This window comes from Pseudoduganella sp. LjRoot289, from assembly GCF_964252925.1.
Taxonomy (GTDB): Bacteria; Pseudomonadota; Gammaproteobacteria; order Burkholderiales; family Burkholderiaceae_D; genus Rugamonas.
Map to the genome: position 1 here is coordinate 6,015,193 of NZ_CAXUPN020000001.1, position 55,089 is coordinate 6,070,281.

Here is a 55,089-nt window from a genome sequence, read left to right on the forward strand (position 1 = left end):
GACCCCGCTGCACATCGCGCCGACCTGGTACTTCACGCCGTTCTACTCGGTGCTGCGCGCCACCACCGCCGACTTCATGTGGGTGCTGATGGTTGCCGTGGCCGCCTACGTCGCCTTCCTGTGGCTCAAGTCGCGCCTGTCCTTCGTGGTCAAGGCCGCCATCGCCGTGATCGCACTGGTGGCCATCGTCGGCATGCTGCCGTCGGTGCTGGACGCGAAATTCTGGGGCGTGGTGTTCTTCGGCGGTTCCGTCGTGATCCTGGCCTTCCTGCCTTGGCTGGACCACTCGCCGGTGAAATCGATCCGCTACCGTCCGGACTGGCACAAATACGTATACGCCGTGTTCGGCCTGTCCTTCGTCGCCCTGGGCTACCTGGGCACGCAGCCGCCGAGCACCATCGGCACCATCGTGTCGCAAGTGTGCACGCTGTACTACTTCTTCTTCTTCCTGCTGATGCCGTGGTGGAGCGCGATGGGCCAGTTCAAACCTGTGCCTTCCCGCGTGACTTTCCATCCGCATTGAAACGCCGACCACAGCTCAAAAGGACAAGAATATGAATTTTGCAAAGAAACTGCTCGCGATCCTGGCCTTGCTGCCGGGCTTGGCCCTGGCCAGCGAAGGCGGCCACCCGCTGGACAAGGCGCCGGACCGTTCCACCAACCTGGCCGCGCTGCAAAATGGCGCCAAGTTGTTTGTGAACTACTGCCTGAACTGCCATAATGCGTCCTCGATGCGTTACAACCGCCTGAAGGACCTGGGGCTGACCGAAGAACAGATCAAGGGCAACCTGCTGTTCACCGGCGAAAAAGTGGGCGAAATGATGACCACTTCCATGCCAGCCAAGGATGCCAAGGCCTGGTTCGGCGTGGTGCCGCCGGACCTGTCGGTGATCTCGCGCGCGAAAGCCGGCCCCGGCGGCACCGGCGGCGACTATCTGTACACCTATCTGCGCACCTTCTACAAGGATGACACCCGCCCGACCGGCTGGAACAACCTGATCGTGCCCAATGTCGCCATGCCGCATGTGCTGTACGAGCTGCAAGGCGTACAATCGGTGAAGATGGCGGAAGAAAAAGACCCGCACGATCCTGCCAAGACCGTGCACAAGTTCGTCGGCTTCGAGCAGGTCAAGCCTGGCACCATGAACAAGCTGCAGTTCGACACCGCGGTGGCGGACCTGGTCGGCTACATGGAATGGATGGCCGAGCCTGCCCAGCAAACCCGCAAGCGCCTCGGCGTGTGGGTGGTGCTGTTCCTGACGGTGTTCGCGCTGCTGGCCTGGCGATTGAACGCATCGTACTGGAAGGAAGTCAAATAAGTGAGCATGCCGGCCCCGTGGCCGGCGTGTGTATTTTGCGCCGCCCGCGTGGCGGGCGCGTCCTGGGGTGAGCCGTTCGCGGCTGCATCCCATTTTGTTTCTAAGGAACTACAAAAATGATGGTTCTCTATTCGGGCACGACTTGCCCATTTTCCCAACGCTGCCGCCTGGTCCTGTTTGAAAAAGGCATGGACTTCGAAGTGCGCGACGTCGACCTGTTCAACAAGCCGGAAGACATTTCGACCATGAACCCGTACGGCCAGGTGCCCATCCTGGTCGAGCGCGAACTGATCCTGTACGAATCGAACATCATCAACGAGTACATCGACGAGCGCTTCCCGCACCCGCAGCTGATGCCGGCCGATCCGCTGATGCGCGCGCGTGCCCGCCTGATGCTGTTCAACTTCGAAAAAGAGCTGTTCGTCCACGTGCACACGCTGGAAAGCGAACGCGCCAAGGCCAACGACAAGAGCCACGACAAGGCCCGCGCCGAAATCCGCGACCGCCTGACCACGCTGGCCCCGCTGTTCCTGAAGAACAAATACATGCTGGGCGACGAGTTCTCCATGCTGGACGTGGCCGTTGCGCCGCTGCTGTGGCGCCTGGACCATTACGGCATCGAGCTGTCGAAGACCGCCGCGCCGCTGATGAAATACGCCGAGCGCATCTTCTCGCGCCCGGCCTACATCGAAGCGCTGACGCCTTCCGAGAAAGTCATGCGCCGTTGATCATGTCCGAGATTTCCACCAAGCCCTACATGCTGCGCGCCATTTACGAATGGTGCACCGACAGCGGCTACACGCCCTACCTTGCGGTCAAGGTCGACGCCTCCACCACGGTGCCGATGGAATACGTCAAGAAGGGCGAGATCGTGCTCAACATCAGCTTCGGCGCCACCTCCGGGCTGAAGATGGACAATGACAGCATCCGCTTCCACGCCCGCTTCGGCGGCGTGTCGCGCGAGATCTACGTGCCGGTCAACAACGTGATGGCCATCTACGCCAACGAAAACGGCCAGGGCATGGCGTTCGAACCGCAACTGGGCGGCTACGACGGCGGGCAGGACGCCGCGCCATCGGCGCCGGCCTCGCCGGTGTCCAGCGTGCCCACGCTGGCCCCGGTGCCGACGCCGGCGCCGCCGGCCAGGCCGCTGGAAACAGCGGACCAGGACGGCCCCGACGACGGCGGCGAACCGCCCAAAAAAGGCGGCGGACGTCCCACCCTCACGCGTATCAAATAGCGTATAATCTTCGCGCAACGCCGACTTAGCTCATTTGGTAGAGCAGTTGATTTGTAATCATCAGGTGGCCAGTTCGAAACCGGCAGTCGGCACCAGATACGAAAAAAGCCCAGCCTCCATGGCTGGGCTTTTTGCTTTTGTGCTTGAGTTGATCGGAACGCCTTTGATATCCCTCAAGCCGCAGCTACGGGCAGCCTCGGGCGTTCGCCGGGGATGGTATCTTCAGCCATGTCCGGTAAAAAAATCGTCGATGACACCTACCGAATTTCCGACAAGCGCGGCGGGGGCATTCTGCGCCGCGAGGTCTGGGTAAACGACAGCGGCGGGGTTACGCGCTACAATCTAGCGTACATCAACCACTGCTTGTTTCAGCGTGATAATGGCCGCGTGGTTGGCTATGACAATGCTCATGACAGTCATCATCGGCATTATTTTGGCGTAGTCGAACCCATTGATTTCGTGTCTTTTGAAGATGTGGAGGAGCGTTTCCAACGCGACTGGACCGCCTTGCAGGAGTGCAAATGAACACACTAATCGTCAAAACCAGTGATGAGGTTGAATTTTTCGCGCGCGGGCGCGTGTTCGCGCGCATGGCCGATCAGCGGCGCACGCTGCCGGAGGAAAGCGTCGTCAGCTTTTGCGATCCCGCTGAGCTTGGCGGACTGTTGACTCCCTTTCGGCTAGCGCTCCTGGGCAGCATCGAGCGCGAGCCTGGATCGATCGCGGACCTTTCGGAACGCTTGGCCCGTAGCCGCAGCGCCGTCCGGCGCGACGTGGACGAACTTGCCAATGCGGGTTTGCTCACGTTCGAATCCCGTGGTTTTCCTGGCGAACGGGTCCGCTTGCCCGCGCAAAGGCTCAGGCTGGAGGCCTTGCCAGCCTGATATGCCCTTGAATGCAAAAGCCCAGCCTGCATGGCTGGGCTTTTTGCATTCAGGGGCTTGAACTTCTTCGCCGGATACTGTATTTTGATGCAATATTGACAATTTTCGACAGACGAGGAACAGCATGGCCCGCTCCGCACCCGACTATCCGAAATCCGGCGACTGGGACGAGTTCGAGCGCTTGTGCAGGGCGCTGCTGTCCGAGGTGCGCGGCGTGAAGTTCCAGCGCTGGGGCGACCAGGACCACCGCCAGGACGGCGCGGACGCCTGGGCCATGCTGGACAACGGCCAGGCGCTGGTGTTGCAGTGCAAGGGGCGCAGCCGCAGTTTCGGCAAGTCGCTCAGCCTGGCCAATGTGGACGCGGCGGTGCGCGAAATCGACACCTTCCCGCATCCGGTCGAAGAATTGATCATCCTGACCACCACGCCGGACAGCGTCAACCTGCACAGCCACGCCACGCGCCTGAGCAGGCAGCGCGCCGCGCTGGGCCAGTCGCGCGTGTCCATCCAGGGCTGGAACAGCATCTGCACCCAGATCGAGCAGCACAAGCCCATTCGCAAAGCTTATTTCCGGCCCTGGCTGCTGCGCCGCCCGTGGTGGCAGTGGCTGCTGCTGGCCATCGCCGCGGCCGTGTTCGCGCTGGCCTGGCTGGCCGTCAAGTCGGTTTGATCGGCAAGCTGGCCTCGCCGCGCGGATCGCGCGCCAGCAATTGCGCCACCAAAGCCTGCGGCTGGTCGCCGTCGAACAGCACGCCGGCCACCGCGTTGGTGATCGGCATGTCCACGCCCAGCCGGGCGGCCAGTTCGCGCACCGCTTTCGCGCAAGGGACGCCCTCGGCTACATGGCCCAGTTCGGCGACGATGGTGGTCAGCGCCTTGCCCTGCGCCAGGGCGAGGCCGACGCGCCGGTTGCGCGACAGGTCGCCGGTACAGGTGAGGATCAGGTCACCCATGCCGGTCAGGCCCATGAAGGTTTCCACGTGACCGCCCAGCGCCGTGCCGAGGCGGGTGATTTCGGCCAGGCCGCGCGTGATCAGCGCGGCGCGCGCGTTCAGGCCCAAGCCCAGGCCGTCGGCCACGCCGGTGGCGATGGCCAGCACGTTCTTGACCGCACCGCCCACTTCCACGCCGACCAGGTCGGCGCTGGAATAGACCCGCACGTTGCCGCCATGCATAACCGAGACCACGCAGTCGCGCAGCGCGGCGGAGTGGGAGGCGATGGTCAGCGCGCACGGCAGGCCGCGCGCCACTTCCTGCGCGAACGAGGGCCCCGACAGGGCGCCGCTGGCGACGCTGTCGCCCAGCACCTGCTGCATGATCTGGTGCGGCAGCAGGCCGGTGCCGTACTCGAAGCCTTTGCACAGCCACACAATGTTGGGGATGGTGTAATGCTTCAACTGTTCCAGCAGCGGGCGCAGGCCGGCCACCGGGCAGGCCGCGATCAGCAGGCCGTCCTGGCCGGCCGCGTTGGTCGCGGCGTGGGCCACGGTGGCGTCGAAATCGGTCGCGATGCGCAAACCGGGCGGGAAGGGGTGGCCCGGCAGATAGTGCAGGTTGTCGCGCGCTGCCGCCATTTCTTGCATGGCGGCAGTGTTGCGCCCCCACAACAGCACGTCGTGGCGGGCCGCCAGCGCCATGGCCACGGCGGTGCCCCAGGCGCCCGCGCCGAGCACGCTGATCCGGCGCGCGCCGGCGGGAGTAGTCTTGTCTTGCATGGCCGCCTTAGGTAGTGGAGCTGAGGTGCCCGTCAAATACCCCAAATGTCGCTGCTTTTCACGTAGCCGGTCAAGCCGTCGCGGTGGCGTACCTTGATCCAGCCGTTGCCGGCCGCCTCCGCCAGTTCCAGCAGCACGCCCTTGTCGGCCGTAAACACCAGCGCGGCGGCGTCGTCGGCCGAGGCGCGCACCTTGGTGTTGGCGGCGCGTACCACCAGTGTGCGTTTCGGGCTCAGGCCCTTGGCCTCGGTCCAGGCCAGGTCGCCGCTGGCGTCGCGCACCTTGACCCAGTCGCCGTAGCTGAGCACCACTTCGAGCGGCATGCCGCGCGGGGCGACAAACAATTTGCCGCCCTTGGTCGAGGGCGCGTCGTACAGGATGGCCGGGGCCGCGCCCACCGATTTGAAGTCGAGCGCCTGGCTGGCGGACATTGCCAGCAGCAGCGCCGCGCCTGCGATCAATCGGAAGTGTGTCATACCGGGCCTCTGTACAGAATTCGGGGGTGGAAAAACTCAAAGGCCGCTGCCGGCCTTTGAGATTGGCAGCGCGCTGGGCGGCTGCCGGGTGTTGCATCTTACTGCCAACGCAATTAGTGCGTCGCACCTTCGGCTGGGGCGGCGGCGGCTTGCTGCTCGGCCAGTGCTGCCAGGCGCTGCTGGTAGAACACTTCGAAGTTGATTTCAGCCAAGTGCACTGGTGGGAAGCCGGCGCGGGTGATCATGTCGGCGATGTTGGCGCGCAGGTAAGGGTAGACGATGTTCGGGCAACCGATGCCCAGCAGCGGATCGAGCTGGTCGGCAGGAATGTTGCGCGCTTCGAAGATACCGGCTTGCTTGCCTTCAACCAGGAAAGCGACTTTATCTTTGATCTTGGCGGTCACGGTAATGGTGACGGTCGATTCGAAGATGCCTTCAGCCAGCGGCTCGGCCGACACGTCCAGCGCGACTTCGATCGCTGGCGCTTCCTGTTCCAGGAAGATGGCTGGGGAGTTCGGCTGTTCCAGCGACATGTCTTTCAGGTAGACGCGTTGGATTTGGAAGACTGGTTGCAGATTTTCGTCAGACATGGTGCGCTTTCATATTATGGGAAAAGAGCGGCAAAGCCGCCCGCATGTGGGTCTCCGCGCGCCGCGTTGCCTTATGACAAGGCGGCGCCCGCGCAAATGCGCAGCAATTGTATCAAAACGAATTTGGGGACGGTCAGCCTTTTAACAAGGGGTCCAGGCCGCCGGCCTGGTCGAGCGCGTACAAGTCGTCGAAACCGCCGACATGGGTGTCGCCGACATAGATCTGCGGCACGGTGCGGCGGCCGGTTTTCTGCATCATCAGCATGCGCTGCTCGGGGTCGAGATCGACGCGGATTTTCTCGATGGTCACGCCCTTCGCTTCCAGCAGGCGCTCGGCGCGGATGCAATAAGGGCACACTGCGGTGCTGTAGACGGTTACATGGGCTGTCATGATGTCTTCCTAAAAGTTATTTGGCTATCGGCAGGCCGGCTGTCTGCCAGGCGGCCTGGCCGCCCTCGAGCACGACCACGTTCTCGAATCCAGCCTTTTCCAGGACCTTCGCCGCGCCGAAAGCGCGTCCGCCCGTCTGGCAGACCACCACGATGGTGCGGTTCTTGAATTTGTCCAGCTCGCCGACGCGTTGCGCCAGCTCGGCGGCCGGGATCTGCTTGGCGTCCGGCAGGCGGCCGGACGCGTGTTCCTTGGCGTCGCGCACGTCCAAGATGGTGGTCTTGCCCCGGTTTATCAACTGCACGGCCTCGGCCGGCGTGACTTTTTTACCGCGCTGCGTGAGCACCGGCCAGAGCAGGGCGCCGCCCGAAAGTGCGACGATGCCAATAAGAAAAATTTGATCAATAAGGAATTTCACAGTGTTCCAATGGTTTAAGGTTATGCGCGCATTATAAAATAGAAGCTGAACCGGGGCTGAATCGCTGCCTCCCGCGGATTTTTTCACACTTTATAGATGGTCCTTATGTATAAAATTGTCTTCATGCGCCATGGCGAGTCCACCTGGAACCTCGAAAACCGCTTCACCGGCTGGACCGATGTCGACCTGACTGAAAAGGGCGTGGCGGAAGCCAAGGCCGCCGGCCAGGTCCTGAAACAGGAAGGCTACACCTTCGACCTGGCTTACACCTCGGTGCTCAAGCGCGCCATCCGCACGCTGTGGCTGTCGCTCGACGAGATGGACATGATGTATCTGCCGATCAAGCACGACTGGCGCCTGAACGAGCGCCACTACGGCGCGCTGCAGGGCCTGGACAAGGGCGAGACCGCCGCCAAGTACGGCGACGAGCAGGTGCTGGTATGGCGCCGCAGCTACGACACGCCGCCGCCGGCGCTGGCCGAGAACGACGAGCGCACCTCCTTCGCCGACCCGCGCTACGCCGGCCTGCCGAAGTCGGCCATCCCGCTGACCGAATGCCTGAAGGACACCGTGGCGCGCGTGATGCCGGCCTGGGACGAGGAAATCGCCCCGGCCATCCGCGCCGGCAAGAAAATCATCATCTCGGCCCACGGCAACAGCCTGCGCGCGCTGATCAAGATGCTCGACGGCATCAGCGACAGCGAGATCGTCAGCCTCAACATCCCCAACGGCCAGCCGCTGGTGTATGAACTGGACGCCGACCTGAAGCCGATCCGCCACTACTACCTGGGCGACCCGGCCGCCATCGCCGCCGCCCAGGCTGCCGTGGCCGCCCAAGGCAAGGCCAAGTAAGTCTCGATGTCCCGGTCTTCCTTACCCCGCCGCGGCGGGGCGCTGCTGTTGTCGCCGCTGCTGGCCCCCTTGCTGGCCCTGTGCTTGCTGGGGCCGGCCGGCGCGGCGCTCGCCGCCCCCGCCAAGCCCACCGAACGCAGCAAGCAGAAGCTGCAAGCCGAGGCCGAGCGCGCCGGCCTGCAGCAAAAGCTCAACGAGCTCAAGCGCGACATCGGCAAGACCGAGAGCGCGCGCGAGGACGCGGCCGACACGCTGGCCGAGTCCGAGGAGGCGATCTCGACGGCCAACCGCAGCCTGCGCGAGCTGGCCGAGGAGCAGGCGCAAACCAACGTCCGGCTCAAAGAGCTGGGCGAGCAGCACGCGCGCCTGCAGGCCACGGTGGAGCAGCAGAAGCAGCAGCTGGCCAAGCTGCTGCGCGAGCAATACGTGGCGGGCAATGAAGATCGCATCAAACTGTTGCTGTCCGGGGATAACCCGAACCGCATCAACCGCGACCTGCAACTGATGGCCTATGTGTCGCAGGCGCAGGCGAAATTGCTGGAAGCGCTGCGCGCCAATCTGCGCGCGGTGGAAGCGAACCAGGCCGAGGCGCAGAACGCGCGCGACGAGCTCGACGAGATCGCGCAGGAGGAGCGCCAGCAGAAGTCGGTGCTGGAGCAGGAAAAAGCCAAGCGCGCCGCCGCGCTGGCCGGCCTGTCGCAGCGCCTGGCCGCGCAGCGCAAGGAGGCCGGCAAGGTGGCGCAGGACGAGCAGCGCATGGCCGGGCTGGTGGACCGCCTGGGCAAGCTGATCGAAGAACAGGCGAAAGCGGCCGCCGCCGAGAAGCTGCGGCTGGAAAAAGTGGCTGCCGCCAAGGCGGCCAAGGCCAAGGCGGACGCCGAGGCCAGGGCGCTGGCGCAGGCGAAGCAGCGTGAGCAAGCCAGGCTGCGCGCCGAGGCGCTGGCCAAGGCGCATGCCGAACAGGCCGAGCGCGAACGCCTGGCCAAGGCGCAGGGCAAGCCGAAGCCGGCGCCGCTGCCCCTGCCGCCGGCCGCCGTGCAGCCGGCCGAGCCGGCCAGGCTGGATCCGATCGACGTCGACGAGAACAAGGTGGCGGCGCAGCAGGGCGCGAAGGAAGAGCCGCCGGCCCGCAAGGCCGACGTGGCGCTGGCCCCGGCGATGCCCGAGGGCGCGTTCGCCGCGCTCAAGGGCCAGCTGCGCGCGCCGGTGGCGGGCAAGATCGCGGCCCGGTTCGGCAGCAAGCGCGGCGACGGCCCGAGCTGGAAAGGCGTGTTCATCCGCGCCGCCGAAGGCGCGGACGTGCACGCGGTGGCGGGCGGGAGGGTGGTGCACGCGAGCTGGATGCGCGGCTTCGGCAACCTGATCATCGTCGACCACGGCGGCCAATACCTCAGCATCTACGCCAACAACCAGTCGCTGCTGCGGCGCGCGGGCGAGGTGGTGAAGGGCGGCGACGTCATCGCAGCGGCCGGAAACACCGGCGGTAACGAGGAATCGGGTTTATACTTTGAGCTCAGGTACAAGGGCAAGGAATTCGATCCGGCCACCTGGGTTAAATTCTAGCCTCAAGTTTTAATCATGCTGTAACAGCGGAAGAATCATGGGTAACAAGTTCAAGAATTTCAGCCTGATCGGTTTGGGCATGGTGGCCGGCGTGGCCGTCTCCCTGCAGTTTTCCGCCGTCGCACAGAAAGCGCCGGGCTTGCCGCTGCCGCTGGAGGAGTTGCGCCAGCTGTCCGACGTGTTCGGCCTGATCAAGACCGATTACGTCGAGAACGTGGACGACAAGAAGCTCGTCACCGAAGCCATCTCCGGCATGGTGGCCTCGCTGGACCCGCATTCGGTCTACCTCGACAAGAAGGCCTTCAAGGAGATGCGCGAAGCGATGCAGGGCAAATTCGTCGGCATCGGCATCGAAGTGGGCATGGAGGACGGCTACGTCAAAGTGGTCTCGCCGATCGAGGATTCGCCCGCCTTCAAGGCCGGCATCAAGGCAGGCGACCTGATCACCCGCCTGGACAACACGCCGATACGCGGCCTGTCGCTGGACGACGCCATCAAGAAGATGCGCGGCGATCCGCACTCGAAAATCGTGCTGACCCTGTCGCGCAAGGGCGAGGACAAGCCCATCGTGGTGCCCATCGTGCGTGAGGAAATCCGCGTGCAGAGCGTGAAGGCGAAGATGATCGAGCCGGGCTACGCCTGGCTGCGCGTGGCGCAGTTCCAGGAGCCGACCGTGGACGACCTGGCCCGCAAGCTGGGCGCGCTGTACGCGCAGAACCCCGGCATCAAGGGCCTGGTGCTGGACCTGCGCAACGACCCGGGCGGCGTGGTGCCGGGCGCCATCGGCGTCTCGGCCGCCTTCCTGCCCAAGGACGCGGTGGTGGTCTCCACCAACGGCCAGCTGGCCGACTCCAAGCAGACTTTCTACGCCCGTCCCGAATTCTATTCCGGCCGCGCCAGCAGCGATCCGCTGGCCAAGCTGCCGGCCGCGCTGAAGACCGTGCCGATGGTGGTGCTGGTCAATTCCGGCTCCGCCTCGGCTTCCGAGATCGTGGCCGGCGCGCTGCAGGACTACAAGCGCGCCATCGTCATGGGCTCGCAGACCTTCGGCAAGGGCTCGGTGCAGACGCTGCGCCAGCTCACCGCCGACACCGCCGTCAAGCTGACCACCGCGCGCTACTACACGCCGCACGGCCGCTCGATCCAGGCGCGCGGCATCGTGCCGGACATGCTGGTCGATGAAACCGCCGACGGCGACGGCTTGAACGGCCTGCGCCTGCGCGAGGCCGACCTGGTCAAGCACCTGAACAACAAGGACGAGGCCGAGCTGCCGTCCGCGCCCCTGCCCGTGCACGACGAGCTGGAGGAAGAGCAGCGCCTGGTGGCGCTGGCCAAGACCCGCAAGCCGGTCGAATTCGGCGGCAAGGACGACTTCCAGCTGGCGCAGGCGCTGAACCATTTCAAGGGCCTGCCGGTGCGGCTGTCGAAAACCGAAACGGTGAAGGACCTGGAGGCCGCGAAGAGCTCCGACGACAAGGCCTTCGACAGCAAGTCGGGCGGCAAGGTCCCGTCCATGCTGCCGGCGAAGAAATAGGCGCAATGGACGACAGCCAGCTGCTGCGCTATTCGCGCCATATCCTGCTTGACGAAATCGGCATCGAGGGCCAGCAGAAACTGCTGGCTGCGCGCGCGCTGGTGATAGGGGCGGGCGGCCTCGGCTCGCCGGCCGCCATGTACCTGGCCTCGGCCGGCGTCGGCAAGCTCACCCTGGTCGACAACGACACCGTCGACCTGACCAACCTGCAGCGCCAGATCGCCCACAACATGGCGCGCGTCGGCCTGCCCAAGGCCGAATCGGCGCGCGACACGCTGGCCGCCATCAATCCCACGATAGAGATCGTGGCGCTGGTCGAGCGCGCAGACGACGCCCGCCTGGCCGAACTGGTCAGCCAGGCCGACGTGGTGCTCGACTGCACCGACAACTTCGCCACCCGCCACGCCGTCAACCGCGCTTGCGTCGCGCACGAGGTGCCGCTGGTGTCCGGCGCGGTGATCCGTTTCGACGGCCAGGTCAGCGTGTTCGACACGCGCGGCGGCGCGCACCGCAGCGCGGACCTGCCGTGCTACTCCTGTTTGTTCCCGCAAGACCAGCCCTTCGAAGACGTGGCCTGCTCCACCATGGGCGTGTTCGCGCCGCTGGTGGGCGTGGTCGGCGCCACGCAGGCGGCCGAGGCGCTCAAACTGCTGATGGGCGTGGGCGAGCCGCTGTCCGGCCGCCTGCTGCTGCTGGACGGCTTGCGCATGGAATGGACCAGCATCCGTATCGCCCGCAACGACGCCTGCCCGGTGTGCGCGGCGCCTGCCCCCGATTCCGCCCGCCAGCGCGATTAAGCCTTATACTTCCCGCACTCTAACCTGGAAAGTGTCATAGTCTATGCAAAACGTAACACTCCCCGCCAAGCGCCGCGCGCGCGGTTTCACCCTGATCGAGATCATGGTGGTGGTGGTCATCATGGGCGTGCTGGCGGCATTGGTTGTACCCAAGCTGTTGAGCCGCACCGGCGAATCCAAAGTGGCGGCCGCCAAGGTCGACATCGCCACGGTGATGCAGGCCCTGAAGCTGTACAAGCTGGACAACCAGCGCTATCCGACCACGGAGCAGGGCCTGCAGGCCCTGCTGACCAAGCCCACCACCGGCCCGGCCGCGAATGGCTGGAAGACCGGCGGCTACCTGGAAAAAATGCCGAAAGACCCGTGGGGCAATCCCTACCAGTTCCTGTCGCCCGGCGTGAAGGGCGAGGTTGACGTGTTCTCGCTGGGCGCCGACGGCCAGCCCGGCGGCGCAGGCGACGACGCCGACATCGGCTCCTGGGACAACTAAGCCATCACCATGGCCGCTGCCGCGCGCTTTTCCCCACCGCAGCGCGGCTTTACGCTGATCGAGCTGCTGGTGGTGCTCGTCATCGCCGGCGTCACGCTCGGACTGGTGTCGCTGAATGCGGCGCCCAGCCGGCGCCAGAGCATGCAGCAGGAAGCGCAGCGCGTGGCCCTGCTGCTGCAGCTGGCGCGCGACGAAGCCATCGTGCGCAACCGCCTGGTGGCCTTTGAAGCCGGGCCGGACAGCTACCGCTTCCTGGTGCGCAGCGAACAGCGCGTGTGGGAGCCGGTCACACAGGACGACCTGCTGCGCGAGCGTCCCTTCAAGAACAGCCCCGTCACGCTGCTGCTGGACCCCGCGTCCACGCTGCCGGGCGACACGCTGCGCATCGTCTTCGGCCGCGAGCCGGTCGACAAACCCTTTGTGCTGACCCTGGCCAGCGGCGACGTCAGTGCGGCCATCCGCGCCGACGGCATCGGCCATTTCACGGTGGACTGAGATGACGCGCATACACCGTGGCCGTGCCCGTGGATTCACCCTGCTCGAAGTGCTGGTGGCGCTGGTCATCGTCGGCACCGCGCTGGGCGCGTCGATGCGCGCGGTCGGCAGCCTGACGCAGAACGCCAACGGCCTGCGCACCGCCATGATGGCCACCTGGTCGGCCGAGAACCGCCTGGTGCAGCTCACGCTGGCCGGCCAGTTTCCCGATATCGGCAAGAATACCTTCGAGTGCCCGCAGGGCGACATCAAGCTGATGTGCCAGGAAGAAGTGATCGCCAGCCCCAATCCGCGCTTCCGGCGGGTCGAGGTCAGCGTGTTCGACGAGAAGCAGCCGGAGCGCCTCATCGTCAAGCTGGTGCAACTGAAGCTGCAGGCGAAATGATGCAGGCTTCCTCACGCAGGCGCGGCTTCACGCTGATCGAATTGCTGGTGGCGGTGGCCGTGCTGGCCATCGTAGCCGTGCTGGGTTGGCGCGGCCTGGACGGCATCGTCCGTTCGCGCCAGGCGCTGACCGAGCAGATGGAGCAGACGCGCGGCATCCAGCTCGCCTTCGCCCAGCTGCAAAGCGACCTGGACCACCTGGCCCTGCGCAAGCAGTTGCGATCGCGCGAGAATATGTCGGCCGACACCGGCCGCTTCGCGCTGGTGCGTACGGTGCTGGAAGAGGGCGAGCCCACCCGCCTGCAAGTGGTCACCTACCGCATTGTCGACGGCGTGCTGACGCGCCGCGAATCGCTGCCCACGCGTGACCTGCTGCGGCTGGACATCCTGTGGCAGGCGGCCCTGAACAATACCGACGATATCCCCGGCGTGGTGCTGCAAAGCGCCGTCGACACCATGGCCGCGCGCATCTGGCGCGACGGCGGCTGGCAGCCCATTCCCGCCGAGGCACAAGGCACGCAGGATGTGCAGGACCGGCTCGGGCTGGAGCTGACGCTGCAGATGCGCGGCCAGACCGGGCCCTTGGTCAAGGTCTTCATGCTGGGAGAAAAAAATTAGCGCCCGACGCTTTAGCCTGCCGCCGCGCCAGCAGGGCGTGGCCGTCATCACGGCGCTGCTGCTGACCACACTGGCGGTCACCATCGTGGCCAGCCTGTTCTGGCAGCAGCAGGTGCAGGTGCGCTCGATGGAGAACCAGCGCCTGCACCTGCAGACCAAGTGGATACTGCGCGGCGGCCTCGATCTGGTGCGCCTGGTGCTGGAGCAGGACGGACTGTCGAACCCGAAGACCACTGTTGAAACCGGGATCTGGGCCACGCCGCTGGCCGAAACCCGGCTCGACGATTATGTCGAGCGCGAGCGCGTTGACAACGAAAAGTACGACGCCACCCTGTCTGGCCAGGTTACCGACGCACAAGCGCGTTACAATCTGGCCAACCTTGCGCAGGAGGCGGGTATCGTGCCGGGCCAGGTGGCGGTCTTCCAAAGCCTGTTGCAGAATCTGCAGTTGAACCCGGCCCTGGCGCAGGCCGTGGCAGAAGAAGTGCTGAGCAGCCTGCCGCCCAAGGCTTGTACCCAGCCTCCTTGCCCGCAACCCCAGACCAAGGCATCCAGGGAACCCCTTGAGCTGGTCCGGGTGGAGGACTTGCTGGCCGTGGCGGGCTTCACGCCGCAGGCGGTGGAAAAGCTGCGCGAGTTCGTCGTCGTGCTGCCGGCTGGGACCAAGGTAAACGTGAACATGGCGTCGCCGGAAGTGCTGGCGGCGCTGGTGGGAAATTATTCGCTGTCGGAAGCGAAGACGCTGGCGCAGTACCGCAAGCGCAGTCCGTTTGACGACCCGGCAGCGTTCACCAATTATCTGGGGCCGGGCAAGAGCTTGCGCGACGGCGTGGACGTGGTTGTGCACAGCGATTATTTCCTGGTTCAGAGCCATGTGCGGCTGGACCGCGCAGCGCTGGACGCGGAATCGCTGCTCTATCGCGGAAGAAACAGCAGCGTCTCAGTCCAGTGGATGCGGGAAAACTAAGCAGCATGAACGAAAGCGAGATCCTTTGACGACTTTATACATCCGCTATCCAGCCAGGGCCGCCACCGAGGGCGGCGCGGGGACTGCGCCGGCCTGCCAGTTCGCCCTCGCGGGCGACGGCGGCAATGTGATGCAGCAGGGCGCTTCGGCGCTCGGCAACCTGGCCGACATGGTGGCCGGCGCGCGCCGCGTGGTGCTGCTGCTGGCCGCCGCCGACGTGACGCTGCTGCACGTGGCGGTGCCGCCGCTGTCGCACGCGCGCCTGAAGGCCGCGCTGCCGGCACTGGTGGAAGACCAGATCCTGGGCGACCCGGACGACTGCGTGCTGGCGCTCGCGCCGCTGACCTCCACGCAGGACGGCAGCACCCGCACCGTCGCCGTGGTGCAGCGTGCCTGGCTGGAAGTGCTGCTCAAAACCCTGGTCGCGCAAGGCGCGCAAGCTATCACCGCGCTGCCGGCGCAACTGTGTTTGCCGCTGCCGCCGGGCGGCGCCGCCGCCGCGCTGGCGCCCACCGACGCAGGCCTGGAGCTGACGCTGCGCAAGGGCCAGCAGGACGGCATGGGCCTGACCGTGGCGCCGCAGCCCGAAGCGGCGCTGCAGATGCTGCGCGCGCTGGCGGGCGACGCGCCGCTGACCTTGTACCTGCCGGCCGCGTTGCTGCCGCAATACCAGGCCTTGGCAGCGGACGTCCCCGGCTTGACGCTGGAAACCGAACACTGGGCGCACTGGCTTTCCGCTGCCAAGAGCGCCGCGCCCGACCTGGCAGCAGGCCTGGGCGCCACCGGCGCGCAGTCGCGCGCGTGGCAGCGCTGGCGCTGGCCGCTGCGCCTGGCGCTGCTGGCCGTGCTGGTCAATGTCGCCGGCCTGAACATCGAATGGCTGCGCATGCGGCGCGAAGCGAAGGAGATGCGCGAATCGATGACGCAGATCTTCCGCGCCGCCTACCCCAGGGAAAGCGTGATCCTCGACCCGGCCGCGCAGATGCGCCGCAACATCGCCGCCGCGCAGGCCGGCAGCGGCCAGGTGGCGCCCGATGAATTCACCTTCATCGCCGCCGCCTTCGGCGAGGCGCTGGCGGCCACCGGCAAGCGCGACGTGGTGGCCTCGATGGAATACCGCGAGCGCAGCCTGGTCGTCAAACTGAAACCCAACACCGCCGACGCGGCCACGCTGCAGCAGTTGCAAGCGGCGCTGCAGCAGCGCGGCCTGGCGCTGGCCGAAACGGCAGCCGGCGTGTGGCAAATCCGCGGAGGCAAGGCATGAGCGAAGCACGCGTCAAGATTGAACAATTGCGCGCCAGCGTGTCCGGCTTCTGGCAGGAACGCAGCGAGCAGGAACGGCGCATGCTGGCCGTCGGCGGCGCCGTGGTCGGGCTGGCGCTGTTCTATAGCCTGCTGGTGGCGCCGGCGCTCGACGGCAGCGCGCAGTTGCGCAAGGCGCTGCCGCAGATGCGCCAGGACGTGGCCGAACTGAAGGCCCTGGGCCGCACCGCCGCCGAGCTGGCGGCCAAGCCGCCCATCCAGGCGCCGCCGATGTCGCGCGACACGCTCACGGCCAGCCTGAACGCGGCCGGCCTGAAGCCGCAGGCGCTCAACCTCACCGGCGAATATGCCAAGCTGGAACTGAAGGGCGTGCCCTTCGCCGCGCTGGTGACCTGGCTCGACGCGCAACGCCGCGACGGCAACGTCGGCGTGCAGGAAAGCGTCATCACCGGCCAGTCCACGCCCGGCATGGTGGACGCCAGTCTCACGCTGCGCCAGCTTGGCGGCCCAAACAATGGACCGGCCGGCGGCGGGCGGTGAAGCGCGCCGTGCTATGGTTGGCGGCGGTGCTGCTGGGCGTGGTCTTGGCGGTGCTGGCGTTCTTTCCGGCGGACTGGGTGGCCGGCGCCGTGGAGAAGCAGACCGCAGGGCGTTTGACGCTGGGCGACGCGCAGGGTACGCTGTGGCGCGGTTCGGCCTTCATCGGCGGCGCGGCCAGCGGCAACGGCGCGGTGACGCCGCTGCTGCCGGGGCGTTTCGCCTGGAAGCTGTCGCCGCTGTCGCTGCTGGGCATGGTGGACATGGAATTGTCGAATGAGCAGGCGCTGGCGCAGCCGGTGCGCTTTACCGGTGGCTGGACGCAGTGGCAGCTGAGTCCATCGGCGCTGCTGCTGCCGGCCGACGGACTGGCCGGCCTGGGCGCGCCGCTGAACACGCTGGCGCCGAGCGGGCGTTTGCGGCTGTCGTGGACCACGCTGGAACTGGCGCTGGCCGGACCCGGCGTGGAGGTGAACGGCCGCACCACGCTGGAGATGGCCGACATGTCGTCGCGCTTGTCGCCCTTGAAGCCGCTGGGCAGCTACCAGCTGGCGCTGGACTGGCGCGGGCAGCAGGCGCAGCTGGAATTGAGTTCCTTGAAAGGCCCGCTGCTGTTGAGCGGGAAAGGCAGTCTGCGGCTACCCGGCGGCCGCCTGCAATTTTCCGGGCAGGCCGAAGCGGCCGACGGTTATGAGCAGTCGCTGGGCAATCTATTGAATTTGCTGGGCCAGCGCCGTCCCAACAGTGGCGGCAAGAACATCATCGCATTAGAGTTCAGATAATGAAAAAACAGTCCGTGAGCAAGTCCAAAGTTCCGATGCTGCGCCAATTGAGCGCCGCCGCCATGCTGTGCTGCGCCGCGCTTACCGCGCAGGCGCCCGCCTGGGCGGCGCCCGGCGATGATGCCGCCCTCAACTTCGTCGGCGCCGACATCGAGTCGGTGATCAAGGCGGTGGGCCACTACACCAACATCACCTTCCTGATCGACCCGCGCGTGAAAGGCACGCTGACGCTGGTGTCCGAAGGGCCGCTGAGCAAGTCGCAGGCCTTCGCGCTGCTGACCTCCGCGCTGCGCCTGCAAGGCTTCTCCATCGTCAGCGGCGACGGCTACGCCAAGGTGGTGCCGGAGGCCGAAGCCAAGCTGCAGGCCACGCCGACCCAGATCGGCGCCGGTCCGGTGCTCAAGGGCGACCAGATCGCGACCCAGGTGTTCCACCTGAATTACGAATCGTCGGCCAACCTCGTGACCGTACTGCGGCCTTTGATCACGCCCAACAACACCATCAACGCCAACCCGGGCAACAACACCCTGGTCATCACCGACTACGCGGACAACCTGAAACGGCTGGGCAAGCTGATCGCCGCGCTGGACGCGCCGGCCACCACCGACGTGGACGTGATCCCGGTGCGCTACGCCATCGCCAGCGACCTGGCCTCCATCGTCAACAAGCTGCTCGAGCCGGGCGTGGGCGGCGGCGCCGACTCGGGCCGCGTCAGCGTGCTGGCCGACCCGCGCACCAACTCGCTGGTGCTGCGCGCGCCGTCCGCCGCGCGCGCCAACCTGGCCAAGTCGCTGGTGGCCAAGCTGGACCAGCCGACCACGCAGCTGGGCAATGTGCACGTGGTGTACCTGAAGAACGCCGAGGCGACCAAGCTGGCGCAGACGCTGCGCTCCGTGATGTCGGGCGACAGCGGCGCCGGCGGCGGCACGCAGGGCGCGGGCGGCTTGTCCGGCACCGGCGGCCAGCAGGGCCTGGGCCAGACGCAGAACCAGGGCAGCACCGCCGGCGGCATGACCGGCAGCCAGGGCGGCGCCACGGGTTCGACCAACCCGCTGCTGAACGCGAGCGGCGGCGCCAATCAGCAGACCGCCGGCGGCTCGGGCTTCATCCAGGCGGACGCCTCGACCAACACGCTGATCATCACCGCGCCGGAAGCGGTGTACCGCAACCTGCGCGCCGTGATCGACCAGCTCGACGTGCGCCGCGCCCAGGTCTACATCGAATCGCTGATCGTCGAAGTGACCGCCGACAAGACCTCCGAGTTCGGCGTGCAGTGGGTGGGCGCCACCGGCAACGAGAACAGCACCTACCGCGTCGGCGGCCTGCAGTCCCTCAGCAGCGGCAACAACAACCTGCTCAACCTGGTTGCGGGCGTCAAGGCCAACACGCCGGCGGTGGGCAACGGCCTGTCGATCGGCATCTTCAAGCAGCTGGCCAACGGCGCGCTGGGCCTGGGCGCCGTGGCGCACACGCTGCAGGCCGACAGCGGCACCAACATCCTGTCGACGCCGAATATGGTCACGCTGGACAACGAACTGGCCACCATCCGCGTCGGCCAGAACGTGCCCATCCTGACCGGCCAGTTCACCACCACCGCCGGCTCCACCGCCAGCCCGTTCCAGACCATAGACCGCAAGGACGTCGGCCTGACCTTGAAAGTGCGGCCGCAGATTTCCGAGGGCGGCACCATCAAGCTGGCGATCTACAACGAGAGCTCCAGCATCGACACCTCGGTCACGTCCAACAGCGGCATCATCCTGAAGACGCGCGCCATCGAAACCAATGTGATCGCCGACGACGGCCAGATCATCGTGCTGGGCGGCCTGATCTCGGACGACGCCAACGGCGGCGTGGAGAAAGTGCCCGGCCTGGGCGACCTGCCCATCATCGGCAACCTGTTCAAGTACCAGAAGCGCGAGCGCAAGAAGACCAATCTGATGGTGTTCCTGCGCCCGGTCGTGATGCGCAACCGCGAGCAGGGCATGAGCCTGGCCACCGACCGCTACGATTACATGCGCGCCACCCAGCAGGCCGTCAAGCCGGAGGACTCGGTGCTGCTGCAGGACCTGGGCCAGCCCATGCTGCCTGAACTGAACAAGGGCCAGCCGGTGCCGGGCACCGGCCACCTGGCGCGTCCGCTGGTGCCGATGGCGCCGGCTCCTGGTACCGCACCGGCGCCGGCCGAAGGCAAGCAACCAGAATGAGCAACCTGCTGCCCTACGCCTTCGCGCGCGACTACGCGCTGCTCGCCAAGCCGGGCGAGCACGCCGAACATTCAGTGGACGTGTACGTGTCCACCGCCACCGCGCCGGCCGCCATCGCCGAAGTGTCGCGCCGCTTCGGCCGCATCAACCTGCTTACCCTGGGCCGGGCCGACCTGGAGGAAGCCATCGCGGCGGCCTACGCCGGCGCCGGCGGCGACGCCTCGCAGGTGGCCGACGAGTTCGACGCCGACCTGGACCTGACCAAGCTGCTGCAGGACGTGCCGGCGATCGAGGACTTGCTCGAATCGTCCGACGACGCGCCGGTGATCCGCATGATCAACGCGCTGCTGACGCAGGCGCTGCGTGAAGGGGCATCCGACATCCACATCGAGCCGTTCGAGCAGACTTCCGTGGTGCGCTTCCGCGTCGACGGCACGCTGCGCGACGTGGTGCGGCCGCGCAAAGCCATCCACGGCTCGCTGATCTCGCGCATCAAGATCATGGCGCAGCTCGACATCGCCGAGAAGCGCCTGCCGCAGGACGGCCGCATCACGCTGCGCGTGGGCGGCAAGCCGGTCGACGTGCGCGTGTCCACGCTGCCGACCGGCCACGGCGAGCGCGCCGTGCTGCGTTTGCTGGACAAGGAGGCCGGCCGCCTGGACCTGGCGCACCTGGGCATGAGCGAGGCCATGCTGCCCCAGTTCGACGCCCTGATCGCGCAACCGCACGGCATCGTGCTGGTGACCGGCCCGACCGGCTCCGGCAAGACCACCACCTTGTACGCCGCGCTGTCGCGCGTGAACTCGACCACCACCAACATTCTGACGGTGGAAGACCCGATCGAATACGACCTGCAGGGCGTGGGCCAGACGCAAGTCAATCCGCGCATCGACATGACCTTCGCCAAGGCCCTGCGTGCCATCCTGCGCCAGGATCCGGACGTGATCATGATAGGCGAGATCCGCGACCTGGAAACGGCGCAGATCGCGGTGCAGGCATCGCTGACCGGCCACCTGGTGCTGGCCACCCTGCACACCAACGATGCCTCGGCCGCCGTCACGCGCCTGCTGGACATGGGGATCGAACCGTTCCTGCTGTCGTCGTCCCTGCTGGGCGTGCTGGCGCAGCGCCTGGTGCGCAAGCTGTGCTCCTCGTGCAAGAGCTTCGACGGCGCGCAGTGGCACGCCGTGGGCTGCGAGCACTGCGGCCACACGGGCTACCAGGGCCGGGTCGGCATCTACGAGCTGCTGCGCACCACCGACGAGATCCGCGCCCAGATCCACAACCGCGCGTCCGAGGCGGAAGTGCGCGCGGCGGCGCAGGCCGGCGGCATGAAAACCATGCGCGAAGACGGCGAACGCTGGCTGCGCGACGGCACCACCACGCTGGCAGAATTGCTGCGCGTAGCGAAGGACTGAGGGTCTAGCCATGCCAGCATTCCGCTACGAAGCCGTCGACGCAGGCGGCGCCACCAGGAAGGGCGTGGTCAACGCCGACAGCGCGCGTTCGGCGCGCTCCGACCTGCGCGCGCAAGGCCTGACGCCGCTCAAGGTCGACGCCATCTCGGCCCAGGTCGACGCCAGCGGCAAGGCCACGCGGCGCGGCTTCGGCGAGCGCCTGTCGACCACCGAGCTGGCCCTGTTCACGCGCCAGCTGGCCAGCCTGCTGGAAGCGGGCCTGCCGCTCGAGCAAGCCTTCTCGGCGCTGCTCGAGCAGGCCGAGCGTCCCTATGTGCGCGACCTGATCGCCTCCATCCGTTCCGAAGTGATAGGCGGCGCCGCGCTGTCCGATGTGCTGGCGCGGCACCCGCGCGACTTCGCCGAAATCTACCGCGCGCTGGTCGCGTCGGGCGAGCAGATCGGCCAGCTGTCGCGCGTGCTGTCGCGCCTGGCCGACTACATCGAGCGCCGCAACGCGCTGGTGCAGAAGGTCAAGCTGGCGTTCACCTATCCGGCCATCGTCACCGTGGTGGCGTTCTCCATCGTCATTTTCCTGCTGACCTATGTGGTGCCGCAGATCGTCTCCGTGTTCGCCAACACCAAGCAGAAGCTGCCGGTGCTGACGGTGATCATGCTGGCCGTGTCCGACTTCGTGCGCAACTACGGCCTGATCGTGCTGGTGCTGCTGATCGGCGGCTGGGTCGCGTGGCGGCGCGCGCTGCAGAATATCGTGCTCAAGACGCGCTGGCACACCTGGCTGCTGACGGCGCCGCTGTACGGCAAGTTCGAACGCAGCCTGAATACCTCGCGCTTCGCCAGCACCCTGGCCATCACCACCGGTTCCGGCGTGCCGATTTTGCGCGCGCTCGAGACCAGCCGCGACACCTTGACCAACGTCGCCATGCAGCAGCTGGTCGAGGAAGCGAGCGACGCCGTGCGCGAAGGCGTGAGCCTGGCGCGCGCGCTGTCGGCGCAGAAGCACTTCCCGCCTATGCTGATCCACATGATACGGGCCGGCGAAATCACCGGCGAGCTGCCGGCCATGCTGAACCGCGCCGCGAGCGCGCAGGAGGCGGACCTCGAGCGGCGCACCCTGACCATCGCCGGCCTGCTGGAGCCGGCGCTGATCCTCGCCATGGGCGTGGTGGTGCTGCTGATCGTCCTTGCGGTGCTGATGCCGATTATCGAAATTAACCAGCTGGTGCACTGAGATGAAACAACGTTTGCCTGTCGTTCTGAGTTTTGTAGCCGTGGTGGCCTTGTCCGCCTCGTGCGCCTATTGGGGCATGCTGCTGTTCAAGCCGCAGCAGCGCCCGCTGGCGGCGGTGCCCATGCAGGCCCCGCCGGAGCCGGCCATCACGGCCGCGCGCAATCTGTTCGGCGGCGACATCGGCGTGGCGGCGGCCAGCAACTACCAGCTGCGCGGCGTGGTCGCGGCCGCCAACGGGCGCGGCAGCGTGGCCATCATCGCGGTCGACGGCCAGCCGGCGAAAGCCTACCCGGTGGGAATGGAAGTGGCCGGGGGCGTGAAAGTGCAGGAAGTGCAGGACCGCTACGTGGTGCTGCTGGAAGGCGGCATCCCCAAGCGGATCGACCTGCCGTCCGACGCCGGCGTCCCGAGCAGCGCCGCCAACGTGCCGCCGCCGCCCATGCAACAGCAGCCCCAGCCAGCGCCGCCGCAGCAAGCCATGCCGCCCCAAATGCCCCCGCCGGTCAGCAGCGCGCCCGTCCGCTAAGCGGCCTGAGCCGCAATCGGGGGCAGACCCCGATGCGGCTCGGTTGGGTTGAGAAGGGGGGCGCAAGGCATGGTTGCGGAGTTGGGGGCTGTGCCCCGTTTGTTAACCGGCCTGACGCGCCATTGTGGACTCGGCGTCCCAATTGCGGCTCTGCTCGCTAGTCTTCGGACTTGGCGGGGTCGATTTTCTTGAGGGCGGCCTTGGCCGCCTGGCGCTGGGCCGAGACGGGCTTGGCGTGCGGGCCGGCGGCGCGGTTCTTGGCCAGCGCCGCGTAGGGATTGCGCGGCTTTTGGGAGGGCTCGACGCGGAACTGCATTTTTTGCCGCGTCGCCAGTGCCTTGTTTGCCATCTTGCTACCCTCCCTCCATCCTTACAGCACGTAGCGCGACAGGTCTTCGTTGACCGCCAGCGCGTCCAGCCGCGCGTTCACATAGGCCGCGTCGATCACCAGGGTCTGGCTGCCGGCATCGCTGGCGCTGAACGAGATCTCTTCGAGCAGCTTTTCCATCACCGTGTACAAGCGCCGCGCGCCGATGTTCTCGGTGCGCTCGTTGACCTGGTGCGCGATCTCGGCCAGCCGCGTGATGCCGTCCGGCGCGAATGCGAGCTTGACGTCCTCGGTCGCCAGCAGCGCTTCGTACTGCTTGGTCAGGCAGGCGTCGGTCGACGTCAAAATGCGCTCGAAGTCGGCGATCGACAGCGATTCGAGCTCGACCCGGATCGGGAAGCGGCCCTGCAGCTCGGGGATCAGGTCCGACGGCTTGGCCAGGTGGAAGGCGCCGGAGGCGATGAACAGGATGTGGTCGGTGCGTATCATGCCGTACTTGGTGTTCACCGTCGTGCCCTCGACCAGCGGCAGCAGGTCGCGCTGCACGCCGGCGCGCGACACGTCGGCACCGCCCATCTCCGAGCGCGAGGCGATCTTGTCGATCTCGTCGAGGAAGACGATGCCGTTCTGCTCCACGTTCTGGATCGCCTTCTGCTTCATCTCGTCCTCGTTGAGCAGCTTGGCGGCCTCCTCGTCGAGCAGCAGCTTCATGGCTTCCTTGATCTTGACCTTGCGCGCCTTCTTGCGCCCGCCGCCGATGCCGGAGAACATGCTCTTGATCTGCTCGGTCATTTCCTCCATGCCGGGCGGCGCCATGATTTCCATCTGCGGCGCGGTGTCGGCCAGCTCGATCTCGATTTCCTTGTCGTCCATCTCGCCCTGGCGCAGCCGCTTGCGGAAGGTCTGGCGCGTGCTGTCGGGCTTGTCGTCGGCGGCCGGCGCGGCGGCGTTGGCGAAGCCGAAGTCGCGCGGGGCCGGCAGCAGGATGTCGAGGATGCGGTCCTCGGCGGCGTCCTCGGCGCGCGCGCGCACCTTGGCCATCTCGGCCGAGCGGGTCTGCTTGATGCCGATGTCGACCAGGTCGCGGATGATGGTGTCGACGTCGCGCCCGACGTAGCCGACCTCGGTGAACTTGGTGGCCTCGATCTTGATGAAGGGCGCGTCGGCCAGCTTGGCCAGGCGGCGCGCGATCTCGGTCTTGCCGACCCCGGTGGGTCCTATCATCAGGATGTTTTTGGGCGTGATCTCGTGGCGCAGCGGTTCTTCCACCTGCTGCCGGCGCCAGCGGTTGCGCAGCGCGATGGCCACGGCGCGCTTGGCCTTGCCCTGGCCTACCACGTGCTTGTCGAGTTCGCCGACGATTTCTTGTGGGGTCATGTTCATTCCGCCTTCCCGTCCAGCGTTTCGATGATGTGGGACATATTGGTGTAGATGCACAGCTCGCCGGCGATGGTCAGCGACTTCTTGACGATCTCGGCCGGCGTCAATTCGGTGTTCTCCTGCAGCGCCAGCGCGGCCGACTGGGCGTAGGTGCCGCCCGAGCCGATCGCGCCCACGCCTTTTTCCGGCTCCAGCACGTCGCCGTTGCCGGTGATGACCAGGGTCGAGGTGGCGTCGGCCACCAGCAGCATCGCTTCCAGGCGGCGCAGCACGCGGTCGGTGCGCCAGTCCTTGGCCAGCTCGACCGAGGCGCGCAGCAGGTTGCCCTGGTGCTTTTCCAGCTTGGCCTCGAAGCGGTCCAGCAGGGTGAAGGCGTCGGCGGTGCCGCCGGCGAAGCCGCACAGCACTTTGCCCTGGTACAGCTTGCGCACCTTGCGGGCCGTGCCCTTCATGACGATATTGCCCAGCGTGACCTGGCCGTCGCCGCCCAGGGCGACCTGGCTGCCGCGCCGTACGCACAGGATGGTGGTGCCGTGAAATTGTTCCATGTTGACCTCTAAGTAATGACGCTTGTCGTTCCATGCGCCATAGGCGCCAGCCCTTGAAATGGGGCTGGGATAGCGAATTGCAAGACGGGCTGGTACTGACGGGCTAGTACTTGTGGGCAAAGATGCGCGCCAGGCCGGCGTAGCCGAGCAGGCGCAGCAGGGCCGCCACCAGATGGTTCACTTCGCGGAATTCTACTCTTCTGGCGCCATCGCCGCCGCTGGCCAGCATTTGCAGGCGCGCCAGCAGCTGGTTGGCGGCGCCGTAGTCCAGCCGCGCCAGGCGCGAGCAGTCGAACACCAAGGCAGGGTACTGGCCGGCATAGGCGCTGACCGCGTCCAGCAGGGCGGTGCAGTTGCCCTCGATGACGGGCGGCAGCATGAAGCGGTCGGACGCGGCCGCCGCCGCCGGCGCGGACTGGCGCGCGGCGGTGGCCACTTGCTGCGGCGCCGGCGGTGCGTAGGGCGGCGGCGACACTTCGAAGGTGATGCAGTAGTCCATGCTGGTTTCTTCGAACTCCTTTTCGCGGTGCAGCAGCTGCAGCAGTTCGAGCAGCAGCAGCCAGCGCGCTTCGCCGTCGCCGCGGTGGCCGACCTCGATGCCGGCGCGCAGCAGCGCGGCCAGCTCGGCGGCAGCGACCACGATCAGTTCGCGGCCCTGCTTCCGCAGGCTTTGCAGGGCCGCCAGCAGCAGCGCGCAGCCGGCTGCGTCGACCTCGCCCACGCGGCTGAAATCGAGCCGCAGCGGCGCGCCGGCAGCATGCCTTTGCAGTTGCTCGAGCAGCGTGGCGGCGCCGGCATCCAGCTCGGCGGGGAATGCCAGCATCGGCGTGACGCCGCTGTAGGCTGCAGGGGCTGCAGGTTCGGCGGCGGCGGCCGATGCCGGCCATGCCCCAGGCGCGGCCGTTGCGCCGGCAGCCTCGGCTGCGGCCGGGCGGGAAGCGGCCGGGACGGCCATACCGGCCGCGCCCGCAGGCCCGGCGGCAACGGCGACGGGGCCGCGCCATGCGGGCGGCGACACTTCGAAGGTGCTGGCGTAGTCGATCGACAGGCTGTCGAACTGCTGCTGCATGCCTTCGACCTGGTACAGGTCGAACAGCAGCCACCAGACGGTGCGGTCCTGCCGCTGGCCGGCGCCGCACGCGGCGGCCTCGGCCAGCGCACCGGACAGCATCTGCTCGGCGATGGCGCCCTGGCCGTTGGCGTACAGGATGGCGCTTTCCTCGACCACCGGCGCGCTGGCCTCGGCCGCCACCGGGGCCGGCATTTCATCGTCGGCCAGCAGCTGGGTGGTGTGGGCCTCCAGCAGCGGCAGGGTGTCGGGATGGTCCGGCTGGCCGGCGGGGGCGGGCGCCTTCCCGGCTTGGGGTGGGCGCGGCGCGCGGCTGCCCCAGGCCGGCTCGGGCGTGTTGAAAATGTCGGCCTCCATGGCCGCCTCGATGGCGTCGATCTTCAGCGTCGTGGCGCGCGCGATGTCGCGCTGCAGCTGGCTGCCGGCGGCGGCGCTGGCCCGCTGCGCTTCGCTGTTGGCGGCCAGGCGTGCGGCCTCGTCGTCGCCGTCCTGGGCGGCGGCGTCCGGCTTGCCTTTCTTGAACAGGGAAAACAGGCCCACGGCGTTCCTCGCTATGCAGGACTATTAGTGTAGCCGAAGAGCAAGCCTTTTCCGTGCGTTCCCGCACCCGGAAACAAAAAAAGCATGCGCCGCGTGGCTGCATGCTTTTTCGTGAGTGAGTCGCCCGCCTGCGCCCATGCGCATGGAGAGGCTGACGGGGCGGCTGGCTTAGTCGCCGTACAGCTTCTGCTTCAGTTCGCGGCGCTGCTGCGCTTCCAGCGACAGGGTGGCGGTCGGGCGCGCGATCAGGCGTGGAATGCCGATCGGTTCGCCGGTTTCTTCGCACCAGCCATATTCGTTGTTGTCGATGGCGGCAATGGATTGCTGCACCTTCTTCAGCAGCTTGCGCTCGCGGTCGCGGGTGCGCAGTTCCAGTGCGTGCTCTTCCTCGATGGTCGCACGGTCGGCAGGGTCCGGCACGAGCACGGTTTCGCGCAGGTGTTCGGTCGTCTCGCCGGCATTTTTCAGCAGCTCTTTCTCAAGGGTTTGCAGCTTGGCCTTGAAGAATGCCATTTGCGCCGGGTTCATGTAGTCCGCTTCGCCCATCTTCAGAATTTCTTCTTCCGTGAGCAGGCGGGCTTCTTCGATAGCGGCGGGGGTCGATTTATTAGTTTTAGTCATCACTTCGCTTACCTTCGATACGACAGAGTTTTCAAATTTTCAGTTGCGCGATGAAACCGGCAACCGCGCCGGCATCCGAGTTGTTACCTCGTTGCTAACCGGCACCCCACAAAACCGGGTTAGTTTATACCAAACATTGTTCTAAACCGCTAATAAAGATGTCTTTCGGTAGATTTTTGCCAATAAATACCATTTTGCTGCCACGTTCCTCGCCTTCGGCCCACTTCGCGCCCAGGTCGCTGCCCATCATTTGGTGCACGCCCTGGAAAACCACCTTGCGCTCGGCGCCTTGCATCAACAATACGCCTTTGTAGCGCAACATGCGAGGACCGTACACATTGACCAGTCCGCCGAGGAATTCGTCCAGCTTGGCGCTGTCGAAAGGACGCGCGCTCTTGAACACGAAAGCGGCGATGTCGTCGGTGTGGTGGCTGTGGTGATGGTCGTGGCTGGGATGGTTGCAGTGCTCGCCGTGCTCGTGGTCGTGCCCATGTTCATGGTCGTGCCCGTGTTCGTGGGCGTGCTCTTCGGCGGCCAGGAAGTCCGGGTCCAGTTCCAGCTTGTCGTTCAGGTTGAAGCCCTTCAGGTCCAGCACTTCCGCAATCGGCGCGGCGCCGAAGTCCGAGCGGCTGAGCGGGGCGCGCGGGTTGATGCGCTTGAGGCGCGGCAGCAGTTCGTCGAGCACGGCCTGGTCCACCAGGTCGGCCTTGGACAGCAGCAGCTTGTCGGCGAAACCGACCTGGCGCTGGGCTTCCTCGTTGTCGTCCAGCTGCTGCATGGCGTGGCGCGCGTCGACCACGGTGACGATGGCGTCGAGCATGTAGTGGCTGGCCACCTCGTCGTCCATGAAGAAGGTTTGCGCCACCGGGCCCGGATTGGCCAGGCCGGTGGTCTCGATCACCACGCGGTCGAAGTTCAGCTCGCCGGCGGCGCGCTTTTGCGCCAGGTTGGACAGCGCCACGATCAGGTCGCCGCGCACGGTGCAGCAGATGCAGCCGTTGTTCATCTCGACGATTTGTTCCTTGCTGTCCTGCACCAGGATCTCGTTGTCGATGTTTTCCGGCCCGAATTCGTTCTCGATGACGGCGATGCGCATGCCGTGGCTTTCCTGCAGGATGCGGTTGAGCAGCGTGGTTTTGCCTGCGCCGAGGAAGCCGGTCAGGATGGTGGTGGGGATGAGTGCCATGTCAGCGTGCCGATAAAGGTTGGGTCCGCCAGGCGGACCGGGAATCGAGCGATTATGCCGGATTTTCCGCCGGGCGGCCAAACGCCAGCCTTGATCCAGCGCACGGAGCGTTTATTTGAGCTTGGCGCGCGGATGGGCCTGGTCGTAGACCTTGGCCAGGTGCTGGAAGTCCAGCGCCGTGTAGACCTGGGTCGAGGCGATGGTGGCGTGGCCCAGCATGTCCTGCACGGCGCGCAGGTCGCCGGACGATTGCAGCAGGTGGGAGGCGAAGGAATGGCGCAGCATGTGCGGATGCACGCTGGCCGGCGCGCCGGTGGCCAGGCCGTGCGCCTTCAGGCGCAGCTGCACCACGCGCGGCGAGATGCGCGTGCCGCGCGTGCTCAGGAACAGCGCCTGGCTGCCGTCGGCCGGCGCCGGACGCACCGCCAGCCAAGCCGCGATGGCGGCCATCGCAGCCTGGCCGACCGGCACCGTGCGGCGCTTGCCGCCCTTGCCGAGCACGGTGACGTCGGCGCTGCCTTGCTCCAGCCATCCCGGCGCGTCCTTCGTATAGTGCAGGTCCAGCCCGGCCAGCTCGGACACCCGCAGCCCGCTCGAATACAGCAGTTCGAACATGGCGTGGTTGCACAGCTCGGCGGGCTCGCGTGCGGCCGCGTGCGTGCGCGCCGGGGTCGCCACCAGGCGCACGGCGTCGTCCACCGGCAGCGCCTTGGGCAGGGTCTTGGGACGTTTCGGGGCGCGCACGCCTTGCGCCGGGTTGACCGCCAGCGCGGTGTGCCCGGCCAGCCAGTCGAAGAAGCCGCGCCAGCTCGACAGCTTGCGGGCGATAGAGCGCGGCTCCAGCGCCTTGCCGTGCAGCCGGGCGGCGTAGCGCCGCACGTCGGCCTGGGCCAGCGCCGGCCACGGCGTGTCGCCGCTCAGCGCGGCCAGTTCGGCCAGGTCGCGGCCGTAGGCGGCCGTGGTGTGGGGCGACAGCTTGCGCTGCTCGCGCAGGTGGGCCAGATAGGCGTCGGCCCACTCGGCTTTGCCGCGCTCGTCCATGGCCTCAGGCCAGCAGCGGCGCCAGCGCGGTGCTGGCGGTTTCGCCGATGTGGACCAGGAAGTCGGTCGCCATCAGCGAGGTGAAGCGTTCGGAGTCCGGCGAGCCCAGGATCAGCAGGCCGAAAGCGCCGCTCTTGCTGCCCGGCTTGCGCAGCGGGATGATGACGGTGGACTGGATGTGGCCGGCGTCCTCCAGCCAGCGCACGGCTTCGAAATCGTTGTTGGCGCCGCAGTACGGGGCCTGCAGGCTGTTGGCGAAGAGGCGCGCGTCGTCCGAGGCGCCGGCGGTGAACCACTGGTCCTCGTGCTCGGCCCGGGTTTGCCACAGGCGCAGCGTCGCTTGCGGCACGTGGAAGCTGGACTTCAGGCTGTCGGCCAGCACGCGCGGCATGGCGCCGTCCTCGCGCACCTGCAGCAGGGCCTGGGTCCAGGTGTGGAAGCGGCCGGCGATGGTCTCGTTTTCCTTGGCGTGGCGCGCCAGTTCGGCCATGCGCAGTTCCAGCGCCTTGTACTTGTCGCGCATCACTTCCATCTGGCGCTCCTGCAGCGAGACGGCGCGCCCGGTCAGGGGGCTGGACAGTTTGACGTCGCCCAGCAAGCTGGCGTGCTCTTCGAAGAAGTGCGGGTGGTCGGTCAGGTATTGCAGTACGGCGGCGGAGTCCAGGGAAGCGATCATTGGTGTGCAGTGTGTCGGTATGTAAAGAGGCAATCCACATTCTAACCGAGCCGCCAATAAAAAAGACGCCCGCAGGCGTCTTTCGGTGCACGGCCCGGGCCGGGCTTAGAAGCGGTGGCGCATGCCGAGCTGGATGCCCTTGCTGGACTGGCCCGGCTTCGAGGTGAAGCCGCCCGAGGCGCTGGCCGCGCCGATCGCGTACTGGCCGTCGTTCTCGTTCTTGATGTAGGCGGCGATCGCGTACACGTCGGTGCGCTTGGACAGGTTGTAGTCGTAGCCCAGGCCGTACTGGGTGGCGTCGCTGGCGTCGGCGCGCTTGTCGTCCTGGCGCACGACCGAAGCCATGATGCGGCCGGCGCCCACTTTGTAGTGCAGGCCGACCTGGTAGCTGATCGCGTCCAGGTAGAAGTTGCGTTTCAAGGTGGTGTTGATGCGGGCCAGCATGGTCGGGATCAGCGGCGCCACGGCGGCCGGCAGGCCGGCCGGCAGCTGGGCCGCCAGGGTGTCGCCGACCAGGCGGATGATGACCGAGTTTTCGTTCTTCTGCTTGTGCGCGCCGGCGAACAGTTTCCACTGGTCGAAGGAGTAGGCGCCGGCCAGGGTGGTCGTGATCAGACCGCGTGCGCCGACCTGGTCGGTGCCGTGGTTGTGGCCCAGGCCCAGGTCCCAGCCGTTGGCCACGTAGCGCACATTGGCGCCCCAGGAGCGCTTGTCCAGGCCGATGTAGCCCGACTTCTCGGTGCCGTACATGGCGGATGCCTTGAGGCCGTTCGGCAGTTCCATGCGGTACTGGATCGACTTGTCGGAACGGATCGCCACGCCGGCCGTCAGCAGGCCGCCGGTGCCGCCTACTATGCCGCCCCAGCCCGCTGCCGTGCCCGATTCGAACACGTCGCCGGCGGCCAGCACTTCGTAGCCGGGCGTGTACATGCGGCCCAGCAGGACCGCGCCCACCGGCGTCACCAGGCCGACCATCGAGGTGCGGTCGAACAGCGCGTTGTTCGGGTTGACGTTGACGGCCGGGTTGACCGCGCCCACCACGATGTTGGTGACGGCGGCGCCGACGGCTGCCGGCAAGCCGGGGATCGTCAGGTTCAGGCCGTCGGTCAGGGCCAGCGTGCGATTGCTGCTCAGGTTGCCGGTTTGCTGGCGGCCGGTGTCGAGTTCAACCCGCGCTTCCAGGTTGAAGATGGCCTTGTAGCCGCCGCCGATGTCTTCCACGCCGCGGAAGCCGAGGCGGGAGCCGTCGGCGATACCGCTGACCAGCTTGGTGCGTGCGTCGCCGCCGCCGTTGTTGACATACATCACGCCGGCGTCGGCAATGCCGTAGATCGTGACCGAGGACTGGGCCATGGCCGGCAGGGCGAAGCAAGCGGCAATACCCGCTGCGAGCAATTTAGTTTTCATGCAGTCTCCAATGAATTATTCGTATGTACTCAAAATAGTACGTGCGTACTAATCCGGTGCAACCAATATGACATGGCGGGCTAACCTTGTACAGAAAGCCATGTTGGCTTCTGCGGTCACAGTTGCGAAAAAGTCACAGCGCGCCAAGAAAACGCCCCGGATTCGACGGGAACGGCGTGCCGGAAGAAAAAAACGGACCCGCGCGCGGGTCCGTCCAGGCTGATGCCGATGGCCGCCGAGGCGGCCCGGGCATCAGAAGTTGTGGTGCACGCCCACCGAGTAGTGGTTGACGGTGCTGTCGTTGGTCGTTGCGACCGCCGCCGGCAGCGGGGTCTTCTTGTTCGACAGGTCGAAGTAGATATAGGTACGGGTCGAGAGGTTGTATTCGTAGCCGATCGACGCCTGCTTGGTTTTCAGGATGCGGTCCGGCGTCTTCTGGCCGTAGCCCAGCAGCAGCTTGCCAGGGCCCATGGTGTAGTTGGCGCCGATCACCCAGGCATCGGTCTCGTGGTTGGCGGCGGTCGATACCACAGTGTGGTCCTGGTCCTGCTTCTGGTAGGACGCCATCAGCTTGAGCGCCGGCAGCGGCTTGTACGACGCGCCCACCGACCACATCTTCGTTTCGATGGCGTTGCGCTCATACGCTGCGAAGGCGGCGAACTGGTTCAGCGTGTAGGTGGCGCTGGCGCCCCATGGGTTGGCGGACGGCATGGCGTTGACGCCGTACTGCGGCGCCAGGGCGGTACCGCGGCCGATGATGGCGGTGGTGTTGCCCAGCGCTTCCTTGGCGGCCACGGCCACGTTCAGCTGGAAGCCGCTGACGACAGGGGTGTTGTACCAGACCGCGTTCGAGAAGCGGTTGCCGGATGCGCCGGGAGGGGCCAGCGGGTCGCTGTTATAGCCGGCCACCTGCAGGTTGGTCTGGAAACCGGCCACGGCTGGCAAGCCGTTCCACGGTTCGAAGGCGGTGACGGTTTCCTGGAACGGGGTCAGGCCACGGCCCAGGCGCACGGTGCCGAAGTCGCCTTGCAGGCCGACGCGGCTCTGGCCCTGGAACAGTGGGCGGCTGTTGGCACCGCTGGTGCTTTCAATGGTGCCGGTGTCCGGCTCGTAGCGGATTTCCAGTTGGAACAGGGCTTTCAGGCCGCTGCCCAGGTCTTCGACGCCGCGGAAACCGAGTTTGTTATTGTCGCGCTTGCCGATCTGGGCGGTGGTGCCCGTGGTTTTCGAAATGCCGGCATCGATCGTGCCGTAAATAGTGACGGACGATTGCGCGTGAGCTCCTGCGAAAGCGCCTAACAGTGCCAGGGCCACTAATGATTTTTTCATTTGTTCTTCCTTTAAGAGAAATCGGTCAAAGAGCTAAAAACATGAAAGCGCGTGCACTCGGCACTTAACTGCTCTAAACCTTAATTGCTGGCTGCTGCAGAGACGAAGGATTGGTCGATTATGAGGGGCTGTATTGGTCGAAAGCCCAAAAAATGTCGTTTCTTGTTGTATTTTTGAAACGCTTGAATAGCTGTCCACAGCGCCCTGGCGGGATGGGTGTTCCTTTCCTATAGTTAATGGATTGCTATTCAGCGTACACGTAACACGAGGGGGTATAACTTGAGCGATATCAATTACTTAGCAAATAGGCGCGCAACACTTTGGTATTAAAACTACACTTAGTGTTACATTTGTCTGGGCTGGCTTTGTTGGAATGTGGCAAGATTGACATACGCGAAGCGCTTGGCCGGTATCGGCCGGGCGCTTTGCACGCAGCGTTTTCTTGATTGAATCATATTAATAGTGGAACGATGGCAAATCGTGAAGAACTAGTAATGATCAGAGGGGCGCGCGCCGGGGATCCCCAATGCCAATTGGCCTTGGGAAAACTGTATCTGTTCGGCGGCGCCAGCTTGCCGCAAAGCCTGCCCACCGCGCTGCACTGGCTGCATCGCGCGGCGGCGCAGGGCCGCGACGAGGCATGGCGCCTGATCGGCAACCACGTCGGCTATGAACACGCGCAGCACAGCCGCGAGGCGGTGCTGCCTTGGTACGAGCGGGCCTGGGAGGCTGGCGTGCTGCCGGCCGGCTTGGTGCTGGCGCAGCTGGTGCTGCTGGGGCCGGTCGGCGAGGCCGCCGTGCTGGGTGCGGCCGGCGTGGCCGGCGCCTTGGGCGTGGCCGGCGCGGCCGCCGCCGCCCGGGCCGCCCTGCGCGCCAAGGCCATGCAGGCGCTGGACGCGGCGGTGCGGGCCGGCTTGCCGGACGCGCTGCAACTGCAGGCGCTGCAGCGCTTGACGCCCGCGCCGGCCGCCAGCCAGTCGCCCGCGCCCGCGATGGAAGCCCCTATGCCGCACTTCGTTCCCGACTTCCCCCCTCATATCCCGCAGGCCGTGCCCTTGCAGTACGCCGCGCTCGACGCCGCCTGGGAACGACTGTCCCGCGCCGCCTATCTGGAGCAGGCGCTGCCGCTGGCGCGCCAGTTGCTGCAGGACGCGCCGCCCGACGCCGAGGCCGCCCGCCTCGGCGGTTGGCAAGCCGGGCCGCAGCAAGTGCTGCTGCTGTCGCGCTGCGCCCAGGCGCTGGCCGAAGCGCTGGAGGCGGGCGGCCAGCCCGGGCTGGGCGAGGACATCGAGGCAGACGAGACCGCGCTGCGCTGCCGCGAACTGGCTGCGCACGGCGGCGACCGCACCGCCCAGCTGGCGCTGGGATTGTGGTTCGCGCGCATGAACAGCGACGGCCAGCGCATCCACGGCGGCATCGCGGCCGTCAACTTCAAGCGCGCCATCCGCTGGCTGACGCAGGCCGGCGAGCAGGGCCTGGCGGACGCCTGGTTCGCGCTGTCGCGCATCTATATCAAACCGGAATTCTCGCAGCGCAGCGTGAGCGAGGCGCAAGCCTGCCTGGAGCGCGCGGCCGACATGGGACACAGCGCGGCGCAGCTGGAGTGCGGCATCCACGCCTGGCGCACCCGGCGCGGCGACGAGGAAAGCGATGTGCGCGCCGCCTACTGGCTGCAGAAGGCGGCCGGGCAGGGCAGCGTGGAGGCGCAGGGCGCGTTGCGCCGCATCGCGCCCGATGGCGGCGTCCCGAGCTGGGCTGCAGGCTTGCCGGGGATATCGCGCGAAATGCAGCGCAACCAGCCGCTGCTGGCTGCGCGCGTCGAGCTGGCCGGGCTGTTCGGGCTGACGCGGGCCGAAGCCTTGTTGCTGGATGTGAAGGCGGCCGACCGGGGCCATTGCCTGGTGGTCGATATCCGCGCCAGCTACGGGCGCAGCAAGCGCCGCCTGGTGCTGGTGCACAGCGCCCAGCAGCGGCAGGCGCTGGACCGGGTCGCGCGCCTGTTCGACAGCGTCGACGCCGGCCTGTCCGGCCCGGAGGGCAATTACCGCCAGCGGCTGTACCGCTTGAAAACCTGGCTGCCGGAAGACAGCGCAAACGACGGGCTGTTGCCGGCCTGACCGTGTCATTCCCGCTCAAGCGGGAATCCATGCCTCGCTGGCAAGGCCGCCGAACGGGATTCCCGTTTGCACGGGAATGATGGGGGCGCCGAGCCGGGGACGCCGAGCCGGGGACGCTGGCCCGTGGCCCAGGCTGGGCCTAGATTTCTATTTCGCCTTCAAACACCGTCACGGCCGGGCCGGTCAGCCAGACCGGCTGGCCTTCGCCCGCCCAGGCGATGGACAACTGCCCGCCGCGCGCGTCCACCTTCACCGGCGAGTCGAGCAGGCCGCGCCGGATGCCGGCCACCACTGCCGCGCAAGTGCCTGTGCCGCAGGCCAGCGTTTCGCCCACGCCGCGCTCGAACACGCGCAGGCGGATGTGCTGGCGGTCCACCAGTTGCATGAAGCCGGCGTTGACCCGGCGCGGGAAGCGCGGATGGTGCTCGATCAGCGGACCGGTCAGTTCCACCGGCGCGCTGTCGACGTCGCCCACCAGCTGCACCGCGTGCGGGTTGCCCATCGATACCACCGACACCAGCACGGTCTCCTTGTCGCCGCCCAGTTCCAGCACCAGCGGCCACAAGGTGTCCTGGCCCTCGGCCACGCCCTGCAGGCCGTCGGCGTCGAACGGCACCAGGGCCGGGGCCAGTACCGGCGCGCCCATGTCCACCGTCACGCTGCCGTCGTCCTCCAGGCGCGGCGCGATCACGCCGGCCATGGTCTCGACGGTGATGCTGCGCTTGCCGGTCAGGCCTTTTTCCGAAACGAACCTGGCGAAGGCGCGCGCGCCGTTGCCGCACTGTTCGACCTCGCCGCCGTCGCTGTTGAAGATGCGGTAGCGGAAGTCGCAACCCGGCCGGGTCGGCTTTTCCACCACCAGCATCTGGTCGGCACCGACGCCGAAGCGGCGGTCGCCCAGCTGCTTCCACTGCGCTGGCGTGAAATCGATCTGCTGGCCGATGGCGTCGATGACCACGAAGTCATTGCCGGCGCCGTGCATCTTGGTGAATTTGAGTTTCATAGTCTGTCGTGTAGTCGTGCTAGCGCGCCTTGCCGTAGAAGGAAGGTTCGCCGTTGGGACGCGTTTTGAAGCGCTTGTGTGTCCAGAAATATTCCGCCGGGGCCTCGCGCACGCGCTCCTCGATAAAGGCGTTCATGCGGCGCGTGGCCTCCACCATGTCCGGACCCGGATAATCGTCCCATGGTTGATAGAATTGTACCTGCCAGCCCTGGTAGTTGGGCAAGAAGGTGGAGATCACCGGCATCACCTGGGCGCCGGTGGCGGCGGCGATGCGGCCGGTGGCCGACAGGGTCGCGGCCGGCACCCCGAAGAAGGGCACGAATTCGGCATCCTTCTCGCCGAAATCCATGTCCGGCAGCATGAAGTAGGGCAGCTTTTCCTTCAGCGCGCGCAGGATGGGCTTGATGCCGTCCAGGCGCGTGAACAGGCGCACCGGCTTGAAGCGCGCGCGGCCGTCGCGCAGCACCTTGTCGAACACGGCGTTCTTCTGCTGCACGTACATGGACGAGGCCGAGGCTTGCATGGCGATCGCCGCGCCGGCCACGTCCAGGCACACGAAGTGCGGGCACAGCAGGATGGTGGGCCGGTCCGTCATGGCCTGCACGGGCACGCCGGCGGTGTCCGGATGGGCGCCGTCGAAGGACACCACCCGGATCAGGCGCTGCAGCCGCGCCGGCGAGGCCCACCACAGGATGGAGCGTTCGAACACGCTGCGCGAGTAGGCCTGGAAATGGCGCCGCGCCAGCGCGGTGCGCTCGGCCTCCGACAGTTCGGGCAGGCACAGGCGCAGATTGACCAGCGTGATGTCGCGCCGCGGCTTCATGACGATGAACAGCAGCGAGCCGACCGCCGCGCCGAAACGGCCCAGCACCGGCAGCGGCAGCCAGTGCAGCAGCCACATGAATCCCAGCAGCGCCCTCATGGCGTCTCCGCCGTGGCTGCCGCGGCAGCGGCGCCGGCCGGCACCTTGTAGCGGTTGTAGCTCCAATAATATTGCGCCGGCGCGCGCGCGATCAGCCGTTCCATGGCCGCGTTGATGGCGCGCGCCTGTTCGGCGCTGCTGCCGGCCAGCGTGTCCTCGAACGGCACGAAGCGGATCACATAGCCGCGCCCGAAAGGCAGCCGTTCGGCGTAGGTGACGATGACCACCGCGTCGCCCATCTGCGCCAGCTTGGCCGGCAAGGTCATGGTGTAGGCGCTGCGGCCGAAGAAGTTGGCGAACACGCCTTCGCCCTCCTGCGGCACCTGGTCCGGCAGCAGGCCGATGGGCATGCCCTTCTTCAGCGTCTTGGCCAGCATGCGCACGCCGGACATAGTGGCCGGCGCCAGCAGCAGGTTCTTGCGCGCGCGGGCGCCCTCGATGAGCGGCTTGAGCGCCTCCTTTTTCGGCGGCCGGTACATCACCATCAGCTCGGTGCGCAGCGCAATTTCCTGGGCGACAATTTCAAAACAGCCAAGGTGTGGCGTGAGGAATACAATGCCGCGCCCGACGTCCAATGCCGTTTGCACCAGCTCCCAGTTCTCGGTGCTGGCGTGGCGCGACACGCGCTCCGGCGCCGCGCACCAGATGAAGGGCAGCTCCAGTATGCTCTTGCCGGACTCGGCGATGGCCGCGCCCAGATGGCGCTCATAGCCGGCCTGGCGCATATTGTCGCGCATGCGGCGGCGGTGCGAGGGCGACAGCAAATACACCAGCCAGCCGAGCGCGGCGCCCAGCGCATGCAGCACCGGCAAGGGGAAGTGGGATAGAAAGCGGAAGAGGGAGACGAGCATGTGTTCAGGTCCGGCAAAAAAAGCTTTGCTCTGCCAAAAGTTTTTAAAAGAAGCGTAAAATACCACGTATGCAGTATCCGCTGAGTTAACAGACAACTTGCGAAGCGGAATATAAATATCGCTAAAGCGTCGCAAGCCAGTTTGGTTGTTGCGACATGTTTACCAAACGTATCAGGAGCTTGCGATGTCTTCCAACGATTACCTCTTCACCTCGGAATCCGTGTCCGAAGGCCACCCGGACAAGGTCGCCGACCAGATTTCCGACGCCATCCTCGACGCCATCCTGGCGCAGGATCCCAAAGCGCGCGTCGCCGCCGAAACGCTGTGCAACACCGGCCTGGTGGTGCTGGCCGGCGAGATCACCACCTTCGCCAACGTCGATTATATTCAAGTGGCGCGCGAGACCATCAAGCGCATCGGCTACGACAACACCGACTACGGCATCGACTACCGCGGTTGCGCCGTGATGGTGTGCTACGACAAGCAGTCGCCGGACATCGCCCAGGGCGTGGACGAGGGCGCGGGCCTGGACCTGGACCAAGGCGCCGGCGACCAGGGCCTGATGTTCGGCTACGCCTGCGACGAGACCCCGGAACTGATGCCTGCCGCGATCTACTACTCGCACCGCCTGGTCGAGCGCCAGTCGCAGCTGCGCAAGGACGGCCGCCTGCCATGGCTGCGTCCGGACGCCAAGTCGCAAGTGACGCTGCGCTACGTCGACGGCCGTCCCGTCGCCGTCGACACCGTGGTGCTGTCGACCCAGCACGCGCCGGAAGTGAGCCACAAGCAGATCGAGGAAGCCGTGATCGAAGAGATCATCAAGCCTGTGCTGCCGGCCGGCTGGCTGAAGGACACCAAATTCCTGGTCAACCCGACCGGCCGTTTCGTCATCGGCGGCCCGCAGGGCGACTGCGGCCTGACCGGCCGCAAGATCATCGTCGACACCTACGGCGGCGCGGCGCCGCACGGCGGCGGCGCGTTCTCCGGCAAGGATCCGTCCAAGGTTGACCGTTCGGCCGCCTACGCCGCGCGCTACGTGGCCAAGAACATCGTCGCCGCCGGCCTGGCGCGCCAGTGCCAGGTGCAGGTGTCATACGCCATCGGCATCGCCCGCCCGATCAACATCACGGTCTACACCGAAGGCACGGGCGTCATTTCGGACGACGCGATCGCCAAGCTGGTGCTGGAACACTTCGACCTGCGCCCGAAGGGCATCGTGCAGATGCTGGACCTGCTGCGCCCGATCTACCAGAAGACCGCAGCCTACGGCCACTTCGGCCGCGAAGAGCCGGAATTCACCTGGGAGCGCACCGACAAGGTCGCGGCCCTGCGCGCGGCCGCCGGCCTGAAGTAAGCATGCTGAAGTAAGCGTGCTGTAGCAAGCATGCTGCATCGCCGCCGCGGCTATGGACGCGGCGGGTTTTTCTGCTAGAATCCCTCTTCCGAGGAGCGCTGCGACCCGCCAAGCAAGTACCAGGCAGGCCAGGCTCGGAAATCAACACCGCGCTCACGTACCTTTTTCAACCATTGAAAGGAGGGCGTGATGAACGCCGTACTCAAATCCGCACAAGACTACATCATCGCTGACATCGGCCTGGCCGCGTGGGGCGAAAAAGAAATCAAGATCGCCGAAACCGAAATGCCCGGCCTGATGGCGATCCGCGAGGAATTCGCCGCAGCCCAGCCGCTCAAGGGCGCGCGCATCACCGGTTCCCTGCACATGACCATCCAGACCGCCGTGCTGATCCGCACGCTGGAAGCCCTGGGCGCGCAAGTGCGCTGGGCCTCGTGCAATATCTACTCGACCCAGGACCACGCCGCAGCGGCCATCGCCGCCGTCGGCACCCCGGTGTTCGCCGTCAAGGGCGAGTCGCTGGACGAATACTGGGACTACACCCACCGCATCTTCGAGTGGCCGGGCGACGGCGTGTACTCGAACATGATCCTCGACGACGGCGGCGACGCCACCCTGCTGCTGCACCTGGGCACCCGCGCCGAGACCGACATCTCGGTGCTGGCCAACCCGGGTTCGGAAGAAGAGATCTGCCTGTTCAAATCGATCAAGGCCCACCTGGCCAAGGACCCCGCCTGGTACTCCAAGCGCCTGCCGGCCATCCTGGGCGTGACCGAGGAAACCACCACCGGCGTGCACCGCCTGTACCAGATGCACAAGGAAGGCAAGCTGGCTTTCCCTGCCATCAACGTCAACGACTCGGTCACCAAGTCCAAGTTCGACAACCTGTACGGCTGCCGCGAATCGCTGGTCGACGGCATCAAGCGCGCCACCGACGTGATGATCGCCGGCAAGATCGCCGTCATCGCCGGCTACGGCGATGTGGGCAAGGGTTCGGCCCAGGCCATGCGCGCGCTGTCGGCGCAAGTGTGGGTCACCGAAATCGATCCGATCTGCGCGCTGCAGGCGGCGATGGAAGGCTACCGCGTCGTGACCATGGACTACGCCGCCGAACACGGCGACATCTTCGTCACCTGCACCGGCAACTACCACATCCTGACCGAAGCGCACATGCTGGCCATGAAGGACCAGGCCATCGTCTGCAACATCGGCCACTTCGACAACGAGATCGACGTCGCGTCGCTGAAGAAATACGAGTGGGACAACATCAAGCCGCAGGTCGACCACGTGATCTTCCCTAGCGGCAAGCGCATCATCCTGCTGGCCGAAGGCCGCCTGGTGAACCTGGGCTGCGGCACGGGCCACCCGTCGTACGTGATGTCGTCGTCCTTCGCCAACCAGACCATCGCCCAGATCGAGCTGTTCGTCAACACCAAGGCCTACCCGGTCGGCGTGTACGTGCTGCCCAAGCACCTGGACGAGAAGGTCGCCCGTTTGCAGCTGCGCAAGCTGAACGCGCAGCTGACCGAGCTGACCGCAGAGCAGGCCGCCTACATCAACGTGAAAAAAGAAGGCCCTTACAAGCCTGAGCACTACCGTTATTAAGTCGCGGCATGGTCATTCCCGCGCAGGCGGGAATCCCTACACCGTGGCCATGCCGGCGCAGCATGGATTCCCGCGTACGCGGGAATGACATCGGCGCCGGCGCCTGTTTGATGCGAGGCTATCTATGCGTTTGGTCCTTACCTGGTTAATCAATGCGGTGGCACTGTTCGCCGTTCCCTACCTGATGCATTCCGTCGATGTCACGAGCATGGGCGCAGCCCTGGTCGCAGCCTTAGTGCTGGGCCTGGTCAACACACTGATACGTCCCGTCCTGCTGCTGCTCACCCTGCCGGTGACGGTGCTGTCGCTGGGCCTGTTCATCCTGGTCGTCAACGGCTTCATGTTCTGGCTGGTGGCGCACTGGGTCGACGGCTTCCACGTGGACAGCTTCTGGGCTGCCATGGGCGGCGCGATTTTATACAGCGTGATTTCCTGGGCTTTGTCCACCTTACTTCTGAAGAATGCCGATGGAAACCCCTAATTTCAGTATCGAGTTTTACCCGCCGAAGACGGCGGAAGGCGCCGAGAAGCTGCGCGCGGTGCGCGCCAAGCTGTCCGAGCTGCATCCCAAGTATTTTTCCGTGACCTTCGGCGCCGGCGGCACCACGCAGAACGGCACGCTCGACACGGTGCGCGAAATCCTCGCCGCCGGTGACGACGCCGCGCCCCACCTGTCGTGCATCGGCGGCACGCGCGAGTCCATCCGCGCCCTGCTGAACGAATACAAATCGCACGGCATCAAGCGCATCGTGGCGCTGCGCGGCGACCTGCCGAGCGGCTACGGCGCCTCCGGCGAGTTCCGCTACGCCAACGAGCTGGTCGAATTCATCCGCGCCGAGACCGGCGACTGGTTCCGCATCGAAGTGGCGGCCTACCCGGAAGTGCACCCGCAGGCCAAGTCGCCGCAGGACGATTTGCTGGCCTTCGAGCGCAAAGTGAAGGCCGGCGCCGACGCCGCCATCACCCAGTACTTCTACAACGCCGACGCCTACTTCCAGTTCGTCGAGCAGACCGGCAAGCTGGGCATCACCGTGCCCATCGTGGCCGGCATCATGCCGATCACCAACTACACGCAGCTGATGCGCTTCTCCGACATGTGCGGCGCCGAGATCCCGCGCTGGGTGCGCCTGAAGCTGGCCAGCTACGGCGACGACAGCGCGTCCATCAAGGCCTTCGGCCTGGACGTGGTGGGCAGCCTGTGCGAACGCCTGCTGGCCGGCGGCGCGCCCGGCCTGCACTTCTACAGCATGAACCAGACGGCGGCCACCACGGCGCTGTGGCAGCGGCTGGTCTGAGGCCTGGCGGCTTACGCGCCGCCGGTGCCAAGCCGCCCTGCGGTAGAGCGTGGCGGATCGCGTATCCCGTATCCCCGTATTGCGTCTCGCGCGGGGCGGGTTAGCGTTCGCTGTTACACGACGTGCCTAAGCCGCCAGCTCCGTCAGCACGGTATCGAGCGCAATGTCGTGGCTATCATCCGGGAAGTCGGCTTGCAGGCAGGAGTATGCGATGCCGACCGTGGCCGGGCGCGGCGCGCGGGCCAGCGTGCGGTCGTAGAAGCCGCCGCCGTAGCCCAGGCGGTAGCCGTGCCGGTTGTAGCCCAGGCAGGGCACCAGCAGCGCCGGCGGGTAGGGCTCCATCCGCAATTCGGCCGGCACCGCCACCCCCATCGTGTCTTTCACCATCGCCTCGCCGATGCGCCAGTCGGCGAATTCCAGCGCCGCGTCCCTTTGCACCACCACGGGCAGCAGCAGCCGCACGCCGCGCCGCGCCAGCTCGGCGTAGGCCGCGTTCAAGTCCGGCTCGTCGCGCAGCGGCCAGTACACGCCCAGCGCCGCCACCTTGCTTTTCAGCTGCCACGCCACCACCTGTTCGCACAGCGCGCGGTCCCAGCGCGCGCGCGTGTCCGGCTCGAGCGCGCGGCGCGCGGCCAGCATCTGTTTGCGCAGCGCCGCTTTCGGGTTGCCGGGCTCTGCCGGCGCTAGGGGCTGGCTGGTGTTGCGTGGTATTCTAGGGTCGCTGCTCATGTCTTGGATCTGTCTTGAATTTTTTGAGAGTCGTACATTGATTTCCCCGTCGAAATGGATTGCCGGCGCCGCAGTTGCAGCCACATGCGCCTTTGCCACGCTGGCCCACGCCCAGGACGCCGGCGCGGACACCCGCAAAGAAGACGACGCCTTCCTGCTGCTGCGCGAAGCCGTGCGCAAGGACGAAACGCCGAAGGCGGACTTCTACGCCGCCCGCTTGCCCAATTATTCGATTCCATCCTATGTCGATTATTATCGGCTGAAATCGCACTGGCGTGACGCCACCACCTACGAGATCCGCGAATTCCTCAAGCGTTACGAAGGCAGCGCCATCGCCGACCGCTTGCGCAACGACTGGCTGCTCGAACTGGGCCGCAAGAAGGACTGGCCGAATTTCGACGACCAGCTGCCGCAGTTCGTGCTCAACGACGATACCCAGGTCAAATGCTACGCCCTGCAGTCGAAGGCGCTCAAGGGCCTGAAAGTGGCCGACGACGCGCGCGCCCTGCTGACTGCGCCCAGCGGCTACGGCGAAGCGTGTGCCGGGCTGATCGCCACGCTGTTCCAGGCCGGCCAGTTCAGCGCCGAGGACGTGTGGGCGCAAGTGCGCCTGGCGGGCGAATTCAACGCCACCGGCCAGGCGCGCCGCGCCATCCTGCTGCTGGGCGGCGTGGACAAGAAGATCACGCAGGCGGTCGACCTGCCGCTGGTGGCCATGGCCAAGGGGCCGGGCGTGGGCCGGGTCGACCATGAAACCTTCCTGGTGGCGGTCGGCCGCGCAGCCAAGACCAGCGTCAAGCTGGCCGTGCTGGCGCTGGAAAAGGCCGCGCCCAGGCTGACGGCACAGGAGCAGGCGATCGGCTGGGCCGGCATCGCGCTGCAATCGTCGTACTCGCTGTCGCCGGAAACCGGCGACTACTGGCGCAAGTCCGAAGGCGCGCCGCTGTCGCTCGACCAGCACCAGTGGAAGACCCGCATCGCGCTGCGCGACGGCGACTGGAAGCAGGTCAAACGCACTATCGCCGCCATGCCGGAGGCGCTGCGCGCCGATCCGGCCTGGGTCTACTGGAAGGCGCGCGCGCTGATGGCCGAAGCGAACGCCGCGCAAGCGACGCCCGAAGCGGCCCAGCTGCTGCGCGGCATCGTCGAGCAGGGCGGCTTCTACGGCTTGCTGGCGCAGGAGGAGCTGGGCCGGCTGATTTCGATTCCGCCGCCGGGCGCGCCGCTCGCGCCGGCCGAGGTGGCCGCGATCGGCGAACGCAGCGGCTTCCAGCGCGCGCTCAAGTTCTTCAGCATGCGCTTGCGCTTCGAAGGCACGCGCGAATGGAACTGGGAGCTGCGCAGCCTCAACGAGCGCGAGCACCTGGCCGCCGCCGAATTCGCGCGCCAGAACCACATCCTGGACCGCATGGTCAACACCTCGGACCGCACCCGCGTGCAGGTCGACTACACGCAGCGCTACCCGTCGCCGCACGACGACATCATGCATCCGGCCACGCAGACGCTGGGTCTGGACAAGGCCTGGGTGTACGGCATCATCCGCCAGGAATCGCGCTTCATCATGGATGCGCAATCGCACGCCGGCGCCTCCGGCCTGATGCAGGTGATGCCGTCCACCGCGCGCTGGGTGGCCAAGAAGATCGGCGTCACCGATTTCGTGCAGGACGCGATCACCGACGTGAAGACCAACATCATGCTGGGCACCAATTACATGAACATGGTGCTGGGCAGCATGGACGGCTCGCAAGTGCTGGCCACGGCCGCCTACAACGCCGGCCCCGGCCGCTTGCGCACGTGGCGCTCGACCATGAGCCGGCCGATGGAAAGCGCAGTCTTCATCGAATCGATCCCCTACTTCGAAACGCGCGTCTACGTGAAAAACGTGATGGCGAACGCCACCTATTACGCGGCCCTGTTCGAAGGCCGCCCGCAGTCGCTCAAAGCGCGCCTGGGCACGGTCGGACCCAAGGGTTATACCGAACAGGAACGCGCCGAAGCCACCTACGGCGGCCGCTAGGCCCGGCAAGTATCATTCAAACTCAGGAACCCCCATGCAAACCACCGAACTGGATCCCACGCTGACGCAAACCCTGGCCACCGCGCGCAAGCCCGGGCTGACCCTCGTCATCGGCAACAAGAACTACTCCTCGTGGTCGATGCGCCCCTGGGTGGCGATGACCGCCTTCAACATCCCCTTCCAGGAAGTGCGCGTGCTGCTGGACCAGTCCGACACCGCCAACAAGATCGCCGAATACTCGGCTTGCGGCCGCGTGCCGGTGCTGCTGGCCGGCGAAATGACGGTCTGGGACAGCCTGGCCATTTGCGAATACCTGGCCGAGCAGTTCCAGGAAAAGCACCTGTGGCCGCAGGACGTGGCCGCGCGCGCGATGGCCCGTTCGGTCTGCGCCGAGATGCATTCCGGCTTCGCCAGCCTGCGCAATTCCATGTCGATGAACATCAAGGGCCGCTATCCGGGCAAGGGCCGCACGCCCGGCACCCAGGCCGACATCGGCCGCATCAGCGAAATCTGGGAAGAGTGCCTGAGCCGCTTCGGCCACCACCAGTTCCTGTTCGGCGAGTTTTCGATCGCCGACGCCTACTACGCGCCGGTGGTGATGCGCTTCCACACCTACGGCGTAACCCTGCCGCCGGCGCTGCAAGCGTATTGCGAGCGCGTGCGCGCGCATCCGGCCGTGGCGCGCTGGATAGACGAGGCCATGGCCGAAACCGAAACCTGCCCGCTGCACGACGCGGAAATGCCGGACTGAGGGTAGGGCGATGGCGATGCGGATCTACGTGGTGGGCGGCGCCGTGCGCGATGAGCTGCTCGGCCTGCCGGTGCAGGACCACGACCACGTGGTCGTCGGCGCCACGCCGGAGGACATGCTCAAACAGGGCTTCCGCCCGGTCGGCAAGGACTTCCCGGTGTTCCTCCATCCGCAGACGCAGGAGGAATACGCGCTGGCGCGCACCGAACGCAAGACCGCGCCTGGCTACAAGGGCTTCGTGTTCCACACCTCGGCCGACGTCACGCTGGAGGAGGACCTGGTGCGGCGCGACCTCACCATCAACGCCATCGCCAAGGCCGAGGACGGCACCCTGACCGACCCCTTCAACGGCCGCCGCGACATCGAACAGCGCATCTTCCGCCACGTCTCCGAGGCCTTCGCGGAAGACCCGGTGCGCATCCTGCGCGTGGCCCGCTTCGCCGCGCGCTACGCCGATTTTACGGTGGCGCCGGAAACCAATGAATTGATGAAGCAGATGGTGGCGCAGGGCGAGGTCGACGCCCTGGTGCCGGAGCGCGTGTGGCAGGAACTGTCGCGCGGGCTGATGGAGCACAAGCCGTCGCGCATGCTGCAAGTGCTGCGCGACTGCGGCGCGCTGGCGCGCATCCTGCCCGAACTGGACGCGCTGTGGGGCGTGCCGCAGCCGGAGACGCACCACCCCGAAATCGACACCGGCGCCCACATGCTGCTGGTGGCCGACTACGCCGCCGCGCGCGGACACGGGCTGGCGGTGCGCTTCGCCTGCCTGATGCACGACCTCGGCAAGGGTGTCACGCCGCCGGAGAAATGGCCGGCCCACCACGGTCACGAAGGCGAGGGCGCCAAGCTGGTCGAGCAGGTATGCAAGCGCCTGAAGGTGCCGAGCGACTGCCGCGACCTGGCCGTGATGACGGCGCGCGAGCACGGCAACGTCGGCCGCGCGCTGCAGCTGCGGCCCAACACCATCGTCACCCTGCTCGAGCGCTGCGACGCCTTCCGCAAGCCGGCCCGCTTCACGCAGATGCTGCTGGCCACCGAGTGCGACTCCTGCGGCCGCGAGGGCAAGGGCGTGAGCTTCCGCGACAAACCCTTCCCGCAACTGGCGCATCTGGAGGCGGCGCTGGCCGCCGCGCGCGCCGTGAACGCCGGCGAGATCGCCCAGCGCAGTGCCGAACAGCCGCAGCGCATCCCCGAGCTGATCCACAGCGCCCGCGTCGCCGCGGTACGCGCTGCGCTGGCGGCGGCGGGAGGGCCATCCGGCGACGAGGAATAGGAGGGCGGAGGCCGTGCTCGGCCGGCGCAGCGCGATTCCTATACAATGGGAGTTCATGCTGCACCGCACAACGGGCGGCGAGGGAGTGAGCCATGACCAGACTGAACCTGTTTCGAAACCCGCTGCGGCGCTGGCTGGGCGGCAGCGCGTACCGGCCGACCGTGCTGGTCAAGGAGCTCGCCGAGCGCGACCGCCGGCGCATGCTGAAGCATTTCATCGCCCTCGAAAAAGCCGACCGCCTGCTGCGTTTCGGCTACCACGCGCAGGACGAGCAGGTCACCAACTATGTGTTCGGCATCGACTTCGCGCGCGACATGGTGTTCGGCGTCTACAACCGCCTGTTCAAGCTGGTGGCGGTCGGCCACCTGGCGTTCGCGCCCAAGGAAGCGAAGCAGTCGGCCACCGAGAAGGAGCGGGTGGCCGAATTCGGCGTGTCGGTGTCGAAATCGGCGCGCGGGCTGGGCATAGGCGCGAAGTTGTTCGAGCGCGCCGCCATCCATTGCCGCAACAACGATGTCGATACGCTGTATATGCACTGCCTGTCGTCGAACCAGACCATGATGCATATCGCAAAGAAGGCGGGCATGGAAATCCAGCGCGACTATGGCGAGGCGGACGCCTACCTGAAGCTGCCGGCGCCCAACCCGGGCAGCGTGCTGCAGGAGGCGGTCGAGGAACAGTTCGCCACGCTGGACTACGCGCTGAAAGCGAACACCCGGGCCGCCGTCAAATGGCTCGACAAGCTGCCCGGGCGCAAGAACAGCTCCTAGCCTAGAACACCGCGTCCAGCGCCACGCTGACCAGCTTGGCGTTGCCGCTGAACGGAATCGCGCTGCGGTCGATCACCTTGTCGAACTGGATCTTCAAGTCCATATTCTTGCGGAAGTCCCAGCGGATGGCGACGAAGCGCGTATTGTCGATCTGCAGGTCGGTGTACAGGTCGGTCAGCTTTTCCGTGTAGTGCGAATAGCCCACCAGCGGCGTGAAGTCGCCCAGCTTGTAGCCCAGCGTGGCGGTCCAGCTGTTGGCCTTGTAGTCCTGGGCCGGACGGCGGAACTGGTTCGCTTCGGCGCGGAACAGGATGTTCTCGTAGTCCACGCTGGCCGAAATGCCCATGATGCGCTGGCGCAGGCCGCGCACCTCGGTGGCGTCCTCGACCGCCGGCGGACGGCTGGTCAGGTCTATGGTGTTCTGCATATAGATCAGGCGCAGGCCCATGAAGTCGTTCGACACGTCCAGGTAGCCGCCCAGGATGCGTTTCCAGGCGTCGTCCACCGGCGCGGCGTAGTAGATGCGCTCCATCTCCTTGTTGTTCTTGCTGACTTCCTGGCCGGTGAAGATGTTGCCGATCACGGCCCAGTCGCCTATGGTCTTGCGGTGGCTGAGGTTGACGCCATTGTAGGCGCCGATTTCCCAGCCGTAGATGTCCTGCGGCACGCGTATCCACGGCAGCGTGTAGCCGATGTAGACGCTGTCGGAGAAGGCGTAGATCGGCAGGCGGCGGCGGCCCGCCTGCAGCGTGGTGTCGGGCGTGATGTCCCAGGTCAGGTAGGCCCAGTCGATCTCGCCCTTCATTTTCTCGGACGCGCGGCTGACCACCTGGGCGGTGGCCGACAGCTGCTCGCTGAACTTGTACTTGAGCTGCACGCCGGCCAGCGATTCCTCGGCCAGGCTGACGCGGCGCTTGTCGTAGACCGCGCCGTGCTCGTAGTTGGCGATGAAGCAGGGGCAGTCGAATTCGTTCCACTGGCCGCTGGTGCCGCCGTAGGCTTTGCCGGCGGCCAGGGTGCCGAAGCCGGAGATGGTCAGGTCGCCCGCGTGCGCGGCGCCCATGCTGGCGGCGCCCAGCAGCAGGCCGGTAATCAGTTTCTTCATAGGTAAGCTCGGAATCAGTTCAGGGTGGCGACGATCTTGACGCTGGCGTCCACGTCTTTCTTATCGATATAGCCGATGCGGGTGGGATCGGCGGCGACGGTCTTTTTCATGTCCTGCTCGCTCTCGACTTCCTGCGGCGGCGTGCCGCCGCCTGTGAAGATGAGCTTGGACCAGATCGAGCGCACTTGCGCCGGATCCTTGTGGCAGGCCTTGGCGTAGAACTGGTCGCGCGCGGCGTTCTTTTCGGGCAGGTTGACCGGGGCCGGCTGCTTGGTCTTGCCGAGGTAGGCCTGGCAGATCAGCTCGGCGGCCGGCGCGCTGGCCTTGGACGAGACGATCACCACCAGTTCGGCGCGCGCAGGCATGGCCAGCGCGGCGGCCAGCAGCAAGCTGCTGCCGCCGGCAAAATATTTGTGATTCATAGGCATGTCGTGGTTACAGGGAATGGAAATTGGAATCGGAACGCGGACGGCGCGGCGCGCGCGCGGCCTGCTCGCGGATGGCCAGCGCCTGCGAGGGCACGGCCGCCAGCGCGGCGCCGGACGAGAGTGGGGAGGAGGCTGAGGCTGAGGCCGCGTTCTGGCCGAGCTTGAACACGCTGACCTCCTGGGCCAGGTTGTTGGCCTGTTCCAGCAGCGAGCCGGCGGCGGCCGAGGCCTGCTCGACCAGCACCGCGTTCTGCCGCGTGTCGTGGTCGATTTCGCCGAGGGCGGCCTGGATATGCTCGATCTCGCTGCTTTGCGCCTGGCTGGCCTCGGTGATCTCGCCCATGATGGCGGTGACGCTGGCAATGCTGCTGACGATGTCGTTCATGGTGGCGCCGGCCTCGTCGACCAGGCGCGCGCCGTCGTCGACGCGGCGCACCGAGTCGTCGATCAGGCCCTTGATTTCCTTGGCCGCCGCCGCCGAGCGTTGCGCCAGGTTGCGCACCTCGGACGCCACCACGGCGAAACCGCGGCCCTGCTCGCCGGCGCGGGCCGCCTCGACCGCCGCGTTCAGGGCCAGGATGTTGGTCTGGAAGGCGATGCCGTCGATCACGCCGATGATGTCGACGATCTTCTTCGACGAGGCGTTGATGGCGCCCATGGTGCCGACCACCTGCGCCACCACGGCGCCGCCCTTCTCGGCCACGCCGGAGGCGTCGCCGGCCAGTTCGTTGGCCTGGCGCGCGCTGTCGGCGTTCTGGCGCACGGTGGCGGTCAGCTGGCGCATCGATTGCACGGTCTGGTCCAGCGCGCCGGCTTCGCGCTCGGTGCGGCCGGCCAGGTCGGTGTTGCCGGCCTCGATTTCCTGCGCCGCGCCGGTGATGGTGTCGCCCGCGGCGCGGATGCGCAGCATGGTAAGGGCCAGCTTGCGCTGCATGTCGTGCAGGCTCAGCAGCAAGCTGCCGCGGTCGTCCGGCAGCGTGCGGATCGTGCTGCTGAAGTCGCCGTCGGCGATGGTGTGGGCGATCGTGATCGCGTATTCCGGCTCGCCGCCCAGTTGGCGCCACAGCAGCCGGATGATGAAGTAGGAGGCGCCCGCCAGGCAGGCCACCGTCAGCAGCGCGACCATGATGTTGAGCCGCATCAGGAAGCTGACGTCGCGCGTGCTGTCGCCCAGGCTGGCGGTGAGCTGCTTGCTTTCGGCCGCGTAGCTCTGGCCCAGGTCGCGCTGCAGCAGCGTCAGCGCGGCCTGCATGGCGGCGATGGTCTTGGGGGCGTCGCCGGCTTCCAGGCCGAGCAGGATCTTGCCGGCCGTCAGCGTCGGCGCGTAGTAGGCGTCGAACTCGCTGCCCAGGCGCGCCGCCGCAGGCGCGTGGCCGTCGATCTTGGCCAGCGCGCCCAGCGTGGCGCGGATGCGCTGGGCCGAGTTCTGGATCGCCACCAGGCCGTCCTTCTCGCCGTCGGCCACCGCGTGCTGCATGCCCTCGGAAATGGCTTGCACGTCGCGGATCAGCGAATTCATGTGGTCCAGCGCCGGGTAGTCGACGCTGCCGGCGCGCCCGATGTGCGCCAGGGCCGAGGAAGTGTAGCTCTGGTTGATGCCGAGGCCGGTGGCGAACAGCAGTGCGGCGATCGCCGGAATAGCCCAGATACGTTGTTTAAATGTAAGTTGCATTTCCGGCATCCACTATGATATGGATAACATCTTATCGTATGTCTTACCGGAAATTCTCTCCAAATCTCACCAACTTGCAAAATGCAAGAAATGTGCGCAACATTTCAACATTGGCGGTCAAACCAGCGGCAGCGCTGTGGTGTCTTTGATACGCTGCAGCGCGAAACTCGACTTCACGTCCAGCACCGCAGGATGGCGCAGCAGGGTCGCCATCATGAAGCGCGAGAAGTGGTCCATGTCTTCCACGTGCACGCGCAGCAGGTAGTCCATCTCGCCCGTCATCGCATAGCAGGCCACCACTTCCGGCCACTGCTCCACGGCCACCGCGAAATCGGCGCGCGGCGAGGTGCCGCTCGGGTTGACGCCCAGCGCGCGCGCGGTGCTGTGGGCGACCGCCGCCGCATCGCTGTGCTTCTCCAGCCGCACGTTGACGTAGGCCAGCAGGCCGAGGCCGATCTTGTCCGGGTCCAGCAGCGCCACGTACTGGCGGATCACGCCTTCCTCCTCCAGCCGCTTGATGCGGCGCAAGCACGGCGACGGCGACAGGCTGACCTGCTCGGCCACGTCCTGGTTGGACAGCCGGCCGTCGCCCTGCAAAATGGACAAAATCTTACGATCGGTTTTGTCGAGCGCAATCTTGGTCATAAATCCCTCATTCATTCATGTTATGAGCAATATTATTGCGCAAATTCCCGGACTCCGGGAATTGTTCGCAATTTAATGCTCCCTGCGCAGGTCTATACTGTGCGGAAAATACACCAAGGAGACAGGCATGAAATTCGAGACGTGGGACAACCCGATGGGGACCGACGGTTTTGAGTTTGTCGAATACGCGGCGCCGGACCCGAAGGCCCTGGGCGCGCTGTTCGAACGCATGGGCTTTACCGCCATCGCCCGCCACCGCCACAAGGACGTGACCTTGTACCGCCAGGGCGGGATCAACTTCATCATCAACGCCGAGGCCGACTCCTTCGCGCAGCGCTTCGCGCGCCAGCACGGCCCGTCGGTGTGCGCCATCGCCATCCGCGTCGAGGACGCCGCGTTCGCCTACCGGCGCGCGCTGGAACTGGGCGCCTGGGGTTTCGACAACAAGACGGGCCCGATGGAGCTGAACATCCCCGCCATCAAGGGCGTGGGCGACTCGCTGCTGTATTTCGTCGACCGCTGGCGCGGCAAGAACGCCGGCCAGGGCGTGCCGGACAACGCCATCGGCGACATCAGCATCTACGATGTCGATTTCGTGGCCATCCCGGGCGCGGTGGCCAACCCTGCCGTGGCGGGCCATGGCCTGACCTATATCGACCACCTGACCCACAATGTGCACCGCGGCCGCATGAAGGAATGGGCTTCGTTCTACGAGGACTTGTTCAACTTCCGCGAAATCCGCTACTTCGACATCGCCGGCAAGCTGACCGGCCTGAAGTCGAAGGCGATGACCTCGCCGTGCGGCAAGATCCGCATCCCGATCAACGAGTCCTCGGACGACAAGTCGCAGATCGCCGAATACCTGGACGCCTACCATGGCGAGGGCATCCAGCACATCGCGCTGGGCACGGACGATATCTATGGGTCCATCCAGGCCATGCGCGACAGCGGCATCGTGTTCCAGGACACCATAGCGACCTATTACGAGCTGATCGACCGCCGCCTGCCGCACCACGGCGAGGACCTGGACGAGCTGCGCCGCCTGCGCATCCTGGTCGACGGCCACAGCACCGAGAGCGAGCGCGAGCTGCTGCTGCAGATATTCACCACCAATGTGATCGGTCCGATCTTCTTCGAGATCATCCAGCGCAAGGGCGACCAGGGCTTCGGCGAGGGCAACTTCCGCGCGCTGTTCGAGTCCATCGAGCTGGACCAGATCAAGCGTGGCGTATTGAAAGACGATAGCAAGACACCAGCTTAACCCGCGCCAGCGCCGCACAGAACGGCGCAGCGGGAGCGTGCTACCCTGTTTGAATAATGAATTCCGCAGCCGCGCGCCCACAAGGCCTGCCGCTGCGTTTGCCCGAGGCCCATCCGGCTTCGCGTCGCATAAAACAAATCCGAGAATAATGGAGACAAGTAAATGAATGCACCAGTCAAAGGTTCCGACCTGGAATCCGGTAAGCCAGCGCAAGACATCTCGCTGGACGACAAATGGACATTGGAGCGCGGCCGCGCCTTCATGACCGGCACCCAGGCGCTGATCCGCCTGCCCATGATGCAGCGCGAGCGCGACCTGAAGGCGGGCCTGAACACGGCCGGCTACATCACCGGCTACCGCGGTTCGCCGGTCACCAGCGTCGACATGACGGCGATGAAGGCCAAGAAATACCTGGACGCGCACCACGTCAAATTCCATCCCGGCATGAACGAGGACCTGGCGGCCACCGCCGTCTGGGGCACCCAGCAGACCAATCTGTTCGAGGACGCCAAGTACGACGGCGTGTTTTCCATGTGGTACGGCAAGGGCCCCGGCGTGGACCGCTGCGGCGACGTCTTCAAGCACGCGAATAATGCGGGGAGCGCCAGGCATGGCGGCGTGCTGGTGCTGGCCGGCGACGACCATGCCGCCAAGTCGTCCTCCACCGCGCACCAGTCCGACCACATCCTGAACGCCTGCGGCATCCCGGTGCTGTATCCGTCCTCGGTGCAGGAATACATCGACTACGGCCTGCACGCCTGGGCCATGAGCCGCTACACCGGCCTGTGGGTGTCGATGAAGTGCGTGACCGACATCATCGAGTCGGGCGCCGTGGTCGATTTCGACCCGGACCGCGTGCAGATCCGGCTGCCGGACGACTTCGAGCTGCCGGTGGGCGGCCTGAACATCCGCTGGCCGGACACCGTGCTGGACATGGAAGTGCGCATGAACAGCTACAAGTGGTACGCGGCGCTGGCGTATTGCCGCGCCAACAAGCTCAACAAGATCATCTGGGACAGCCCGAAGGCCAGGATAGGCATCATCACCGCCGGCAAGTCCTACCTGGACACGCGCCAGGCGCTGGCCGACCTCGGCATCGACGAGCAGGCCGCCGCCGACATCGGCATCCGCCTGTACAAGATCGGCATGACCTGGCCGCTGGAAGCGGACGGCGTGCACGAATTCGCCAAGGGCCTGGAAGAGATCCTGGTGGTGGAGGAAAAGCGCCAGATCCTGGAGTACGCGCTCAAGGAAGAGCTGTACAACCTGCCCGACGGCCAGCGTCCGCGCGTGGTCGGCAAGTTCGACGACACGGGCGAGTGGAGCAACAAGGGCAAGACCGGCCACGGCGACTGGCTGCTGCCGGCCACCTACGAGCTGAACCCGGCGCAGATCGCGCGCGCCATCGCCTCGCGCATCGCCCACTACTGCGCCGGCCACCCGGTGGCCACCCGGGTGCAGGAGCGCGTCGCCTTCCTGGAAGCGAAGGAGCTGGCGCTGAAAAACCTGCCGGTCAAGGCCAACCCGGAGACCGACCGCACGCCGTACTTCTGCTCGGGCTGCCCGCACAACTCGTCGACCAAGGTGCCGGAAGGCTCGCGCGCGCTGGCCGGCATCGGCTGCCACTACATGGTATTGTGGATGGACCGCGAAACGTCCACCTTCACGCACATGGGCGCGGAGGGCGTGACCTGGGTCGGCCAGGCGCCGTTCACCAACGAGAAGCACGTCTTCACCAACCTGGGCGACGGCACCTATTTCCACTCCGGCATCCTGGCGATCCGCGCCGCCGTGGCGGCCAAGGTCAACATCACCTACAAGATCCTGTTCAACGACGCGGTCGCCATGACCGGCGGCCAGGCCTTCGACGGCCCGCTCGATCCGGGCATGATTTCGCGCCAGATCGCCGCCGAAGGCGTGGGCCCCATCATCGTCGTCACCGACGAACCGGAAAAGTACCCGGACGATTACAAATGGGCCGAGGGCGTCACCGTGCGCCACCGCTCCGAGCTGATGGACGTGCAGCGCGAACTGCGCGACAAGCCGGGCGTGTCGGCCATGATTTACGACCAGACCTGCGCCTCCGAGAAGCGCCGCCGCCGGAAGCGCAACGAGTATCCGGACCCGGCCAAACGCGCCGTGATCAACGAAGCCGTGTGCGAAGGCTGCGGCGACTGCTCGGTGCAGTCGAATTGCCTGTCGGTGGAGCCGCTGGAAACTGAACTGGGCCGCAAGCGTCAGATCAACCAGTCCTCCTGCAACAAGGACTTCTCCTGCGTCACCGGTTTCTGCCCGTCCTTCGTGACGGTGGAAGGCGGCGCGCTGAAGAAGCCGAAGAAGGCCGCCGCCGGCGACAATGCCATGCCCGCGCTGCCCATGCCGGCCCTGAAGCCGGTGGCCGAGCCCTACGGCATCCTGATCACCGGCATCGGCGGCACCGGCGTGGTGACCGTGGGCCAGATCCTGGCCATG

Annotated in this window: 57 protein-coding genes, 1 tRNA gene and 1 riboswitch (2 of these 59 cut by a window edge); of the genes, 35 read left to right on the plus strand and 23 right to left on the minus strand. The window is 66.3% G+C overall.

The features are described 5' to 3' along the window. The 8 genes from ACSQ8Y_RS25860 to ACSQ8Y_RS25895 form a co-directional block, all read left to right on the plus strand. A protein-coding gene (locus ACSQ8Y_RS25860) for a cytochrome b (RefSeq protein WP_436269267.1) crosses the window boundary here: on the plus strand, positions 1-523 show its end. 890 nt of this gene lie to the left of the window's left edge; the window shows 523 of its 1,413 coding nt (coding positions 891-1,413); its start codon lies off the left edge, out of view; its stop codon occupies positions 521-523. Between the two features lie 31 nt (positions 524-554). Next, positions 555-1,319, plus strand: coding sequence for a cytochrome c1 (locus ACSQ8Y_RS25865; protein WP_436269268.1), 765 nt, complete (start codon positions 555-557; stop codon positions 1,317-1,319). A 116-nt stretch (positions 1,320-1,435) separates the two neighbouring features. Further along, positions 1,436-2,047 (plus strand): glutathione S-transferase N-terminal domain-containing protein, encoded by a 612-nt coding sequence (locus tag ACSQ8Y_RS25870; RefSeq protein WP_050409980.1) that lies wholly within the window; start codon positions 1,436-1,438, stop codon positions 2,045-2,047. 2 nt (positions 2,048-2,049) lie between these two features. Next, entirely contained in the window at positions 2,050-2,559 is a 510-nt protein-coding gene (locus ACSQ8Y_RS25875; protein ID WP_436269269.1) for a ClpXP protease specificity-enhancing factor, read from the plus strand. Between the two features lie 19 nt (positions 2,560-2,578). Continuing rightward, positions 2,579-2,654, plus strand: a tRNA-Thr gene (locus ACSQ8Y_RS25880). Positions 2,655-2,787: 133 nt separating this feature from the next. Continuing rightward, complete coding sequence (locus ACSQ8Y_RS25885) at positions 2,788-3,084, plus strand: toxin-antitoxin system TumE family protein (RefSeq protein ID WP_436269270.1); 297 nt, start codon at positions 2,788-2,790, stop codon at positions 3,082-3,084. Next, positions 3,081-3,443: an HVO_A0114 family putative DNA-binding protein gene (locus tag ACSQ8Y_RS25890; RefSeq protein ID WP_436269271.1), complete on the plus strand. Its 363-nt coding sequence runs from the start codon at positions 3,081-3,083 to the stop codon at positions 3,441-3,443. The genes ACSQ8Y_RS25885 and ACSQ8Y_RS25890 overlap by 4 nt, the downstream gene beginning before the upstream one ends. Before the next feature lie 124 nt (positions 3,444-3,567). After that, positions 3,568-4,113: a hypothetical protein gene (locus ACSQ8Y_RS25895; RefSeq protein ID WP_436269272.1), complete on the plus strand. Its 546-nt coding sequence runs from the start codon at positions 3,568-3,570 to the stop codon at positions 4,111-4,113. Here the strand turns inward: ACSQ8Y_RS25895 and ACSQ8Y_RS25900 are convergent. The 5 genes from ACSQ8Y_RS25900 to ACSQ8Y_RS25920 all read right to left on the minus strand — a co-directional run bounded on the left by ACSQ8Y_RS25900 (position 4,100) and on the right by ACSQ8Y_RS25920 (position 7,120). Beyond that, entirely contained in the window at positions 4,100-5,158 is a 1,059-nt protein-coding gene (locus ACSQ8Y_RS25900; protein ID WP_436269273.1) for an NAD(P)H-dependent glycerol-3-phosphate dehydrogenase, read from the minus strand. The genes ACSQ8Y_RS25895 and ACSQ8Y_RS25900 overlap by 14 nt on opposite strands. 32 nt (positions 5,159-5,190) lie before the next feature. After that, positions 5,191-5,634: an SH3 domain-containing protein gene (locus tag ACSQ8Y_RS25905; protein WP_436269274.1), complete on the minus strand. Its 444-nt coding sequence runs from the start codon at positions 5,632-5,634 to the stop codon at positions 5,191-5,193. Positions 5,635-5,747: 113 nt separating this feature from the next. Then, the gene (secB, locus tag ACSQ8Y_RS25910) at positions 5,748-6,224 is read right to left on the minus strand and encodes a protein-export chaperone SecB (protein ID WP_436269275.1); all 477 of its coding nucleotides are present in this window, start codon (positions 6,222-6,224) and stop codon (positions 5,748-5,750) included. 133 nt (positions 6,225-6,357) lie between these two features. Then, complete coding sequence (gene grxC, locus ACSQ8Y_RS25915; protein ID WP_436269276.1) at positions 6,358-6,615, minus strand: glutaredoxin 3; 258 nt, start codon at positions 6,613-6,615, stop codon at positions 6,358-6,360. A gap of 16 nt (positions 6,616-6,631) precedes the next feature. Beyond that, complete coding sequence (locus ACSQ8Y_RS25920) at positions 6,632-7,120, minus strand: rhodanese-like domain-containing protein (RefSeq protein WP_436269277.1); 489 nt, start codon at positions 7,118-7,120, stop codon at positions 6,632-6,634. An 18-nt stretch (positions 7,121-7,138) separates the two neighbouring features. On the opposite strand from ACSQ8Y_RS25920, the gene gpmA reads away from it, so the two are divergent. Genes gpmA through ACSQ8Y_RS26000 form a run of 16 tightly spaced genes read left to right on the plus strand, consistent with a single transcriptional unit; the run spans position 7,139 to position 22,694 of the window. Further along, positions 7,139-7,885 (plus strand): 2,3-diphosphoglycerate-dependent phosphoglycerate mutase, encoded by a 747-nt coding sequence (gene gpmA, locus ACSQ8Y_RS25925; RefSeq protein WP_436269278.1) that lies wholly within the window; start codon positions 7,139-7,141, stop codon positions 7,883-7,885. 6 nt (positions 7,886-7,891) lie between these two features. Beyond that, positions 7,892-9,448: a murein hydrolase activator EnvC family protein gene (locus ACSQ8Y_RS25930; RefSeq protein WP_436269279.1), complete on the plus strand. Its 1,557-nt coding sequence runs from the start codon at positions 7,892-7,894 to the stop codon at positions 9,446-9,448. Positions 9,449-9,485: 37 nt separating this feature from the next. After that, positions 9,486-10,982, plus strand: a complete 1,497-nt coding sequence (locus ACSQ8Y_RS25935; protein ID WP_436269280.1) for a S41 family peptidase — start codon at positions 9,486-9,488, stop codon at positions 10,980-10,982. A 5-nt stretch (positions 10,983-10,987) separates the two neighbouring features. Continuing rightward, positions 10,988-11,779, plus strand: a complete 792-nt coding sequence (locus ACSQ8Y_RS25940) for a HesA/MoeB/ThiF family protein (RefSeq protein WP_436269281.1) — start codon at positions 10,988-10,990, stop codon at positions 11,777-11,779. A gap of 43 nt (positions 11,780-11,822) precedes the next feature. Further along, positions 11,823-12,269, plus strand: coding sequence for a type II secretion system major pseudopilin GspG (gspG, locus tag ACSQ8Y_RS25945; protein WP_436269282.1), 447 nt, complete (start codon positions 11,823-11,825; stop codon positions 12,267-12,269). 9 nt (positions 12,270-12,278) lie between these two features. After that, a complete protein-coding gene (gspH, locus tag ACSQ8Y_RS25950; RefSeq protein ID WP_436269283.1) occupies positions 12,279-12,764 on the plus strand; it encodes a type II secretion system minor pseudopilin GspH in 486 nt (161 codons plus the stop codon). Position 12,765: 1 nt separating this feature from the next. Next, the gene (gene gspI / locus ACSQ8Y_RS25955; RefSeq protein WP_436269284.1) at positions 12,766-13,149 is read left to right on the plus strand and encodes a type II secretion system minor pseudopilin GspI; all 384 of its coding nucleotides are present in this window, start codon (positions 12,766-12,768) and stop codon (positions 13,147-13,149) included. After that, positions 13,146-13,766: a PulJ/GspJ family protein gene (locus tag ACSQ8Y_RS25960; RefSeq protein WP_436269285.1), complete on the plus strand. Its 621-nt coding sequence runs from the start codon at positions 13,146-13,148 to the stop codon at positions 13,764-13,766. Before gspI ends, ACSQ8Y_RS25960 begins: the two co-directional genes overlap by 4 nt. Positions 13,767-13,803: 37 nt before the next feature. Further along, positions 13,804-14,733, plus strand: coding sequence for a type II secretion system minor pseudopilin GspK (gene gspK, locus ACSQ8Y_RS25965; protein ID WP_436269286.1), 930 nt, complete (start codon positions 13,804-13,806; stop codon positions 14,731-14,733). Positions 14,734-14,758: 25 nt separating this feature from the next. After that, a complete protein-coding gene (gene gspL / locus ACSQ8Y_RS25970) occupies positions 14,759-15,997 on the plus strand; it encodes a type II secretion system protein GspL (protein WP_436269287.1) in 1,239 nt (412 codons plus the stop codon). Further along, positions 15,994-16,536 carry a type II secretion system protein GspM gene (gspM, locus tag ACSQ8Y_RS25975; protein ID WP_436269288.1) on the plus strand — a complete coding sequence of 181 codons (543 nt, stop codon included), beginning with the start codon at positions 15,994-15,996 and terminating at the stop codon, positions 16,534-16,536. Before gspL ends, gspM begins: the two co-directional genes overlap by 4 nt. Continuing rightward, positions 16,533-17,315: a type II secretion system protein N gene (gene gspN, locus ACSQ8Y_RS25980; protein ID WP_436269289.1), complete on the plus strand. Its 783-nt coding sequence runs from the start codon at positions 16,533-16,535 to the stop codon at positions 17,313-17,315. Before gspM ends, gspN begins: the two co-directional genes overlap by 4 nt. Beyond that, the gene (gene gspD, locus ACSQ8Y_RS25985) at positions 17,315-19,519 is read left to right on the plus strand and encodes a type II secretion system secretin GspD (protein WP_436269290.1); all 2,205 of its coding nucleotides are present in this window, start codon (positions 17,315-17,317) and stop codon (positions 19,517-19,519) included. Before gspN ends, gspD begins: the two co-directional genes overlap by 1 nt. Continuing rightward, positions 19,516-20,937, plus strand: a complete 1,422-nt coding sequence (gene gspE / locus ACSQ8Y_RS25990; protein WP_436269291.1) for a type II secretion system ATPase GspE — start codon at positions 19,516-19,518, stop codon at positions 20,935-20,937. The genes gspD and gspE overlap by 4 nt, the downstream gene beginning before the upstream one ends. A 10-nt stretch (positions 20,938-20,947) precedes the next feature. Further along, positions 20,948-22,168, plus strand: a complete 1,221-nt coding sequence (gspF, locus tag ACSQ8Y_RS25995; protein ID WP_436269292.1) for a type II secretion system inner membrane protein GspF — start codon at positions 20,948-20,950, stop codon at positions 22,166-22,168. Position 22,169: 1 nt separating this feature from the next. After that, positions 22,170-22,694, plus strand: a complete 525-nt coding sequence (locus ACSQ8Y_RS26000) for a type II secretion system protein N (RefSeq protein WP_436269293.1) — start codon at positions 22,170-22,172, stop codon at positions 22,692-22,694. Positions 22,695-22,851: 157 nt separating this feature from the next. Here ACSQ8Y_RS26000 and ACSQ8Y_RS26005 read toward each other — a convergent pair whose 3' ends face one another. The 10 genes from ACSQ8Y_RS26005 to ACSQ8Y_RS26050 all read right to left on the minus strand — a co-directional run bounded on the left by ACSQ8Y_RS26005 (position 22,852) and on the right by ACSQ8Y_RS26050 (position 32,819). Then, complete coding sequence (locus tag ACSQ8Y_RS26005) at positions 22,852-23,043, minus strand: hypothetical protein (RefSeq protein ID WP_436269294.1); 192 nt, start codon at positions 23,041-23,043, stop codon at positions 22,852-22,854. Positions 23,044-23,064: 21 nt separating this feature from the next. Next, positions 23,065-24,405, minus strand: coding sequence for an ATP-dependent protease ATPase subunit HslU (gene hslU / locus ACSQ8Y_RS26010; RefSeq protein ID WP_436269295.1), 1,341 nt, complete (start codon positions 24,403-24,405; stop codon positions 23,065-23,067). Then, positions 24,402-24,950: an ATP-dependent protease subunit HslV gene (gene hslV / locus ACSQ8Y_RS26015; RefSeq protein WP_436269296.1), complete on the minus strand. Its 549-nt coding sequence runs from the start codon at positions 24,948-24,950 to the stop codon at positions 24,402-24,404. Before hslV ends, hslU begins: the two co-directional genes overlap by 4 nt. A gap of 103 nt (positions 24,951-25,053) precedes the next feature. After that, positions 25,054-26,559 (minus strand): STAS domain-containing protein, encoded by a 1,506-nt coding sequence (locus tag ACSQ8Y_RS26020; protein ID WP_436269297.1) that lies wholly within the window; start codon positions 26,557-26,559, stop codon positions 25,054-25,056. A gap of 168 nt (positions 26,560-26,727) precedes the next feature. Further along, complete coding sequence (gene dksA, locus ACSQ8Y_RS26025; RefSeq protein WP_436269298.1) at positions 26,728-27,180, minus strand: RNA polymerase-binding protein DksA; 453 nt, start codon at positions 27,178-27,180, stop codon at positions 26,728-26,730. Between the two features lie 124 nt (positions 27,181-27,304). Then, entirely contained in the window at positions 27,305-28,366 is a 1,062-nt protein-coding gene (locus ACSQ8Y_RS26030; protein ID WP_436269299.1) for a CobW family GTP-binding protein, read from the minus strand. 111 nt (positions 28,367-28,477) lie between these two features. After that, on the minus strand, positions 28,478-29,407 hold the full coding sequence (locus tag ACSQ8Y_RS26035) for a tyrosine recombinase XerC (protein ID WP_436269300.1): 930 nt from the start codon (positions 29,405-29,407) through the stop codon (positions 28,478-28,480). Between the two features lie 4 nt (positions 29,408-29,411). After that, on the minus strand, positions 29,412-30,083 hold the full coding sequence (locus ACSQ8Y_RS26040) for a DUF484 family protein (RefSeq protein WP_436269301.1): 672 nt from the start codon (positions 30,081-30,083) through the stop codon (positions 29,412-29,414). Positions 30,084-30,188: 105 nt separating this feature from the next. Beyond that, positions 30,189-31,490: a porin gene (locus ACSQ8Y_RS26045; protein WP_436269302.1), complete on the minus strand. Its 1,302-nt coding sequence runs from the start codon at positions 31,488-31,490 to the stop codon at positions 30,189-30,191. Positions 31,491-31,742: 252 nt separating this feature from the next. Beyond that, positions 31,743-32,819: a porin gene (locus tag ACSQ8Y_RS26050; RefSeq protein ID WP_436269303.1), complete on the minus strand. Its 1,077-nt coding sequence runs from the start codon at positions 32,817-32,819 to the stop codon at positions 31,743-31,745. A 470-nt stretch (positions 32,820-33,289) separates the two neighbouring features. Here ACSQ8Y_RS26050 and ACSQ8Y_RS26055 point away from each other — a divergent pair, with 470 nt between their 5' ends. After that, complete coding sequence (locus tag ACSQ8Y_RS26055) at positions 33,290-34,936, plus strand: hypothetical protein (protein ID WP_436269304.1); 1,647 nt, start codon at positions 33,290-33,292, stop codon at positions 34,934-34,936. Between the two features lie 139 nt (positions 34,937-35,075). Here the strand turns inward: ACSQ8Y_RS26055 and dapF are convergent, their stop codons facing one another. From dapF to ACSQ8Y_RS26070, 3 genes are read right to left on the minus strand one after another with little or no spacing between them, the layout of a single operon-like run. Next, positions 35,076-35,939, minus strand: a complete 864-nt coding sequence (dapF, locus tag ACSQ8Y_RS26060; protein WP_436269305.1) for a diaminopimelate epimerase — start codon at positions 35,937-35,939, stop codon at positions 35,076-35,078. Positions 35,940-35,958: 19 nt separating this feature from the next. Further along, the gene (locus tag ACSQ8Y_RS26065) at positions 35,959-36,861 is read right to left on the minus strand and encodes an LpxL/LpxP family acyltransferase (protein WP_436269306.1); all 903 of its coding nucleotides are present in this window, start codon (positions 36,859-36,861) and stop codon (positions 35,959-35,961) included. After that, positions 36,858-37,712, minus strand: a complete 855-nt coding sequence (locus ACSQ8Y_RS26070; protein ID WP_436269307.1) for a lysophospholipid acyltransferase family protein — start codon at positions 37,710-37,712, stop codon at positions 36,858-36,860. The genes ACSQ8Y_RS26065 and ACSQ8Y_RS26070 overlap by 4 nt, the downstream gene beginning before the upstream one ends. 184 nt (positions 37,713-37,896) lie before the next feature. Here ACSQ8Y_RS26070 and metK point away from each other — a divergent pair, with 184 nt between their 5' ends. The 4 genes from metK (at position 37,897) to metF (ending at position 41,966) form a co-directional block, all read left to right on the plus strand. Continuing rightward, complete coding sequence (gene metK, locus ACSQ8Y_RS26075; RefSeq protein WP_436269308.1) at positions 37,897-39,066, plus strand: methionine adenosyltransferase; 1,170 nt, start codon at positions 37,897-37,899, stop codon at positions 39,064-39,066. Positions 39,067-39,150: 84 nt separating this feature from the next. Next, positions 39,151-39,228: riboswitch (S-adenosyl-L-homocysteine riboswitch) on the plus strand. A gap of 27 nt (positions 39,229-39,255) precedes the next feature. Next, positions 39,256-40,671: an adenosylhomocysteinase gene (ahcY, locus tag ACSQ8Y_RS26080; protein WP_436269309.1), complete on the plus strand. Its 1,416-nt coding sequence runs from the start codon at positions 39,256-39,258 to the stop codon at positions 40,669-40,671. A gap of 124 nt (positions 40,672-40,795) precedes the next feature. After that, the gene (locus ACSQ8Y_RS26085) at positions 40,796-41,152 is read left to right on the plus strand and encodes a phage holin family protein (RefSeq protein ID WP_436269310.1); all 357 of its coding nucleotides are present in this window, start codon (positions 40,796-40,798) and stop codon (positions 41,150-41,152) included. Then, on the plus strand, positions 41,139-41,966 hold the full coding sequence (gene metF / locus ACSQ8Y_RS26090; RefSeq protein ID WP_436269311.1) for a methylenetetrahydrofolate reductase [NAD(P)H]: 828 nt from the start codon (positions 41,139-41,141) through the stop codon (positions 41,964-41,966). The genes ACSQ8Y_RS26085 and metF overlap by 14 nt, the downstream gene beginning before the upstream one ends. Before the next feature lie 126 nt (positions 41,967-42,092). Here the strand turns inward: metF and ACSQ8Y_RS26095 are convergent, their stop codons facing one another. Beyond that, positions 42,093-42,695 (minus strand): 5-formyltetrahydrofolate cyclo-ligase, encoded by a 603-nt coding sequence (locus ACSQ8Y_RS26095; RefSeq protein WP_436269312.1) that lies wholly within the window; start codon positions 42,693-42,695, stop codon positions 42,093-42,095. A 37-nt stretch (positions 42,696-42,732) separates the two neighbouring features. Here ACSQ8Y_RS26095 and ACSQ8Y_RS26100 point away from each other — a divergent pair, with 37 nt between their 5' ends. The 4 genes from ACSQ8Y_RS26100 (at position 42,733) to ACSQ8Y_RS26115 (ending at position 47,506) form a co-directional block, all read left to right on the plus strand. Then, entirely contained in the window at positions 42,733-44,712 is a 1,980-nt protein-coding gene (locus ACSQ8Y_RS26100) for a transglycosylase SLT domain-containing protein (protein WP_436269313.1), read from the plus strand. Between the two features lie 34 nt (positions 44,713-44,746). Continuing rightward, positions 44,747-45,463 (plus strand): glutathione S-transferase family protein, encoded by a 717-nt coding sequence (locus ACSQ8Y_RS26105; protein ID WP_436269314.1) that lies wholly within the window; start codon positions 44,747-44,749, stop codon positions 45,461-45,463. Between the two features lie 16 nt (positions 45,464-45,479). Further along, positions 45,480-46,736 (plus strand): multifunctional CCA addition/repair protein, encoded by a 1,257-nt coding sequence (locus ACSQ8Y_RS26110; protein WP_436269914.1) that lies wholly within the window; start codon positions 45,480-45,482, stop codon positions 46,734-46,736. Positions 46,737-46,828: 92 nt separating this feature from the next. After that, positions 46,829-47,506, plus strand: coding sequence for an N-acetyltransferase family protein (locus ACSQ8Y_RS26115; RefSeq protein ID WP_436269315.1), 678 nt, complete (start codon positions 46,829-46,831; stop codon positions 47,504-47,506). A 1-nt stretch (position 47,507) separates the two neighbouring features. Here the strand turns inward: ACSQ8Y_RS26115 and ACSQ8Y_RS26120 are convergent, their stop codons facing one another. The 4 genes from ACSQ8Y_RS26120 to ACSQ8Y_RS26135 all read right to left on the minus strand — a co-directional run bounded on the left by ACSQ8Y_RS26120 (position 47,508) and on the right by ACSQ8Y_RS26135 (position 51,356). After that, on the minus strand, positions 47,508-48,611 hold the full coding sequence (locus ACSQ8Y_RS26120) for a hypothetical protein (protein ID WP_436269316.1): 1,104 nt from the start codon (positions 48,609-48,611) through the stop codon (positions 47,508-47,510). 14 nt (positions 48,612-48,625) lie between these two features. Next, complete coding sequence (locus ACSQ8Y_RS26125; RefSeq protein ID WP_436269317.1) at positions 48,626-49,033, minus strand: hypothetical protein; 408 nt, start codon at positions 49,031-49,033, stop codon at positions 48,626-48,628. Between the two features lie 13 nt (positions 49,034-49,046). Then, a complete protein-coding gene (locus ACSQ8Y_RS26130; protein WP_436269318.1) occupies positions 49,047-50,711 on the minus strand; it encodes a methyl-accepting chemotaxis protein in 1,665 nt (554 codons plus the stop codon). A gap of 117 nt (positions 50,712-50,828) precedes the next feature. Further along, positions 50,829-51,356 (minus strand): Lrp/AsnC family transcriptional regulator, encoded by a 528-nt coding sequence (locus tag ACSQ8Y_RS26135; protein ID WP_436269319.1) that lies wholly within the window; start codon positions 51,354-51,356, stop codon positions 50,829-50,831. A gap of 127 nt (positions 51,357-51,483) precedes the next feature. On the opposite strand from ACSQ8Y_RS26135, the gene hppD reads away from it, so the two are divergent. Further along, positions 51,484-52,617, plus strand: coding sequence for a 4-hydroxyphenylpyruvate dioxygenase (hppD, locus tag ACSQ8Y_RS26140; RefSeq protein ID WP_436269320.1), 1,134 nt, complete (start codon positions 51,484-51,486; stop codon positions 52,615-52,617). A 162-nt stretch (positions 52,618-52,779) separates the two neighbouring features. After that, positions 52,780-55,089 carry the 5' portion of an indolepyruvate ferredoxin oxidoreductase family protein gene (locus ACSQ8Y_RS26145; RefSeq protein ID WP_436269321.1) on the plus strand. It continues 1,251 nt past the right edge of the window, so 2,310 of the gene's 3,561 nt are visible here — the first part of the coding sequence; the start codon lies at positions 52,780-52,782; the stop codon falls past the right edge of the window.

Bases quoted from the DNA above. Each gene is read 5' to 3' on its own strand.
- ACSQ8Y_RS26105 (WP_436269314.1), top strand. From the start codon at position 44,747: ATGCAAACCACCGAACTGGATCCCACGCTGACGCAAACCCTGGCCACC.
- ACSQ8Y_RS26135 (WP_436269319.1), bottom strand. From the start codon at position 51,356: ATGACCAAGATTGCGCTCGACAAAACCGATCGTAAGATTTTGTCCATT.
- metK (WP_436269308.1), top strand. From the start codon at position 37,897: ATGTCTTCCAACGATTACCTCTTCACCTCGGAATCCGTGTCCGAAGGC.
- ahcY (WP_436269309.1), top strand. From the start codon at position 39,256: ATGAACGCCGTACTCAAATCCGCACAAGACTACATCATCGCTGACATC.
- secB (WP_436269275.1), bottom strand. From the start codon at position 6,224: ATGTCTGACGAAAATCTGCAACCAGTCTTCCAAATCCAACGCGTCTAC.
- gspE (WP_436269291.1), top strand. From the start codon at position 19,516: ATGAGCAACCTGCTGCCCTACGCCTTCGCGCGCGACTACGCGCTGCTC.
- ACSQ8Y_RS26040 (WP_436269301.1), bottom strand. From the start codon at position 30,083: ATGATCGCTTCCCTGGACTCCGCCGCCGTACTGCAATACCTGACCGAC.
- hslV (WP_436269296.1), bottom strand. From the start codon at position 24,950: ATGGAACAATTTCACGGCACCACCATCCTGTGCGTACGGCGCGGCAGC.
- ACSQ8Y_RS26070 (WP_436269307.1), bottom strand. From the start codon at position 37,712: ATGCTCGTCTCCCTCTTCCGCTTTCTATCCCACTTCCCCTTGCCGGTG.
- dksA (WP_436269298.1), bottom strand. From the start codon at position 27,180: ATGACTAAAACTAATAAATCGACCCCCGCCGCTATCGAAGAAGCCCGC.
- gspG (WP_436269282.1), top strand. From the start codon at position 11,823: ATGCAAAACGTAACACTCCCCGCCAAGCGCCGCGCGCGCGGTTTCACC.
- ACSQ8Y_RS26035 (WP_436269300.1), bottom strand. From the start codon at position 29,407: ATGGACGAGCGCGGCAAAGCCGAGTGGGCCGACGCCTATCTGGCCCAC.
- ACSQ8Y_RS26000 (WP_436269293.1), top strand. From the start codon at position 22,170: ATGAAACAACGTTTGCCTGTCGTTCTGAGTTTTGTAGCCGTGGTGGCC.
- gpmA (WP_436269278.1), top strand. From the start codon at position 7,139: ATGTATAAAATTGTCTTCATGCGCCATGGCGAGTCCACCTGGAACCTC.
- ACSQ8Y_RS25900 (WP_436269273.1), bottom strand. From the start codon at position 5,158: ATGCAAGACAAGACTACTCCCGCCGGCGCGCGCCGGATCAGCGTGCTC.
- ACSQ8Y_RS26030 (WP_436269299.1), bottom strand. From the start codon at position 28,366: ATGGCACTCATCCCCACCACCATCCTGACCGGCTTCCTCGGCGCAGGC.
- ACSQ8Y_RS25930 (WP_436269279.1), top strand. From the start codon at position 7,892: ATGTCCCGGTCTTCCTTACCCCGCCGCGGCGGGGCGCTGCTGTTGTCG.
- ACSQ8Y_RS25960 (WP_436269285.1), top strand. From the start codon at position 13,146: ATGATGCAGGCTTCCTCACGCAGGCGCGGCTTCACGCTGATCGAATTG.
- ACSQ8Y_RS26085 (WP_436269310.1), top strand. From the start codon at position 40,796: ATGCGTTTGGTCCTTACCTGGTTAATCAATGCGGTGGCACTGTTCGCC.
- gspM (WP_436269288.1), top strand. From the start codon at position 15,994: ATGAGCGAAGCACGCGTCAAGATTGAACAATTGCGCGCCAGCGTGTCC.
- gspF (WP_436269292.1), top strand. From the start codon at position 20,948: ATGCCAGCATTCCGCTACGAAGCCGTCGACGCAGGCGGCGCCACCAGG.
- ACSQ8Y_RS26005 (WP_436269294.1), bottom strand. From the start codon at position 23,043: ATGGCAAACAAGGCACTGGCGACGCGGCAAAAAATGCAGTTCCGCGTC.
- ACSQ8Y_RS26095 (WP_436269312.1), bottom strand. From the start codon at position 42,695: ATGAGCAGCGACCCTAGAATACCACGCAACACCAGCCAGCCCCTAGCG.
- ACSQ8Y_RS25875 (WP_436269269.1), top strand. From the start codon at position 2,050: ATGTCCGAGATTTCCACCAAGCCCTACATGCTGCGCGCCATTTACGAA.
- ACSQ8Y_RS26110 (WP_436269914.1), top strand. From the start codon at position 45,480: ATGCGGATCTACGTGGTGGGCGGCGCCGTGCGCGATGAGCTGCTCGGC.
- ACSQ8Y_RS26065 (WP_436269306.1), bottom strand. From the start codon at position 36,861: ATGAGGGCGCTGCTGGGATTCATGTGGCTGCTGCACTGGCTGCCGCTG.
- ACSQ8Y_RS26045 (WP_436269302.1), bottom strand. From the start codon at position 31,490: ATGAAAACTAAATTGCTCGCAGCGGGTATTGCCGCTTGCTTCGCCCTG.
- ACSQ8Y_RS25895 (WP_436269272.1), top strand. From the start codon at position 3,568: ATGGCCCGCTCCGCACCCGACTATCCGAAATCCGGCGACTGGGACGAG.
- ACSQ8Y_RS25870 (WP_050409980.1), top strand. From the start codon at position 1,436: ATGATGGTTCTCTATTCGGGCACGACTTGCCCATTTTCCCAACGCTGC.
- dapF (WP_436269305.1), bottom strand. From the start codon at position 35,939: ATGAAACTCAAATTCACCAAGATGCACGGCGCCGGCAATGACTTCGTG.
- ACSQ8Y_RS26120 (WP_436269316.1), bottom strand. From the start codon at position 48,611: ATGAAGAAACTGATTACCGGCCTGCTGCTGGGCGCCGCCAGCATGGGC.
- ACSQ8Y_RS26115 (WP_436269315.1), top strand. From the start codon at position 46,829: ATGACCAGACTGAACCTGTTTCGAAACCCGCTGCGGCGCTGGCTGGGC.
- gspH (WP_436269283.1), top strand. From the start codon at position 12,279: ATGGCCGCTGCCGCGCGCTTTTCCCCACCGCAGCGCGGCTTTACGCTG.
- ACSQ8Y_RS26050 (WP_436269303.1), bottom strand. From the start codon at position 32,819: ATGAAAAAATCATTAGTGGCCCTGGCACTGTTAGGCGCTTTCGCAGGA.
- ACSQ8Y_RS25935 (WP_436269280.1), top strand. From the start codon at position 9,486: ATGGGTAACAAGTTCAAGAATTTCAGCCTGATCGGTTTGGGCATGGTG.
- ACSQ8Y_RS26125 (WP_436269317.1), bottom strand. From the start codon at position 49,033: ATGAATCACAAATATTTTGCCGGCGGCAGCAGCTTGCTGCTGGCCGCC.
- ACSQ8Y_RS25865 (WP_436269268.1), top strand. From the start codon at position 555: ATGAATTTTGCAAAGAAACTGCTCGCGATCCTGGCCTTGCTGCCGGGC.
- ACSQ8Y_RS25905 (WP_436269274.1), bottom strand. From the start codon at position 5,634: ATGACACACTTCCGATTGATCGCAGGCGCGGCGCTGCTGCTGGCAATG.
- grxC (WP_436269276.1), bottom strand. From the start codon at position 6,615: ATGACAGCCCATGTAACCGTCTACAGCACCGCAGTGTGCCCTTATTGC.
- ACSQ8Y_RS26130 (WP_436269318.1), bottom strand. From the start codon at position 50,711: ATGCAACTTACATTTAAACAACGTATCTGGGCTATTCCGGCGATCGCC.
- hppD (WP_436269320.1), top strand. From the start codon at position 51,484: ATGAAATTCGAGACGTGGGACAACCCGATGGGGACCGACGGTTTTGAG.
- ACSQ8Y_RS25890 (WP_436269271.1), top strand. From the start codon at position 3,081: ATGAACACACTAATCGTCAAAACCAGTGATGAGGTTGAATTTTTCGCG.
- metF (WP_436269311.1), top strand. From the start codon at position 41,139: ATGGAAACCCCTAATTTCAGTATCGAGTTTTACCCGCCGAAGACGGCG.
- gspI (WP_436269284.1), top strand. From the start codon at position 12,766: ATGACGCGCATACACCGTGGCCGTGCCCGTGGATTCACCCTGCTCGAA.
- ACSQ8Y_RS25885 (WP_436269270.1), top strand. From the start codon at position 2,788: ATGTCCGGTAAAAAAATCGTCGATGACACCTACCGAATTTCCGACAAG.
- ACSQ8Y_RS26055 (WP_436269304.1), top strand. From the start codon at position 33,290: ATGGCAAATCGTGAAGAACTAGTAATGATCAGAGGGGCGCGCGCCGGG.
- hslU (WP_436269295.1), bottom strand. From the start codon at position 24,405: ATGAACATGACCCCACAAGAAATCGTCGGCGAACTCGACAAGCACGTG.
- gspD (WP_436269290.1), top strand. From the start codon at position 17,315: ATGAAAAAACAGTCCGTGAGCAAGTCCAAAGTTCCGATGCTGCGCCAA.
- ACSQ8Y_RS25940 (WP_436269281.1), top strand. From the start codon at position 10,988: ATGGACGACAGCCAGCTGCTGCGCTATTCGCGCCATATCCTGCTTGAC.